Origin of the sequence: Actinomadura scrupuli, from assembly GCF_050971785.1 — a bacterium.
GTDB classification, from domain to species: domain Bacteria; phylum Actinomycetota; class Actinomycetes; order Streptosporangiales; family Streptosporangiaceae; genus Actinomadura_E; species Actinomadura_E scrupuli.
Map to the genome: position 1 here is coordinate 1 of NZ_JBPCCU010000019.1, position 44,221 is coordinate 44,221.

At 72.5% G+C, this 44,221-nt stretch carries 39 protein-coding genes; 8 read left to right on the top strand and 31 right to left on the bottom strand.

The window, feature by feature from the left end; all coding sequences use genetic code 11:
- Positions 1-118: 118 nt before the first annotated feature.
- From hisH to ACRYCC_RS43270, 7 genes are all read right to left on the bottom strand, one after another.
- Entirely contained in the window at positions 119-748 is a 630-nt protein-coding gene (gene hisH, locus ACRYCC_RS43240) for an imidazole glycerol phosphate synthase subunit HisH (protein ID WP_433820037.1), read from the bottom strand.
- Entirely contained in the window at positions 745-915 is a 171-nt protein-coding gene (locus ACRYCC_RS43245; RefSeq protein WP_433820039.1) for a hypothetical protein, read from the bottom strand. Before ACRYCC_RS43245 ends, hisH begins: the two co-directional genes overlap by 4 nt.
- Positions 912-1,505 (bottom strand): imidazoleglycerol-phosphate dehydratase HisB, encoded by a 594-nt coding sequence (gene hisB / locus ACRYCC_RS43250; protein ID WP_433820040.1) that lies wholly within the window; start codon positions 1,503-1,505, stop codon positions 912-914. Before hisB ends, ACRYCC_RS43245 begins: the two co-directional genes overlap by 4 nt.
- Positions 1,502-2,590, bottom strand: coding sequence for a histidinol-phosphate transaminase (locus ACRYCC_RS43255; RefSeq protein WP_433820041.1), 1,089 nt, complete (start codon positions 2,588-2,590; stop codon positions 1,502-1,504). Before ACRYCC_RS43255 ends, hisB begins: the two co-directional genes overlap by 4 nt.
- On the bottom strand, positions 2,587-3,894 hold the full coding sequence (gene hisD / locus ACRYCC_RS43260) for a histidinol dehydrogenase (protein WP_433820042.1): 1,308 nt from the start codon (positions 3,892-3,894) through the stop codon (positions 2,587-2,589). Before hisD ends, ACRYCC_RS43255 begins: the two co-directional genes overlap by 4 nt.
- A 70-nt stretch (positions 3,895-3,964) precedes the next feature.
- Positions 3,965-4,867, bottom strand: a complete 903-nt coding sequence (locus ACRYCC_RS43265) for a PhzF family phenazine biosynthesis protein (RefSeq protein ID WP_433820043.1) — start codon at positions 4,865-4,867, stop codon at positions 3,965-3,967.
- A 30-nt stretch (positions 4,868-4,897) separates the two neighbouring features.
- A complete protein-coding gene (locus ACRYCC_RS43270) occupies positions 4,898-5,134 on the bottom strand; it encodes a hypothetical protein (protein ID WP_433820044.1) in 237 nt (78 codons plus the stop codon).
- Between the two features lie 255 nt (positions 5,135-5,389).
- On the opposite strand from ACRYCC_RS43270, the gene ACRYCC_RS43275 reads away from it, so the two are divergent.
- Together ACRYCC_RS43275 and ybaK are read left to right on the top strand one after the other, a co-directional pair.
- Positions 5,390-6,076: an LON peptidase substrate-binding domain-containing protein gene (locus ACRYCC_RS43275; RefSeq protein ID WP_433820045.1), complete on the top strand. Its 687-nt coding sequence runs from the start codon at positions 5,390-5,392 to the stop codon at positions 6,074-6,076.
- 61 nt (positions 6,077-6,137) lie between these two features.
- Positions 6,138-6,638: a Cys-tRNA(Pro) deacylase gene (gene ybaK, locus ACRYCC_RS43280; RefSeq protein ID WP_433820047.1), complete on the top strand. Its 501-nt coding sequence runs from the start codon at positions 6,138-6,140 to the stop codon at positions 6,636-6,638.
- Here ybaK and ACRYCC_RS43285 read toward each other — a convergent pair.
- Entirely contained in the window at positions 6,519-7,151 is a 633-nt protein-coding gene (locus tag ACRYCC_RS43285; RefSeq protein ID WP_433820048.1) for a hypothetical protein, read from the bottom strand. The genes ybaK and ACRYCC_RS43285 overlap by 120 nt on opposite strands.
- A 166-nt stretch (positions 7,152-7,317) precedes the next feature.
- Between ACRYCC_RS43285 and ACRYCC_RS43290 the strand changes: the two genes are divergently transcribed.
- Positions 7,318-8,010 (top strand): DUF6882 domain-containing protein, encoded by a 693-nt coding sequence (locus ACRYCC_RS43290; protein WP_433820049.1) that lies wholly within the window; start codon positions 7,318-7,320, stop codon positions 8,008-8,010.
- 83 nt (positions 8,011-8,093) lie between these two features.
- On the opposite strand, the gene ACRYCC_RS43295 is transcribed toward ACRYCC_RS43290, so the two are convergent.
- Together ACRYCC_RS43295 and dnaE are read right to left on the bottom strand one after the other, a co-directional pair.
- Positions 8,094-8,786, bottom strand: coding sequence for a dsRNA-binding motif domain-containing protein (locus ACRYCC_RS43295; RefSeq protein ID WP_433820050.1), 693 nt, complete (start codon positions 8,784-8,786; stop codon positions 8,094-8,096).
- A 435-nt stretch (positions 8,787-9,221) separates the two neighbouring features.
- Positions 9,222-12,758 carry a DNA polymerase III subunit alpha gene (gene dnaE / locus ACRYCC_RS43300; RefSeq protein ID WP_433820051.1) on the bottom strand — a complete coding sequence of 1,179 codons (3,537 nt, stop codon included), beginning with the start codon at positions 12,756-12,758 and terminating at the stop codon, positions 9,222-9,224.
- A gap of 506 nt (positions 12,759-13,264) precedes the next feature.
- Here dnaE and ACRYCC_RS43305 point away from each other — a divergent pair.
- Positions 13,265-14,920, top strand: a complete 1,656-nt coding sequence (locus ACRYCC_RS43305; RefSeq protein ID WP_433820052.1) for an ATP-binding SpoIIE family protein phosphatase — start codon at positions 13,265-13,267, stop codon at positions 14,918-14,920.
- The gene (locus tag ACRYCC_RS43310) at positions 14,917-16,341 is read left to right on the top strand and encodes an FAD-binding protein (protein WP_433820053.1); all 1,425 of its coding nucleotides are present in this window, start codon (positions 14,917-14,919) and stop codon (positions 16,339-16,341) included. The genes ACRYCC_RS43305 and ACRYCC_RS43310 overlap by 4 nt, the downstream gene beginning before the upstream one ends.
- Here the strand turns inward: ACRYCC_RS43310 and ACRYCC_RS43315 are convergent.
- Positions 16,334-16,732, bottom strand: coding sequence for a chorismate mutase (locus tag ACRYCC_RS43315; protein ID WP_433820054.1), 399 nt, complete (start codon positions 16,730-16,732; stop codon positions 16,334-16,336). The genes ACRYCC_RS43310 and ACRYCC_RS43315 overlap by 8 nt on opposite strands.
- Positions 16,733-17,035: 303 nt before the next feature.
- Here ACRYCC_RS43315 and ACRYCC_RS43320 point away from each other — a divergent pair, with 303 nt between their 5' ends.
- Positions 17,036-17,554, top strand: a complete 519-nt coding sequence (locus tag ACRYCC_RS43320; RefSeq protein WP_433820056.1) for a DUF1269 domain-containing protein — start codon at positions 17,036-17,038, stop codon at positions 17,552-17,554.
- A gap of 131 nt (positions 17,555-17,685) precedes the next feature.
- Here the strand turns inward: ACRYCC_RS43320 and ACRYCC_RS43325 are convergent, their stop codons facing one another.
- The 4 genes from ACRYCC_RS43325 to ACRYCC_RS43340 form a co-directional block, all read right to left on the bottom strand.
- Entirely contained in the window at positions 17,686-18,615 is a 930-nt protein-coding gene (locus ACRYCC_RS43325) for an RluA family pseudouridine synthase (protein WP_433820058.1), read from the bottom strand.
- Position 18,616: 1 nt separating this feature from the next.
- Entirely contained in the window at positions 18,617-19,321 is a 705-nt protein-coding gene (lspA, locus tag ACRYCC_RS43330) for a signal peptidase II (protein WP_433820059.1), read from the bottom strand.
- A gap of 47 nt (positions 19,322-19,368) precedes the next feature.
- Positions 19,369-19,773 carry a TraR/DksA family transcriptional regulator gene (locus ACRYCC_RS43335; RefSeq protein ID WP_433820060.1) on the bottom strand — a complete coding sequence of 135 codons (405 nt, stop codon included), beginning with the start codon at positions 19,771-19,773 and terminating at the stop codon, positions 19,369-19,371.
- A gap of 225 nt (positions 19,774-19,998) precedes the next feature.
- Positions 19,999-20,271, bottom strand: a complete 273-nt coding sequence (locus ACRYCC_RS43340) for a DUF167 domain-containing protein (RefSeq protein WP_433820061.1) — start codon at positions 20,269-20,271, stop codon at positions 19,999-20,001.
- A 421-nt stretch (positions 20,272-20,692) separates the two neighbouring features.
- Between ACRYCC_RS43340 and ileS the strand changes: the two genes are divergently transcribed.
- A complete protein-coding gene (ileS, locus tag ACRYCC_RS43345) occupies positions 20,693-23,866 on the top strand; it encodes an isoleucine--tRNA ligase (RefSeq protein WP_433820081.1) in 3,174 nt (1,057 codons plus the stop codon).
- Between the two features lie 214 nt (positions 23,867-24,080).
- A complete protein-coding gene (locus tag ACRYCC_RS43350) occupies positions 24,081-24,818 on the top strand; it encodes a DUF1707 SHOCT-like domain-containing protein (protein ID WP_433820062.1) in 738 nt (245 codons plus the stop codon).
- A gap of 102 nt (positions 24,819-24,920) precedes the next feature.
- Here the strand turns inward: ACRYCC_RS43350 and ACRYCC_RS43355 are convergent, their stop codons facing one another.
- From ACRYCC_RS43355 to ACRYCC_RS43430, 16 genes are all read right to left on the bottom strand, one after another.
- Positions 24,921-26,468 carry a hypothetical protein gene (locus ACRYCC_RS43355; RefSeq protein ID WP_433820063.1) on the bottom strand — a complete coding sequence of 516 codons (1,548 nt, stop codon included), beginning with the start codon at positions 26,466-26,468 and terminating at the stop codon, positions 24,921-24,923.
- Between the two features lie 187 nt (positions 26,469-26,655).
- Positions 26,656-27,555 carry a DivIVA domain-containing protein gene (locus tag ACRYCC_RS43360; protein ID WP_433820065.1) on the bottom strand — a complete coding sequence of 300 codons (900 nt, stop codon included), beginning with the start codon at positions 27,553-27,555 and terminating at the stop codon, positions 26,656-26,658.
- A gap of 83 nt (positions 27,556-27,638) precedes the next feature.
- A complete protein-coding gene (locus ACRYCC_RS43365; RefSeq protein WP_433820083.1) occupies positions 27,639-27,920 on the bottom strand; it encodes a YggT family protein in 282 nt (93 codons plus the stop codon).
- Between the two features lie 21 nt (positions 27,921-27,941).
- Positions 27,942-28,466 carry a cell division protein SepF gene (locus tag ACRYCC_RS43370; RefSeq protein ID WP_433820066.1) on the bottom strand — a complete coding sequence of 175 codons (525 nt, stop codon included), beginning with the start codon at positions 28,464-28,466 and terminating at the stop codon, positions 27,942-27,944.
- 96 nt (positions 28,467-28,562) lie between these two features.
- The gene (locus ACRYCC_RS43375) at positions 28,563-29,303 is read right to left on the bottom strand and encodes a YggS family pyridoxal phosphate-dependent enzyme (protein ID WP_433820084.1); all 741 of its coding nucleotides are present in this window, start codon (positions 29,301-29,303) and stop codon (positions 28,563-28,565) included.
- A gap of 113 nt (positions 29,304-29,416) precedes the next feature.
- Positions 29,417-30,199 (bottom strand): peptidoglycan editing factor PgeF, encoded by a 783-nt coding sequence (pgeF, locus tag ACRYCC_RS43380; RefSeq protein ID WP_433820067.1) that lies wholly within the window; start codon positions 30,197-30,199, stop codon positions 29,417-29,419.
- A complete protein-coding gene (ftsZ, locus tag ACRYCC_RS43385; RefSeq protein WP_433820069.1) occupies positions 30,199-31,620 on the bottom strand; it encodes a cell division protein FtsZ in 1,422 nt (473 codons plus the stop codon). Before ftsZ ends, pgeF begins: the two co-directional genes overlap by 1 nt.
- Positions 31,621-32,032: 412 nt before the next feature.
- The gene (locus ACRYCC_RS43390) at positions 32,033-32,830 is read right to left on the bottom strand and encodes a cell division protein FtsQ/DivIB (RefSeq protein WP_433820070.1); all 798 of its coding nucleotides are present in this window, start codon (positions 32,828-32,830) and stop codon (positions 32,033-32,035) included.
- 147 nt (positions 32,831-32,977) lie between these two features.
- Positions 32,978-34,423 carry a UDP-N-acetylmuramate--L-alanine ligase gene (gene murC / locus ACRYCC_RS43395; protein WP_433820071.1) on the bottom strand — a complete coding sequence of 482 codons (1,446 nt, stop codon included), beginning with the start codon at positions 34,421-34,423 and terminating at the stop codon, positions 32,978-32,980.
- The gene (gene murG / locus ACRYCC_RS43400) at positions 34,420-35,511 is read right to left on the bottom strand and encodes an undecaprenyldiphospho-muramoylpentapeptide beta-N-acetylglucosaminyltransferase (RefSeq protein WP_433820072.1); all 1,092 of its coding nucleotides are present in this window, start codon (positions 35,509-35,511) and stop codon (positions 34,420-34,422) included. The genes murC and murG overlap by 4 nt, the downstream gene beginning before the upstream one ends.
- A 72-nt stretch (positions 35,512-35,583) precedes the next feature.
- The gene (gene ftsW, locus ACRYCC_RS43405) at positions 35,584-36,864 is read right to left on the bottom strand and encodes a putative lipid II flippase FtsW (RefSeq protein ID WP_433820074.1); all 1,281 of its coding nucleotides are present in this window, start codon (positions 36,862-36,864) and stop codon (positions 35,584-35,586) included.
- 64 nt (positions 36,865-36,928) lie between these two features.
- A complete protein-coding gene (murD, locus tag ACRYCC_RS43410; protein ID WP_433820075.1) occupies positions 36,929-38,317 on the bottom strand; it encodes a UDP-N-acetylmuramoyl-L-alanine--D-glutamate ligase in 1,389 nt (462 codons plus the stop codon).
- Positions 38,314-39,372, bottom strand: a complete 1,059-nt coding sequence (gene mraY / locus ACRYCC_RS43415) for a phospho-N-acetylmuramoyl-pentapeptide-transferase (protein ID WP_433820077.1) — start codon at positions 39,370-39,372, stop codon at positions 38,314-38,316. The genes murD and mraY overlap by 4 nt, the downstream gene beginning before the upstream one ends.
- Positions 39,369-40,763 carry a UDP-N-acetylmuramoyl-tripeptide--D-alanyl-D-alanine ligase gene (locus ACRYCC_RS43420; protein WP_433820078.1) on the bottom strand — a complete coding sequence of 465 codons (1,395 nt, stop codon included), beginning with the start codon at positions 40,761-40,763 and terminating at the stop codon, positions 39,369-39,371. Before ACRYCC_RS43420 ends, mraY begins: the two co-directional genes overlap by 4 nt.
- Positions 40,760-42,307, bottom strand: coding sequence for a UDP-N-acetylmuramoyl-L-alanyl-D-glutamate--2,6-diaminopimelate ligase (locus ACRYCC_RS43425; RefSeq protein WP_433820079.1), 1,548 nt, complete (start codon positions 42,305-42,307; stop codon positions 40,760-40,762). The genes ACRYCC_RS43420 and ACRYCC_RS43425 overlap by 4 nt, the downstream gene beginning before the upstream one ends.
- 100 nt (positions 42,308-42,407) lie before the next feature.
- Positions 42,408-44,144 (bottom strand): peptidoglycan D,D-transpeptidase FtsI family protein, encoded by a 1,737-nt coding sequence (locus ACRYCC_RS43430; protein WP_490885264.1) that lies wholly within the window; start codon positions 44,142-44,144, stop codon positions 42,408-42,410.
- Between the last annotated feature and the right edge of the window lie 77 nt (positions 44,145-44,221).

A 44,221-nucleotide genomic window follows, 5' to 3' on the forward strand; every position in this document is an offset into this window, starting at 1 on the left:
GGGCGGCCGCCGCCTCACGCTCGGCCCGCCGGCGGGCCCGCTCCTTGCTCATCGGCGCCTCACCAGAACCTCACGGGAGTCTCACCGGCGGCCGCCCGCGGCGCACCACGGCGGGCCATCAGAGGGTGGTCAGCCAGTTGGCCAGCAACTGGGCGCCGGCGTCCCCGGACTTCTCCGGGTGGAACTGGGTGGCGCACAGCGGCCCGTTCTCGACCGCCGCGACGAACCGGTCGCCGTGCTCGGCCCAGGTCACCAGCGGCGGGGCGAACCGGCCGGGCTCCAGCTCCCAGCGGCGCACCCCGTAGGAGTGCACGAAGTAGAAGCGGGTCGCCGGGTCGATGCCGTGGAACAGCACCGACTCGCCGGGCGCGTCGACGGTGTTCCACCCCATGTGCGGCAGCACCGGAGCGTCGAGCCGCTCGACGGTGCCGGGCCATTCGCCGCAGCCCTCGGTGCTCACGCCGTGCTCCACGCCCTTGCCGAACAGGATCTGCATGCCGACGCAGATGCCCAGCACCGGGCGGCCCCCGGCCAGCCGGCGGCCGATCAGCTGGTCGCCCCGGACCCGGAGCAGGCCCTCCATGCAGGCGGCGAACGCCCCGACCCCCGGCACCACCAGGCCGTCGGCGTTCAGCGCCGCGTCGAAGTCGGACGTCACCGTCACGTCGGCGCCGGTGCGCGCCACGGCCCGTTCCGCCGAGCGCAGGTTTCCCGACCCGTAGTCGAGCACCACGACCCTGGAGCTCACAGTCTCAGCACCCCTCCGGCGATGGCCAGCGCGGCGGCGATGAAGGCGAGCACCGCCAGGGCCTTGATGCCCTGCCGGAGCGCGCTGTAGACCCCGGCGAGAAAGAAGACCCCCACCGCCAGCAGGAAGATCGAAAGCGTGGAGACGTCCTGCCCGAACAGGTTCACAGGGCCCCTTTCGTGGAGGGGATGCCGTGCACCTTCGGGTCGAAGGCGACCGCGTCGCGCAGTGCCCTGGCCAGGGCCTTGAACTGCGCCTCCACGATGTGGTGGGCGTTGCGGCCGTACGGCACGTGCACGTGCAGGGCGATCTGGGCGTTGCCGGAGAACGACTCCAGGATGTGCCGGGTCAGCGTCGTGTCGTACTCCGGGCCGATCATCGGCGCCATGCCCTCGGGTTCGCTGTGCACCAGGTAGGGCCGGCCGGACACGTCCACGGTCACCTGGGCCAGTGCCTCGTCCAGCGGGATGGACGCGTCGGCGAACCGGCGGATCCCCGCCTTGTCGCCCAGGGCCTGCCGGAACGCCTGGCCGAGCGCGATGGAGGTGTCCTCGATCGTGTGGTGGCTGTCGATGTGCAGGTCTCCCTGGGTCTTGACGGTCAGGTCGAAGGAGCCGTGCTTGCCGAGCTGGGCGAGCATGTGGTCGAAGAACCCGACCCCGGTGGCGATGTCCACCTCACCGGTGCCGTCCAGGTCGATCTCCACGAGGACCGAGGTCTCCTTGGTCCCGCGCTCGACCCTGCCCTTGCGATTCACAGGCTCTCCTTCAGAGCGTCACGAAATGCGGCCATCTCCTGCGGGGTCCCCACCGACACGCGCAGCCAGCGCGGCGGCCCGACCTCGCGGATCAGCACTCCGCGGTCCAGCATCGCCTGCCAGACGGCGCGCCGATCGTCGAAGAGGCCGAACAGCACGAAGTTGGCGTCGGAGTCGGCCACCGTGAACCCCTCCGCCCGCAGCCACTCCACCAGGGAGTCGCGTTCGCGGCGGAGCGTCTCCACCGCGCCGAGCAGCTCCTCACCGTAGGCGATGGCGGTGCGTGCCACGGCCTGGGTGACGGCGGACAGGTGGTACGGCAGCCGGACCAGCTGCAGCGCGTCGACCACGGCGGGGTCCGCGGCGAGGTAGCCCAGCCGGGTGCCGGCCATGGCGAACGCCTTGGACATGGTCCGGGTCACGATGAGCCGGGGGTTGCCGGGCAGCAGCTCCAGGGCGGAGGGGGTCCCGGACCGGCGGAACTCCCCGTACGCCTCATCGACGACCACCATGCCGGGCGCGGCCTCGACGACGGCCTGGATCGCCGCCGGCGGCAGCGCCGTGCCGGTCGGGTTGTTCGGTGAGGTCAGGAAGACCACGTCGGGCCGGTGCTCCGCGATGGTGGCGATGGCCCGCTCCGGTGCCAGGCCGAAGTCCTCGTCACGGTGGGCGTCGATCCACGTCGTGCCGGTCACATGGGTGATGATCGGGTGCATGGAGTACGACGGCTCGAAGCCCAGCGCGGACCGGCCGGGCCCGCCGAACGCCTGCAGGATCTGCTGGATGATCTCGTTGGAGCCGTTGGCCGCCCACACCTGCCGGGCCGTCAGCCCCGCTCCCGGCGTGTCGTCGTTGAGGAAGGCCGCGAGGTCGGTGCGCAGGGCCACCGCGTCCCGGTCGGGGTAGCGGTTCAGCGACCCGGCCACCTCGGCGACCGCCTCGCCGAGCGCCTTCACCAGCCGCGCGGACGGCGGGTAGGGGTTCTCGTTGGTGTTGAGCTGGACGGGGACGTCGAGCTGGGGCGCTCCGTACGGCGTGCGGCCCCGCAGGTCGTCGCGGATGGGGAGATCATCGATCGAGGTCACGACGGGAGCTCCCAGCCGAAGCGCGCCTTCAGGGCGGCACCGTGCGCGGGCAGGTCCTCGGCCTCGGCCAGGGTCACCACCCGAGCCGTCGCCTCCGCCAGGGCGGCCTCGTCGTATTCCACGACGTGGACGCCGCGCAGGAAGGTCTGCACGGAGAGTCCCGAGGAGTGGCAGGCACAGCCCCCGGTGGGCAGTACGTGGTTGGACCCGGCGAGGTAGTCGCCGAGCGAGACCGGCGCGTGCGGCCCGACGAAGACCGCGCCCGCGTTGCGGACCCGGGCCGCGAGGTGCCGGGCGTCGGCGGTGTGGATCTCCAGGTGCTCGGCCGCGTACGCGTCGACGACCTTGAGGCCCGCCTCGAGATCGTCGACCAGCACGATGCCGGACTGGCGCCCGGCCAGCGCCGCGGTGATCCGCTCGGTGTGCTTGGTCCGGGCGACCTGCTGCCGCAGCTCCTGCGCCACCCGGGCGGCGAGCTCCTCGGAGTCGGTGACCAGCACGGCGGCGGCGAGCGTGTCGTGCTCGGCCTGGCTGATCAGGTCGGCGGCCACGTGCACCGGGTCGGCGGTCTCGTCGGCCAGGATCGCGATCTCGGTCGGGCCGGCCTCGGAGTCGATCCCGATGACGCCCTTGAGCAGCCGCTTGGCGGCCGCCACCCAGATGTTGCCGGGCCCGGTGACCAGGTCGGCGGGGGCGCACTCCTCGGTGCCGTAGGCGAACATCGCGATCGCCTGGGCGCCACCGGCGGCGTACACCTCGTCGACGCCCAGCAGCGCGCACGCGGCCAGGATGGTGGGATGCGGCAGCCCGCCGTGCTCCTTCTGCGCCGGGGAGGTGACGGCGAGCGACCCGACCCCCGCCTCCTGCGCCGGGACGACGTTCATGACGACGCTGGACGGGTAGACGGCCTGGCCGCCGGGGACGTACAGCCCGACCCGCGCGACGGGCACCCAGCGCTCGGTCACGGTGCCGCCCGGCACCACCTGTGTGGTGACGTCGGTACGGCGCTGGTCGTGGTGGACCAGCCGGGCCCGCCGGATGCACTCCTCCAGGGCGTCCCGCACCGCCGGGTCGAGGGCGGCCAGCGCCTGGTGGATCTCGGCGACCGGCACCCGGGTCGTCTCCAGGTCGACGCCGTCGAACCTGGAGGTGTAGTCCCGGACGGCCGCGGCCCCCCGATGGCGTACGTCGTCGCAGATCGGCCGCACCTTCTCCAGGGCGGCCTCGACGTCGAGCTCGGCGCGGGGCAGCACGGCGCGCAGGTCGCCCGGGAGCGAGCCGCGCAGATCCAGACGGGATATCACCAGGCCAGTCTATGAAGAACGGCCGGTCACCCGTGCGTCATCTCGGTCGGTGAGACGGGCGAGTCGCGCCTCACACCCGGAGGGTCCCCTCCAGAACGGTCACGGCACGGCCGGCCAGCGTGACCCGGTCTCCGCGCACGGTCACCCGGACCGTCCCGCCGCGCCCGGAGGCCTGGTAGCCCAGGAGCGTGTCGCGGCCGAGCCGGTCCGACCAGTAGGGCGCCAGCATGCAGTGGGCGGAGCCGGTCACCGGATCCTCGTCCACGCCGACGGCCGGCCCGAAGAACCGCGACACGAAGTCGTACGACCCGGAGCCGGGCCCGGGGTCCGGGGCGGCGTCCGGCCCGGGGTCCGGGGTGGCCGGGGCGGTGACGCAGACGCCGCGGGCGTCGATCCGGGCGAGGGCGGCCAGGTCGGGGGCCAGCTCGCGTACGGCCTTCTCGTCGCCGAGGAGCACGAACAGATCGTTCTGGGCGTTCCGGCCGGCCTCGGCGACGGGCACGCCGAGCGCCCCGGCCAGGCCCGGCGGAACCTCGGCGGGCCAGGCGGGCTGGGCCGGGAAGTCCATCTCCAGCAGGCCGCCGGAGCCGGGCTCCCGGGCCGGGCGGACGGTGAGCACCCCGCCGCGGGTGCGGAACCGGATGGTCGCGCCGGCGGGGACCGTACCGGTCTCGTACAGGGCGTGCGCACTGGCCAGGGTGGCGTGGCCGCAGAGGTCGACCTCGACCGCGGGGGTGAACCACCGCAGCTCGTAGTCGGCCTCCAGGCCGGTCTCCGGGGCGGCGTGAGGGGCGGGCCCGGGGCCAGTCTCGAGGGCGGCGAGCGGGCGGAGGAAGGCCGTCTCCGCGTGCCGCATCTCGGCCGCGACCGACTGCATCCAGCCGGCGTCCGCGGGGCCGTCCAGCAGGCAGACGCCCGCGGGGTTGCCGGCGAAGGGCCGGTCGGTGAAGGCGTCGACGACGAGGATCCGCATACCGGAACTGTAGGCGTTGCGGTGGTGCGATCAACCGTGGGTCGTCACCGTCGGCGGCAGCGGCGCGAGGCCGTCCACCGATGAGGCCGGCACGGACGAGGCGGGCTCGGACGAGATCGGCACGGACGGGGCCCGCGGGGACGAGGCCGGCGCGGGAGCGGCGTCCCAGACGTAGCGATCCCAGCGCCGCGGGCGCCCCATGATCCAGCCCAGGATGAATCCGACGAACAGGCTCGCGAAGCCCATGATGAAGACGTTCAGCCACATGATGGCGGCCTCCGGAAGAGGAACCGGCGAGTGATGTCACCGGCCCGTGGCCGCCCCGCGAGGGACGCCCCGGGTGCGCCTGAGACTAACCCCGCATACCCCTGCGAGGTGGAGCATCGGTGTGAAGTGGCCACTGCTGACCAGACCGCATGCCCCGTTCGGGTGTGGTCACCGGCCTGGGCACCGGCATTTCCGGCCCGGCGCCTTTACGTTGTAGATCAGATCCTGGTTCCCGGGGAGGCGTAGCCTGAAGGGGTGAACGAGCAGCTGCCCCTGTTCCCGCTGGGCACCGTCCTGTTCCCCGGCCTGGTGCTGCCGCTGCACGTCTTCGAGGAGCGCTACCGGCTGCTGATCCGGGACCTCCTACAACGCCCCGAGCCGCACCGGTTCGGCATCGTCTCGATCGAACCCGGCCAGGTGGCCGGCGACGAGGGCGCGCTGGAGGGCCGGCCCGAACCCGGCCCGGGGCTGGCGATGGTGGGGTGCACCGCCGAGGTGCACGGGGTGATCCCGCACGCCGACGGCCGGTTCGACGTCGTCACCGTCGGCGGCAGGCGGTTCGACGTCACCGGAATGGACGATTCCCTGCCGTACCTGCGCGCCGACGTGGAGTTCCGCCCGGACTGCGCGGGGCCGGACCCGGGCCCGGCCGCCCGGCGGGTGACCCGGCTGTTCCGGCTCTACCGCGGCCGGCTCGCGGAGGCGGGGGCGGAGGTCCGGCGGCCGGTCGAGCTGCCGCCCGATCCGGTCCGCCTGTCGTATCTCGTCGCCGCCGCGGTGGTGCTGGACCGGGCCGAGAAGCAGCGGCTGCTGGAGGCCGAGGACGCGACCGCCCGGTTCCGGCTGGAGGAGGAGTTCCTGCTCCGCGAGACCCGGCTGCTCGACGCCCTCCCCGCGGTGCCCGCCTCCCCGTTCCTCGACGACGTCATCAACCCCAACTGACCGGCCACGGCCGCCGGCGCATCGAGATGATCGCCGCGGCCCGGGCAGGCACAATGTCCCCATGGGCAAAGCCAGGACGGCCGGCGGGAAGGGCACACCGGCGACCGTCGCCGCCACCCGGGCCGGGATCGAGTTCACGCTGCATCCGTACGAGGCGGATCCGGACGCCGACTCCTACGGGGAGGCGGCCGCGGACGCGCTCGGCATTCCGCACGAGCAGATCTTCAAGACCCTCGTCGCCGAGGTCGACGGCGCGCTCACCGTGGCGGTGGTGCCGGTCGCGGCCACCCTCGACCTGAAGGCGCTGGCCGCCGCCGCGGGGGGCAAGAAGGCGCAGATGGCCGATCCGCACACGGCCGAGCGCACCACCGGCTACGTGCTCGGCGGGATCAGCCCGCTGGGCCAGCGCAGGCGCCTGCCCACCGTCGTCGACGCGTCGGCCTCAGGTCTGGCGACCCTCTATGTCTCGGCCGGTCGGCGCGGCCTGCAGATCGAGCTTTCCCCCGCCGACCTGATCCTGCTGACCGGGGCTCGGACCGCCGCCATCGCCCGCCGCCACTGACTCGCCGGGTCCGACCCGCTTGGCCACGTCGGTCGCCTCCAGCAGCCCGAAGGTCACGAGCGCGACGAAGGGCCAGCACACCAGCACCCCGCGCGCGGTCAGCTCCGCGGGGCCGTCGAAGACCCGGGTCCGGTCGCCGGCGCGCACCATGCGGTGGAAGGTGTCCAGGCCGATCTGATGCCCGACCCGCCAGGCCAGGAGGGCGGCGACGACCCCGCCCACCATGAGTCCCGCGACGAGGGCGAGATCGTTGTCCCGGCCGGCGGCCAGGTAGGCCACGATCCCGCAGGCCAGCCCGAGCCCCGCGGTGATCAGTGCGAACCTGCCGTCGGTGCCGATCAGTGCGGGCGATTCCGGGTCGACCAGAAAGACCTTGCCCTCCACCGAGACGTATTTCACATGCGGGGAGATCGCCGCCCACAGCAGGCCGGCGAGGGCACCGAGCACCGCCGTCACCGCGACGGTCACCGCCGCGATCCGCAGCTGCCGTCGCAGTCCCGCCAGCGCGTCCATCGCACTCCCCTCTGCCGGGGGGCGGCCCCCTCACCGTTCCGCAGGCCATCGGCCGTCTGTGATCGCAGCGTAACGCTTTTCATTCCAAGATCCACGATCGGCCCCGGCGGGGCCGCCTCACCGGCGAACGGCGCGGCTGAGATGCGGCTGAGATAACGTGACCGGCATGTCTGGATTCAGCCCGGCATTCGATCGGCTCGGCTCGGCGCTCGGCGCGGTGGTCCTGCAACAGCAGGAGACACTGGCCGAGTTCCTCCCCCGCGAGGATTGGAGTGCCGACCTCGCCGAACGCACGTACACCAGCGGCGGGGTCACCGTCCGCGTGTCGTTGCTCGGCAGCTACGCCGGACGGGAGAAGACCTGGCTGTGGGGGTGGGCCAACCCCCAGTTCGGCCCCGATCACCCCGCGGTCCGGCCCACGCTGAGCGTCCAGGAGATGGGCGAGCGGCTGGGCGTCCCGGAGCTCACCACTCCGGAGGTCGACCTGTCCTGGTACGAGGGGCCCGCCGGCCACGGCGGTGAGCTCATCGCGATGATCGCCGCCGGGCTGCTCGGCGGCGGGGGCTACATCGGCGCCGGCTACGACGGCGGGTCGGCGTACCTGCACGTCGACGATCCGGCGGTCCCGCCGGCCGCCTGGGACCCGGTCCCGGTGCCCCGGCTGATCATCAACGCGGCCACGCTGTTCACGGGCGATCCGCACCTGACCCTGGCCCGTTTCCTCAGCCATCACCGGGTGCCCTACCGCCAGTCCGGCGGGGTGACCGAGGCCCGGATTCCCGGCGGCGGCACCGCCCGCGCGCTGTTCGACGACGAGGGCCGCTTCGTCAGCTGGGAGGCCGGCCTCAGCGTCGGGTGACCCGCACGCACGAATCGTGCGATCGGCGCAGGGCACCGATCGCACGATCGTGGCGGGGTCGAGGAAGCGGGAACGAGCGGGGCTCAGAGCGGCCTGGGAGCGCCCTTGCCCGGCCCCTCGCCCCACTGGGTGACGCAGTAGGTGATCGGGATGTTCCCGTGCAGGCCGTCTCCGCCGATGACGTACGGCTCGCTCCACCGGCCGCCGGTCAGCTTGGCGTAGGTGATCCCGTCGATGTCGATCATCACGCCGACGCGGGAGGGGGTCCCGGGACCGCGGTCGCAGATGGTGAAGGCGGCGCGCTTGCCGTGGTACTCGATGTAGCCCTTGGTGCCCATGGGCCAGCTCGGGCTCGCGAAGCAGCCCTCCCGCATGGGGGTCCCGGAGGCCGGGGCGCCGGTGTCGCCGTTGCCGGAGCCGCCGGTGTCCCAGAAGTAGGAGCCCAGGGTCTGGTTCTGCAGCAGGACCACCGGCAGGTCGGCCTTCGCGCGGGAGGCGGTCTTGACGCCCGGGGCGGACTTCTGCGCGGCCCGCTCGGCCTTGGCGGCGGCCTTCACCGCCATCTTCATCGCCATGGGGGAGGTCAGGCGCGGGGGGGCCTGTTCGCGGGGGGCGAGGTCGGTCACCGCGGCGACGTGGTCGACCGCGGGCAGGGTGACCTCGGGCACGGATGCCTGGGGGGAGGAGGTCTCGTGGTGGTCGAGAGCCGTGGCTCCGAGGCCGACGGCGCAGGTGGCCGTACCGGCCAGGATCAGCCGGGTGAGTCGCTGCCGCATGATTTCCCATCTCTCGGTGGACATGACGCAACGACTCCGCGTGGGGCTGTGAAGAAGGCGGAGCGACCCCCGGCAGAGCAGGGGTGACCGTCGGGTGCGGTGTCCAGATCCGCGTGCCTGACATCCCGGGAAGGCATGCGGCCTTCCGGCGGGGCTCGATCGCCCTCGACCATGGGATGTCGGCGGCCCGCTGACGCGTATGTGGATCCCGGGCCCGAGAACGGCCCCGGAGCGTCAGCCGGCGTGGGTGCTCCCTGCTTGGGGCGCAGGGAGTGACGGCTTTGCGTTTCTACCTATTAAGGAAGATCTCGGTACTTCCCGGTCGAGTCTAGGCATTGAAAGGGTAAAAGGCTATATATCGGACAGCCTAAACGGTAGATCTTTCCCGGCCGAGATCACCGACCGTGACCGGCCCCGCGCGGCCGCCGGGCGTGCTCACCCCATCAGGCAGGCCGGTCCCAGGAGCTGCTTGAGATCGCCCATCAGCGCCGGCGAGGGGGTCACCCGGAGCTTGTCGTCCAGCCGGACCACGGTCGTACGGGGACCGTTCTGCAGGTGCAGGTGCACCTCGCTGGAGCCCGGATGGGTGATGAGGACCTCCTTCAGCCGCTCCACGACCGGCGGCGTGCAGCGCCCGATCGGCATCGCCACCGAGAGCGGGCCGAACATGTCGCTGATGGTGAGGTCGGGCTGGGTGACCTCCATCGCGATGATCTTGGGTACGTCCTCGCGCTTGTCGATCCGGCCCCTGACGACCAGCACCGCGTCCTCGGCCAGCAGGGTGGAGCACAGCTGGTAGGCCGAGGGGAAGGCCATCACCTCGATGGAGCCACCGAGATCCTCCAGCGAGAACATCGCCCAGGAGTTGCCCTGCTTGGTGACCTTGCGCTGCAGGCCGGACAGCAGCCCGCCGATGGCCACGATCTGGCCGTCCGGGCGGTCCCCCTCGGCGGTGAGCGCGGAGATGGAGCAGTCGGTCTCCTTGGCCAGGATGTGCTCGACGCCCAGCAGCGGGTGGTCGGAGACGTACAGGCCGAGCATCTCCCGCTCGAAGGCCAGCAGCGTGGTCTTGTCCCACTCCCCCGCCGGGATCTCCACGGTGAACGCCTCGTCCGCGGAGCCGCCCTCGTCGATGGCACCGAACAGCGAGTCCTGGCCGATCGCCTCGTTGCGCTTGACGTCGATGACCGAGTCGATGGCCTGTTCGTGCACCATGACCAGGGACTTGCGCTCGTGCCCGAGGTCGTCGAAGGACCCGGCCTTGATGAGGGACTCGACGACCCGCTTGTTGCACACCACGGGCGGCACCTTGCGCAGGAAGTCGTTGAAGTCGGCGAACCGGCCCTTCTCCCGGCGGGCCGCGATGACGCCGTCCACGACGTTGTCGCCCACGTTGCGGATCGCCGACAGCCCGAAGCGGATCTCGGTGTCACCGCGCGGGGTGAAGTCCGCGTCGGACTCGTTGACGTCCGGTGGGAGCACCGTGATGCCCATCCGGCGGCACTCGTTGAGGTAGAGCGCGCTCTTGTCCTTGTCGTCCTTGACGGAGGTGAGCAGCGCCGCCATGTACTCGGCGGGGTAGTTGGCCTTGAGATAGCCCGTCCAGTACGAGACCAGGCCGTACCCGGCGGTGTGCGCCTTGTTGAAGGCGTAGTCGGAGAACGGCAGCAGGATGTCCCACAGGGCCTTGATGGCTGCCGCCGAGAACCCGTTGTCCTGCATGCCCTTCTCGAAGAACTCGAACTGCTTGTCCAGCTCGGACTTCTTCTTCTTGCCCATGGCGCGGCGGAGCAGGTCGGCGCCGCCGAGCGAGTAGCCGGCGACCTTCTGCGCGATGGCCATGACCTGCTCCTGATACACGATCAGGCCGTGGGTCGTGTCGAGGATCTCCCGGAGCGGCTCCTCCAGCTCCGGGTGGATCGGGGTGATCTCCTGCTGCTTGTTCTTGCGCAGCGCGTAGTTGGTGTGGGAGTTCGCGCCCATCGGGCCGGGCCGGTACAGCGCCAGGACGGCGGAGATGTCCTCGAAGTTGTCGGGCCGCATCAGCCGCAGCAGACCGCGCATGGGGCCGCCGTCCAGCTGGAACACCCCCAGGGTGTCACCGCGGGAGAGCAGCTCGTAGGTCTTGACGTCGTCCAGCGGCAGCTCGAGCAGGTTGACCTTGATGCCCTTGTTGAGCTCGATGGCCTTGACCGCGTCGTCCATGATCGTGAGGTTGCGCAGGCCCAGGAAGTCCATCTTGAGCAGGCCGAGCGACTCGCAGGTCGGATAGTCGAACTGCGTGATGATCACACCGTCGGAGTCCCGGCGCATGATCGGGATGTGGTCGGTGAGCGTCTCGGCGCTCATGATCACTCCGGCGGCGTGCACGCCCGTCTGCCGGATCAGGCCCTCCAGGCCCTGGGCCAGGTCGAGCACCTGCTTGACGTCGGTCTCCTCCTCGTACAGCTTGCGCAGCTCGCCGGCCTCGCTGTAGCGCGGGTGCTTGTCGTCGAAGATGCCGGAGAGCGGGATCTCCTTGCCCATGACCGCGGGCGGGAACGCCTTGGTGAGGCGGTCGCCGAGGGCGTAGGGGAAGCCGAGGACGCGGGAGGCGTCCTTGATCGCGGCCTTGGCCTTGATGGTGCCGAAGGTGGCGATCATGGCGACCTTGTCGGCGCCCCACTTCTCGGTGACGTACCGGATCACGTCACCGCGCCTGCGCTCGTCGAAGTCGATGTCGACGTCGGGCATGGAGACGCGCTCGGGGTTGAGGAAACGCTCGAAGATCAGCCCGTGCGGCAGCGGGTCGAGGTCGGTGATGCCCATGGCGTAGGCCGCCAGCGAGCCCGCCGCCGACCCTCGCCCCGGGCCCACCGCGATCCCGTTCTTCTTCGCCCACATGATGAAGTCGGCGACCACGAGGAAGTACGAGGGGAAGCCCATCTGCAGGACGACGCCGATCTCGTACTCGACCTGGCGCCGGTGCTCCTCGTCGATCCCGTCCGGGAAGCGCCACTCCATGCCGCGCTGGACTTCCTTGCGGAACCAGGTCTCCTCGGTCTCCCCCTCGGGAACCGGGAAGATCGGCATCAGGTTGCGGTACTCGAACATGCCCGCCGGGTCGACCCGCTCGGCGATCAGGAGCGTGTTGCGGCAGCCCTCGGCCCAGATGTCGGAGCCGTCGATGGCGCGCATCTCGTCGGCGGTCTTGAGGTAGTAGCCCGAGCCGTCGAACCGGAACCGGTCCGGATCGGCCAGTTGCTTGCCGACCTGGACGCACAGCAGCGCGTCGTGCGCCGCGGCCTCGCTCTCGCGGGTGTAGTGGCTGTCGTTGGTGACGACCGGAGGGATGCCGAGCTTCTTGCTGATCTCGACCAGGCCGTCACGGACCCGGCGCTCGATGTCGAGCCCGTGGTCCATGATCTCGAGGAAGTAGTTGTCCTTGCCGAAGATCTCCTGGTACTTCGCCGCCGCCTCGACGGCCTTGTCGAAGTGGCCGAGCCGCAGCCGGGTCTGCACCTCGCCGGAGGGACAGCCGGTGGTCGCCATCAGCCCGTCGGCGTGCTGGGCGATCAGCTCGTCATCCATGCGGGCGTACTTGAAGACGAAGCCCTCGGTGAACGATCTCGACGTCAGCTTGAACAGGTTGTGCAGGCCGGTCTTGTCACGGGCCCAGAGCGTCTTGTGGGTGTAGAGACCGCCACCGGACAGGTCGTCGCGCTTCTGGCTCGGCTCGCCCCACTGGACGCGCTTCTTGTGGAACCGCGACTCCGGGGCCACGTAGGCCTCGATGCCGATCACGGGGGTGACGCCCGCGTCCATGGCCTGCCTGAAGAACCCGTTGGCGCCGTGCATGTTGCCGTGGTCGGTCATCGCGATCGCCGGCATCTTCTGCCGTTCGACCTCGGCGAACATCTGCTTGAGTCGCGCTGCGCCGTCGAGCATCGAGTACTCGGTATGAACGTGCAGATGCACGAACGACTCAGACACGCGCGGCTCCTTCGGGACGGGTTCGACTCAGCAGCCTAAGCCGTCACACAGGTCACCGCGAGGCAGACACAGCCCTCACCGCGAGGCGGGCACAGACCGCTCGCGCCGACCGGAACCCCGCGCACGCCGGAGGGATCACCGGGCCCGGCCAGGAGGACCGGTCCCGCCCGCCGGCCCGGAACGAGATCGAACCGATATCCCGTTCCGGCGCGCCATGGAACGTCCCAATATTAAGGTTGTCACTATTTTTCGTGTCCGGGCTCGTGCTGGTGGGAAGTGAACGTTAAGGTCTGACGGGAGCGAGCGCGGGACGGCCGCGGCCGGTCCCCCCGTACGAGCAGACCGCCCGGCCGCCGCCCCATGTCCGTACGGCACGAACGCTGAAGGAAAGGGCGCCATGACCCCTGAACCGGACATCTCCGCGGGCGTGCCCGCCCCGGCCAGCCGCAACCCGTTCGCGTACGCCGGCCGTTCCGGCGGCTGACCCGTCGAGAGGCCGATTCACGGTGACCGGACGTCAGCGGGACCAGGACGTACTGGAACAGCTCGCCTACCTGCACGGGGCCACCCTGCGCATCGGCGCCGGCATGGACGCCGACCAGGCCGTCCACGCCCTGTGCGAGACGGCGATCCCGCGGCTCGCCGACTTCGCCACCGCCTACCTGCTGGAGACCGCGATGGCCGAGGACGGGCTGCCGCACCCGTGTTCGGGGGACATGCTCGTCCGCCAGGTGGCCGTGGCCGAGGACGGCTGGGAGCAGATCCTGGTCGGCAAGACGCCGCTGCACGACCTGTCCGGCCCGTTCGCGGAGACGATGACCACCGGCCAGACGGTCGTGTGGCCCGCGCACGACGACCACCGGCGGGCCGCCGACCTGGGCTGCCTGCTGCCCAGCGGATGGAACGGCTTCCTGCTCATCGCCCCGTTCCGGTTCGACGACCGGGTCCAGGGCTTCGCCGCGCTGTTCCGCGCGCCCGGGCGGGGGCCGTTCGACGACACCGATCTGCTGACCGCGACCCTGATGGTCGACCAGACCGCCCTGAGCGTCCACAACGCGCACCTGTTCCAGCGCGAGGCGCACATCGCCGACGCGCTCCAGCGCAGCATGCTGCCCAAGTGCCCGCCGGTGCTGCAGGGGGCGGAGGTGGCCTACCGCTACCTGCCGAGCAACCCGGCCGCCCAGGTCGGCGGCGACTGGTTCGACGCCATACCGCTGCCGGGCAGCCGGGTGGCGCTGGTGATCGGTGACGTCATGGGTCACGGTGTCGCCTCCGCCGCCGCCATGGGCCAGCTGCGGACCGCCTCCCGCACCCTCGCCGCCCTGGACCTCCCTCCCGACCAGGCCCTGCGGCACCTGGACGACCTGGCCCGGCAGCTCGGCGAGAACCACCTCGCCACCTGCATCTACTGCGTCTACGATCCGGTGCTCCGGCGGTGCACGATCGCCAACGCCGGGCACATCCCGCCCGTCCTCGTCCACCCCGACGGCGCGGCCGAGATCATGCGGCTGCCGCCCGGCGGGCCGATCGGGCTCGGCGGGATCGCCGCGGTGGCGTTCGAGTCGGTCGAGGTCAGGGCCCCCGACGACGGCCTGATCGTGTTCTGCACCGACGGGCTGGTCGAGTCCCGCTGCCGGGACCTCGACGACGGGCTGGCCCGGCTGTGCCGCAGCCTGACCCACCCGGCACACGATCTCGACCGGCTCTGCGACGACGTGCTGGAGGCCCTGCGCACCGAGGAACGCGAGGACGACGTCGCGCTCCTGGCGGCCCGCTTCCGGGGCATCCCCAGCGAGAACATCGCCCAGTGGATCATGCGCCCGCATCCCCGGACCGCCGCGCAGATCCGCTGCGTGATCCGCAGCACGCTCGAGAGCTGGGGGCTCACCGAGTACTGCGAGACCGCGGCCCTGCTGGTCACCGAGCTCGTCAGCAACGCGATCCGCTTCGCCTCCCGCCCCATCACGGTCCGGCTGATGCGGACGGAGGCGCTGCTGTGCGAGGTCACCGACGACGACCACAGGCTGCCGGTGCTGCGCGACCCCGGCGAGACCGACGAGGGCGGCCGGGGTCTCTACCTCGTCAGCCACCTCGCCGGCCGGTGGGGCGCCAGCCGTACGACGTCCGGTAAGGCCGTCTGGTTCGAGCTCGCACTGCCATGACGGCGATCGGATCCGGGGCCGGGCCGCTGACGGGCCTTCCGCCGCTGGACGGCCGGCTGCTCCTGGACGCGCCGGCCCGCTCCCGGGCCGCCGACGACTTCGGGCACCTGGTGAGCCGGCGGCCGCTCGCCGTGCTGGTGCCCGGATCGGTGCGCGACGTGCAGGTGCTGCTCCGCCACTGCCGCGGGCACGGCCTCCCGGTCGCCGCCCGCGGCCAGGGCCATGCCACCCATGGTCAGGCCCAGGTGGCCGGCGGCGTCGTCGTCGACATGAGCGCGCTGCGGGAGGTGCGGGTACGGGAGGGCGCCGTCGTGGCACAGGCCGGCGCACGCTGGAGCGACGTGCTCCGGGAGACCCTGCCGCGCGGGCTGACCCCGCCGGTGCTGACCGACTACCTCGAGCTGTCGGTGGGCGGCACGCTGTCGGCCGGCGGCATCGGGGGCGCCACCGGGCACCACGGGTCGCAGGCCGACAACGTCCTGGAGCTGGAGGTGGTCACGGGCACCGGCGAGCACGTGGTCTGCTCCCCCGCCCGGGGGTCGGATCTGTTCCGCGCCGTGCTCGCCGGGCTGGGCCAGTGCGCCGTCATCGTCGGCGCCACGATGCGGCTGCTGCCGGCCCCCGCCACGGTGCGGCGCTACCGGCTCCGCTACCCCACGGCTCCCGCGCTCATGGCCGGCCAGCGCCGGGCCGCCCGCGACGGCCGGTTCGACTCCCTCCAGGGCCAGATCCAGCCGTCCCCCGACGGCTCCGGCGGCTGGTGCCAGGTCCTGGAGGCCGTGGCCTTCCACCGGGGATCGGTGCCTCCCGACGACGCGGCCCTGCTGGCTGATCTGGGCGATCTGGGCAGCGCCGGAGGTGGCGTCGTCCGTGGTGGCGGTGGTCGCGGCGGTGAGACCGGCACGCGGGAGATCGCCGATCTCTCCTATGCCGCCTTCCTCGACCGGCTCGCGCCCTCCGTGGCCGAGCTGACCGCGGCCGGCGAGTGGTCGCGCCCGCACCCCTGGTGGAACGTCTTCCTTCCCGACCCGGAGGCGGACGCCTTCGTCTCCGCCGTCCTGGCGGACCTGACCCCCGCCGATCTCGGCACCGGCGGCGTGATCCTGCTCTACCCGTTCCGCCGGCCGCCGGTCCGGGTGCCCTTGCTCCGGGTCCCCGCGGGGCGCCTGGCGTTCCTGTTCGCGCTGCTCAGGACGGCCTCCGCCGATGCCACGGACCCCGCAGCGATGATCGAGGCCAACCGCGGCCTCTACCGGCGGGCCGGTGCCCTGGGCGGCACGCGATACCCCGTTGGCTCCGTGCCGATGAGCCGGTCCGGCTGGCGCCGGCACTTCGGCCCCGCCTGGCCGGCGTTCGCCGCGGCCAAGCGCCGCTACGACCCCGGCGGCATCCTCGCCCCCGGGCAGCGGATCTTCACCTAGCGGCAGGGCCCCGGGTGTCGTGCCGGGTCGTGCGCACCGGCTCCCGCCGCCCCGGCGTCCCCGAGAACCCCGCTCCCGCGCGTCCGGCGACCTTGCGCTCGGCCCCCTCGAGCTCGGCCACCTCCAGGCCGGCCTCGATGACCGCGCTCATGATCCGCGCCAGCCGGTCCCGGCCCAGCCGGGGGGCGTGCCGGGCCATCGCCTCGACCACCTGCCGCTCCCGGCGCGGATCACGGCCGGCGAAGCCGCCCACCGGCTTGAGCCGCTGCACGATCCCGGCCAGCTCGGCGCGGCGCTGCAACAGCGCGGCGAGCTGGGCGTCGATCCGATCGATGGCGGCGCGGGCCTCCGCCAGTGTGGTGATCTCCTGGCCCGTCGGCTCTCCGGTCATCCCGGTCCTTCCTTCGGCGGCCGTCCGGCCGTGGAAGGCGGCCGGACGCGTCCTGGCTGGACACGCAGAAGGCAGAGCACCCACCAGCGTGTGCTGAGGGCTCTGCCTTCGCCGGCTCCGGGGTCGTCGCTCAGGTCGAGTCGACCGGCTCACCCAGAGCCGGCGACGTAAACCCGAAACGGCTCTCCATGCTGGTTACTTTACGTGACATCCAGGGTCGTCCGCCACTTCGCGGACAGCCGTCTCACGAACCGAGACGCATTGACTAAGCTGCCCCGCAGACCCGCCTACTTGGGAGACACCGTGACAGAGCCCGTGCAGAAACTCATCGTGATCGGGTTCAACGAGCCGCTGAAGGCCAGCGAGTTCCTGCTCGCCGCCGTGCGCATGCAGGGACACGAGCAGATCAAGCTGCATGACGCGGTCTTCATCGAGCGCTCCCCCGACGGCCGCTCGGCCGTCCGCGAGACGCAGGACCTGACCCCGGGCAAGGGCGCGCTGGGCGGCGCGATGTGGGGCCTGCTCATCGGCACCCTGTTCGGCGGCCCGATCGGCGGTCTCATCGGCGGCGCCGCGTCCGCGGGCGGCGGCGCGCTGCTCGGCAAGCTCATCGACACCGGCATCAAGGACGACAAGATCAAGGCTCTGCGCGACGCCGTGCCCCCGGGCAACACCGCCCTGGCGCTGCTGGTCAGCCACCTCTCGCTCGGTGACCTGCAGCGTGAGCTCGAGCGCTTTCCCGGCGCGACCCTGGTCCAGTCCGACCTGCCCGAGGCCGCGGTGCACGCCGTGCGGGTCGCGCTGGGTGAGATCGAGGACTGACGCGCCCGACCCTGGCGGGACGGGCCGCACGCGGCCCGTCCCGCCGCCGCCCCGGCCCGTCCGCCGCCGCCCCAGCGCGTGCCACCGCTCCGGCCTGAGCCGTCCGGAGCCGGTGAGCGGGTGGCGTCCGCTCAGGACTCGTCGCGGACGATCTCCAGGGCCGCGGCGAGCTCGGCGGGGTAGGGGCTCTCGAACTCCACCCAGTGCCCCTGGGTGGGGTGCTCGAACCCGAGCCGCACCGCGTGCAGCCACTGCCTGGTGGCGCCCAGGCGGGCGGCGAGCGTCGGGTCGGCGCCGTACATCAGGTCACCCACGCAGGGATGCCGGATCGCCGCCATGTGCACCCGGATCTGGTGGGTCCGCCCGGTCTCCAGGTTGATGTCGAGCAGGGTCGCCGCCCGGAACGCCTCGATCGTGTCGTAGTGCGTGACGGAGGGCTTGCCGCCGGCGACCACCGCGAACCTCGCGCCGTCGGAGGGGTGCCGGTCGATCGGGGCGTCCACGGTGCCGCGGAAGGGGTCCGGGTGCCCCTGGACGAGCGCGTGGTAGCGCTTGTCGATCCGGCGCTCCTTGAACGCCAGCTTCAGCCGGGAGTAGGCGACCTCGCTCTTGGCCACCACCATCGCGCCGGTGGTGTTGGCGTCCAGGCGGTGCACGATGCCCTGCCGCTCGGCCGCCCCGCTGGTCGCGACGGTGTGCCCGGTGCCGAGCAGGCCGCCGATCACGGTCGGGCCGGTCCACCCGGTCGTCGGATGGGCCGCGACCCCGATCGGCTTGTCGACCACCACGAGGTCGTCGTCCTCGTAGAGGATCCGCATCCCGGGGACGGGCTCGGGGACCGCGACGGGCGCCGAGGGAGGCGGCGGCAGCGTCACCTCGAGCCAGGCCCCGGCGTGCACGCGGTCCGACTTGGCCACGGCCTTGCCGTCGACCAGGACGTCGCCCGCGGTGATCACGTCGGCGGCGCGGGCGCGGGACAGGCCGAAGAGCCTGGCCAGCGCGGAGTCCACCCGCTCGCCTTCGAGGCCGTCGGGAACCGGGAGGCTGCGCATGTCCGCCATCTCAGGACTTCCGGTCCGGGGGCGGCGGCGCGTCCTGCCGGGCCGTCCCGCCCGGATCCGCGTCCGGCCGTCCGGCCGCCGTGTCCGCCGGCCGGTCCACCGCCGTGTCCGTCCGCGTGTCCGCCGGCCGGTCCGCCGCGGTGTCGGCCCTGGTCTCCGCCGCCGTGGGCGCGCCCGTGGCGCCGGCCGTGCCGCCCGTCCCGGGATCGGCCTCCTCGGAGGGGGCACGGGTGCCGTCGAGCTGCAGGCCCTTCGCGGCCAGCAGCACGGCGATCAGCCCGCCGCAGACGATCGCCGAGTCGGCCAGGTTGAACACCGGCCAGTGCGGCAGCTCGATCCAGTCGACCACATGGCCCCGCAGCGGCCCCGGAGAGCGCAGCAGGCGGTCGACGAGGTTGCCGGTCGCCCCGCCCAGCAGCAGCCCCAGGGTGATCGCCCAGGGCAGGCTGCGCAGCCGCCGGGCGGTCCGCAGGATCGCGATGATCACGCTGACCGCGATCAGGGTGAGGACGAGCGTCATCCCGGTGCCGATGGAGAACGCCGCGCCGCTGTTGCGGGTGACCCGCAGCGTCAGCAGCCCGCCGAGGAGCCGGATCGGCGGACGGTCCGGCAACTGGGCGACGACGACGACCTTGGAGACGATGTCCAGGGTCAGGGCTGCCGCGGCGACCGCGAGCAGCACGGCCACACGGCGCGGCCGGATCACCCGCTCCGGAGACCCGGCACCGCTTTCTTCTGGGTTCGTGGCGCCGCTCAGCGACGCTCCTCGCGTTGTTTGCATGTCACACACAGGGTCGCACGTGGAAAGGCCTGCAGGCGCGCCTTCCCGATCGCCTTACCGCACGATTCGCACACACCGTACGTTCCGGCCTCGATCCGCTCGAGGGCCCGCTCGTTCTGGGCGAGCAGGTCACGGGAGTTGTAGGCGAGCGACATCTCGTGCTCGCGCTCGTAGGTCTTGGCCCCGATGTCGGCCTGGTCGTCACCCGCCCCGTCGGTGGAATCGCCCTCGGCGATCTGCGACTCAGCGGTGGCGATCTCCAGGCCGAGCTCGTAGATCTCGTCCTGCAGGCGGGCCCTGATCTCCGTCAGCTCCGACCCCGTCCAGCGGTCCTCGCCCGCCCGGACCGGCAGTGACCCGGCGGTCTGCTCGGCCACGGCCACCACGGTGGCCGCCCCCGCGGCTGGTTTCGTCCCCGGTGAAGACGTGCGGCTACCCCGGGCGGTATTGCTGGAGGACATCTCGTCCCCCCCGGCGCCGGCCATGTCGGGCCCCCTCGCGCTGATCTTCTCGACAGGCAGTGCGGGCAGCATAGGTCTCCGTTCGTCGGACGGCAAACAACAGGGGTTTGTCACAGGCGGCATATGCCCCGTAACGACGCGTCAGGAACCCTTCAGTCGGTCGATCATGAGAGTGACCTGCGCCACATCGGCCTCGATCTCGACGACCTTGTCCCGGCTCGTACGCCCGCTCACCAGCCGTACCTCGCGGCGCCGGAGACCCAGCGCGCCGGCCACGGCCCGCAGCGCCGCCTCGGTCGCCCGGCCGTCGACCGCGCGCGCCGTCACCTTGACCACCAGCGCGTCGCCATGGGCGCCGCCCACCTGGGTGCGGGCGCCGCCGGGCCGGACGCGGATCGCCACCCGGACCCCCATGATCGCCTCCAGACATGATCAAGGTGAGAAAACCTGTCGGAGCCGCACCTCTCCTGGCCGTACAATCGTGCCAGTCGGCAAGGCGTTGATGGGACACCTGCCGTCGTGAGCGGTCATGAGCGATCCGGGGACGGTGCGAGCCCGGAGGCGAGCCCGGCGGTCTGATCACCCGGAGCCGCCGGAAGAACGGTCCCAGGCGGTTCCAGGGGCCCAGTAGACCCGGCAGCCACACGCAGGACAGCACAACGAAGCGGGCCGTGCCGCACGCGCACGGTCAAGGAGGGTGGTACCGCGGGGCGCGCAGCCTCGTCCCTCCGGGTCCCCCCAGGGGCGGTGCCGCGAGCCTGGCCGCAGTATCTCCACTGGGTCCGTGCATTCCCGTGGAGGTCCACCCGTGAGTGAACAACAGGAGCGGCGCACGATGCGCGCGCTGCCCGCCCAGGTCGACCTGCCCGCCGTCGAGCACGACACGCTCCGGCGCTGGCAGGAGGGCAAGATCTTCGAGCGCTCGCTGGAGCGCAACGCCTCCGGCCCCCGCTGGGTCTTCTACGAGGGGCCGCCGACCGCCAACGGCATGCCCGGCGTGCACCACGTCGAGGCCCGCGTCTTCAAGGACGTCTTCCCCCGGTACAAGACCATGAAGGGCTACCAGGTCCCGCGCAAGGCCGGCTGGGACTGCCACGGGCTGCCCGTCGAGGTCGCGGTGGAGAAGGAGCTGGGCCTCTCCGGCAAGCCGCAGATCGAGGAGTACGGCATCGCGGAGTTCAACGCGCGCTGCCGGGAGTCGGTGCTCCGCCACACCGACGCCTTCGAGGAGCTCACCGAGCGGATGGGCTACTGGGTGGACCTCTCCCAGGCCTACCGCACCATGGACCCCGCCTACGTCGAGTCCGTGTGGTGGTCGCTCAAGGTCATCTGGGACAAGGACCTGCTGTTCTCCGACCACCGGATCACCCCGTACTGCCCGCGCTGCGGCACCGGCCTGTCCGACCACGAGCTGGGCCAGCCCGGCGGATACGAAATGGTCAGCAGCCCGTCGGTCTACGTGCGGATGCCCGTGACCGCGGGCCGGTTCGAGGGGACCGACCTGCTGATCTGGACGACCACGCCGTGGACGCTGGTCTCCAACACCGCCGTGGCGGTCAACCCCTCGGTGACCTACGTCGTCGCGGAGAAGGAGGGCGAGCGCCCGGTCATCGTGGCCGAGCCGCTCCTGGAGGCCGCCCTCGGCGAGGGCTGGACGGTCCGTGAGCGGCTGTCCGGGTACGACCTGGAACGCACCCCGTACGCGCGCCCCTTCGAGCTGGTGGACATCCCCGGCGCGCACTACGTGGTGCTGGCCGAGTACGTCACCGTGGAGGACGGCACCGGGCTGGTCCACCAGGCGCCCGCCTTCGGCGCCGACGACCTGCAGATCTGCAAGCGGTACGGGCTGCCCGTGGTCAACCCGATCGGCCCGGACGGGCGGTTCCTGCCCCAGGTCCCGATGGTCGGCGGGGTCTTCTTCAAGGACGCCGACGAGGACCTCACCGCGGACCTGCGCTCCCGCGGCCTGCTGCTGCGCGGCACCCACTTCGAGCACAGTTACCCGCACTGCTGGCGCTGCCACACGGCGCTGCTCTACTACGCGCTGCCCGCGTGGTACATCCGCACCACGCAGATCAAGGACCGGCTGCTGGCCGAGAACGAGAAGACCAACTGGTTCCCCGAGACGATCAAGTGGGGCCGCTTCGGGGACTGGCTGCGCAACAACGTCGACTGGTCGCTGTCGCGGTCGCGCTACTGGGGCACGCCGCTGCCGCTGTGGATCTGCTCGGCGGACGACTCCCACGTCACCTGTATCGGCTCGCTGGCCGAGCTGGGCGAGCTCGCCGGCCGGAACCTGTCGGCGCTCGACCCGCACCGGCCGTTCGTCGACGACGTCACCTTCCCCTGCCCGACGTGCGGCGCCACCGCCACCCGGGTCCCCGACGTGATCGACGCCTGGTACGACTCGGGTTCGATGCCGTTCGCCCAGTGGGGCGCCCCGCAGCACGACCAGGAGACCTTCGAGCAGGCCTACCCGGCGCAGTTCATCTGCGAGGGCACCGACCAGACCCGCGGGTGGTTCTACTCGCTGATGGCGGTCGGCACCCTGGTCTTCGACCGGTCGTCGTACGAGAACGTGCTCTGCCTGGGGCTGATCCTGGCCGAGGACGGCCGCAAGATGAGCAAGCACCTGGGCAACGTCCTGCAGCCGATGCCGCTGATGGAACAGCACGGCGCCGACGCGCTGCGCTGGTTCATGGCCTGCGCGGGGTCGCCGTGGGCGGCCCGCCGGGTCGGCCACGCGGCGCTCGAGGAGATCGTCCGCAAGGTCCTGCTGACCTACTGGAACACCGCCTCCTTCCTGGTGCTGTACGCCAACGCGGCCGCCGCCCAGGGCGACGCCTGGACCCCGGACCGGCTGGCCGAGGCGCCGGCACCGGCCGACCGGCCGCTGCTGGACCGCTGGGCGCTGGCCGAGCTGAACCGTACGGTCGCCGAGGTGGACGCGGCGATGGAGCAGTACGACACCGCGCAGGCCGGGCGGCTGCTGGCCGAGTTCGTCGACGACCTCTCGAACTGGTACGTGCGCCGGTCCCGGCGGCGGTTCTGGGAGGGGCCCGGCTCCGCCGAGGGCGCGGCGGCCTTCGCGACGCTGTACGAGTGCCTGGAGACGCTCACCCGCCTCATGGCCCCGATCGTGCCGTTCGTCACCGACCACGTCTGGGACGTGATCCGCCCGGCGGGATCGCCCGAGTCGGTGCACCTCGCCGACTGGCCGCAGGTCCGGGAGGACCTGCTCGACGACGAGCTGACGGCCCAGATGGCGCTGGTACGGCGCCTGGTCGAGCTCGGCCGGGCCGCCCGGGCCTCCAGCAGCGTGCGCACCCGGCAGCCGCTGGGCCGGGCGCTGGTGGGCGCCTCCGGCTGGGCCGCACTGCCGGCGGCCCTGCGCGCCCAGATCGCCGAGGAGCTCAACGTCCAGTCCTTCGAGGACCTGTCCTCGATCGGCGGAGACCTGGTGGAGTACGAGGTGAAACCGAACTTCCGCGAGCTCGGGCGGCGCTACGGCAAGAACACCCCGAAGGTGGCCGCGCGGGTCACCGCGGCCGACCCGGCCGGGCTGGTGCGGGCGCTGCGCGACACCGGCTCGGTCACGGTGGACGCCCCGGAGGTCGGCGCGGTCGAGCTCGGCCCGGACGACGTGATCGTCACCGAGCGGCCGCGCAGCGGCTGGGCCGTCGAGAGCGCCGCCGGTGAGACCCTGGCGCTGGACCTGTCGGTCACCCCGGAGCTGCGCCGCGCCGGGATCGCCCGGGAGGCCGTGCGGCTGCTCCAGGACGCTCGCAAGAACAGCGGCCTGGAGGTCACCGACCGCGTCGACCTGTGGTGGACCTCGAAGGACCCCGAGGTCACCGAGGCCCTGCGGGAACACGACGGCTACCTCGCGCTCGAGGTGCTCGGCACCATCCACCCCGGCGGGGAGCCCCCCGCCGACGTGGTCGCCGCCGTGCCCTCCCGCCAGGACGAGGACCTGCGGCTGACCTTCTGGCTGCGCAAGTCCTCCTGACCCCGCCAACCCCAGGACCCCGCCCTCCCGTGATCACGGGAGGGCGGGGTCACCCCGTGATCACACCCGGCACGTGATCCGGGGATGGCTCCGCGCCCACCCCGTGTCACGCCCGGACCCACTCCGTGATCATGCAATCGTTCGACGAACGATTGCATGATCACGAAGAGGTGAGGGCTTGGACGCGACACATCGTGTGCGGAATGATGGCCTCGTGGACCTTCCAGAGCAGCAGCCCGCACCGGCCGACCCCTCCCGGTTCCGGGCCTCCGACGCAGATCGCGACCGGGCCGCCGACCAGCTCCGCGAGGCGCTCGCCGAGGGCCGGCTGAGCCCCGAGGAGCACGCCGAGCGGATCGAGCTGGTCTACTCCGCCAAGACCTACGCCGAGCTGACACCGGCCCTGGAGGACCTCCCGGTCACGGCCGCCGGCCCGGCGCCCACCGTCGCGGGCGCTCCGAAGGATCTTCCCGCGCCGGCCCGTGAGCCAGCCAGCGTGGTGGCGATCTTCAGTGGGGCGGAGCGCAAGGGCCGCTGGCTGGTCGAGCCGCACACCAACGTCTTCACCATGTTCGGCGGAGTGGAGCTCGACTTCCGCGAGGCGGTGCTCACCCAGCGCGAGGTGACGATCAACATCACCTGCATCTTCGGCGGCGTCGACGTCAAGGTGCCGCCGGGCGTCCGGGTGATCGACTCCGGGATGGCCATCTTCGGCGGCCGCTCGGTCTCGGGCGGGGATCCCGACGACCCCAACGCCCCGGTGATCCGGATCGCCGGGTTCACGCTGTTCGGCGGCGTCGACGTCAAGCGCAGGCCGCCCAAGGGGGCGGGCGGCGACTTCCGGGACCGCCTGCGCGAGCAGCGCGAGCAGATCCGCCAGCGGCGCGACGAGCGCCGCGACCACCTCCGGGCGCTCCGCGACGCGCACCGCAGGGACCGCCGCGAGCGCTGACGGCCCCGCGAACGCCAGCGGCCGGGTGAGACCCGGGCCGCCGCGACGCATGGGCACGGACCGTGCGCACCCGGGCGTCCGGCCGGCCCGCACCGGGAGTGCTCAGTCGGCGGTGTGCGCCTTGTCGGGCTGGCACACCAGGCACGGCGTGCAGCCGCGCTCCTTGGCCTCGTCCCGGGACAGCGACTCCAGGTCCTCCGCCTCGTCACCGATGTCCTCGATCAGCGCGCAGTCCGGGCGGTGATACCGCCTGGTGCCGCTGAGGATGCGCACCTGGGGGCTGCCGGCCTCCGCCGTGTCGTCCTGGGCCGGCTCCGGCTCCGCAGCCGCCTCCGCGGCGGTGTGGCCGGTGTCCGGCTCCCCGGGCGCGGGCTCGTCCGCCGCCTCCGGGACGTCGTCGGCGAACGCGTCGGCCGCCGCATCGCGCGGGGCGTCGTCCTCCGGCTCCGCTGCCGGGGGCTCCTCCGGATCGTCGTCCGTCGCCCACGACGGGACCTTGGGCTCGGCCGCGGTGAACTCCAGGGTCACCGGGGGCGCGGCCGGTTCCGCCGGAAGGTCGAGTGCGCTGGGGGCGACCGGGGAGGTCGTCCAGACCGAGGACGGCCTGGACGGCGCCGGGGCCTCGTCCTCCTCGGTGGTCCGCGGGCTGACGACGCCGAGTTCGGCCGTGTCGGCCTCCTCGGTCCGGGACTCGGCCTCCCGCTCGGGGCGGCCGGTCCCCAGGCGTCCGGTCGGCGACTGAGCCCACGAGGGGACGCCCAGTTCCCGGTCGCTCTCCCACCGGCCCGGGGAGTCCTCCTCGGGGGCGTCGGCCGCCGGCTCCGCCGGTGCGGCGTAGGCCGAGGGCGCGGCGAGCGGGCCGCGCGACGCGGGGACTCCGGGACGCGACTCCCACTGGGAGGCGCCGAAGCCGCCGCTTCCCGGCCGGTCGGACGCGAACTGGTCGTCCGTACCGGCCGTGGCGGGTGTGGAGGCCCGCGACGAGCCGCGGGCCGGGCGGGCCGCCGCGGCCAGGCCGGTCGAGGCCGACTCCGCCCGCGTGCCCTTGCCCAGCCCGGCGGTCCCGCTCCTGTCCCCGGTGCCCGCCTGTGCGGCCGGCTCGCCCGACATCGCCGCGCGCGCCGCAAGTGCGGTGTCGGGCATGCAGGCCGTGCACGGGCTGAAGCCCTCTTCCAGGGCTTCGGCGTAGGTCAGGTCTTCCTTGTCCCGCCCGGTGAGCTGACGACAGCTCTCCAGGTGGTATCTCTTGCGTCCGCGTACGACGAAGACCGTGGCGTCGGCGGGCACGTCGAGCGGCTGAGAGGGCAGCGTCACCGTCTCCTCCGGCTCGTCCGGCAGCCGGCCGTCGGCCTCGTCGGTGCTCTTGGCACCCTTGGCGCCCTTGGCCTGCCGGGCGGCCTTGCCCGGCTTGCCGCCCTTCGCGGGCTTCCCGGCCCGCGCGGGCGCAGCCCCGGCGCCGGCGCCGAAGAGCTCCTTGCGGCGGACGAACACCCCGATGGCCAGGCAGAGCGCAGAGACGATGCTGACCGCGATCGAGACGTAGATCAGAGTCAGCCCCTGGACACTCCCCACCCCGTCCGCCCCGGTCACGATGCCCGCGACGAGCAGCGCGATCGCGAACACGACGAGAATGCCACTCAGGATGATCACAGGGTCTCTCCCTCTACCTGCTGAACCCGCGGCTCGATGCCACCGCCGACCGGCTGGACTGCCGACGTCCACCGCCGTTGGTGCGCGGCGCAATGGTCGTCACAGACACTATCGCCTGCCGGCGCCGGTTGGGCGCACGCCAGGCCGTCCGGCACCAGCGGCTCGGCGAGCCGCCACCGGCCGGTGGTCAGCGCCTCTCGTGCGGCTGGTTGTCGGCCGTGTGGAAGGCTCCCGTGCCGGAGTGCTGGGCGTGCTGCGCGTGCTGCGCGGGCTCGGCCGGCGGCGGGAACGGGGTCGGGCCCGTCGTCGTCGGGGCCGGGCTCGGCTGCCCGTTGCGCGCCTCCGCGTGCACCAGCGGGGGCTGCACGGCGGGCTGCGGGCCGGTGGAGGCCCCGCCGCCCTTGGGGAAGGACGCGGCCTCGGCGGTGCCGGCCTCGAGCTCGCGAAGCTGGCCCTCGAGGTAGGCCTTCAGCCGCGTGCGGTACTCACGCTCGAACGCGCGCAGGTTGTCGACGTCGCGCTCGAGGTCCTCACGCTGCTGGACGAGCGAGCCCATGACCTGACGGTGGCGGTCCTGCGCGTCCCGGTCGAGCTGCTCGGCCCGCGCCCGCGCCTCGCTGACGATCTGGTCGGCCTGGCGGCGGGCCTTGCCCACGATCTCCTCGGCCTCGCGGCGGGCCCGGCCGAGCGTCTCGTCGGCCTCCCGGCGGGCGTCGGCGATCGCCTGGTCGGCGGTCTGCTGCGCCAGCGCGAGCACTCGCGCCGCCGTGTCCATGTTGTCCTCGCCGCTGTGCGACGAGCCGAAGCTCATGACGGGCTCGGGCTCGGGCTTGGGCTCGGGCCGCATGGGCTCGGGCACCGGCGCGAGGTCGGGCTTGGGCTCGACGATCGGCGCGGCCATCGCGGGCACCTTGCCCCGCAGGCACTCGGCCAGCTTGGCCCGCAGCTCCTCGTTCTCCTGGATGAGTCGGTCCAGCTCAGCCTCGACCTCGTCGAGGAAGGCATCGACCTCCTCTTCGTCGTACCCCGGCCTCAACCGGGTCGTACTGAACTGCTTGTTCCGGACATCCGCGGGTGTCAGCGGCATGTTGTCTCCTTGGCGCGCTTGGAGTCTGTACCAAAGGACGGTATCCGATCAGAACCTCTGCACGAAGATGATCATCGAGTTGATCACCCTCCCACGATCATGATCATGACCCAGACCACAAGGAAGAGCACCGTGAAGCTGAGATCCAACGCCACACCACCCAGACGCAGATCCGGGATGAAACGCTTGAGGAGCTTCAGTGGCGGGTCGGTGACGGTATACGTGGCCTCTGCCAGCACGAGTACCACCCCTGTCGGACGCCATGACCGAGCGAATCGCTGCACGTACTCCAGGATCAGCCTGCCGATCAGGAACAGGAGGAAGAGGTACAGCACAACGATCAACACGGTTCTAACGATTGTCACGGACACTCTCGCATGTGGCTGTCAGCTTTGGTTGAAGAATCCTCGTTCTGCCATCCGGGCCTTGTCTTCGGCGGTCACCTCGACATTGACCGGGGACAGCAGGAACACCTTGTTCGTAACACGTTCGATGCTTCCATGCAGGCCGAACACGAGACCCGCCGCGAAATCGACCAGACGCTTGGCGTCGCTGTCGACCATCTCGGTGAGATTCATGATCACTGGTGTGCCTTCACGGAAGTGTTCCCCGATGGTCCTCGCCTCGTTGTACGTTCTCGGGTGAAGTGTAGTGATGCGCGCAAGGTCGGAGGCGGCCGCGTCGTAGACCACGGTCGAGGAACGGCGCTCGGCGGCCGGCGGCGACTGCTCACGGTCCCGGTCCGTCAGATCCTGGATCCGGGCGGGCGGCTGGCCGGCGGGCTCGTCCTCGGGACGGCGCCGGTCGACGGCGTCATCGTCGTAGACGTCGTAGTCGTCGTAGTCGTCGTGGTAGCGGTCGTCCTCAACGAGGCCGAGGTAGACCGCCATCTTGCGCATCGCGCTGGCCATGTGCCCTCCGACGTCCTCTGTTGCCGTGCTGGTGGACAGTCGCTGTCCGACTGAAGGTCCGAGGACCCGTGAACCACGGTGCCCCCGCTGCGGACATTACCTGACGATCGCTTGTCTGCCTCCGAGCAACGCCGTACCGACTCGCAGGTGTGTCGCGCCACAGGCGATCGCCTGTTCCAGATCCCCGCTCATGCCCGCGGACATGATCGTGGCGCCGGGATGGGCGGCCCGTACGGCCGCCGCGATCTCGGCCAGCCGCGCGAAGGCCGGCGCGGGGTCGGCGCCGAGCGGGGCGACCGCCATGACGCCGCCGAGTTCCAGCCCCTCGGCCGCGGCGATGGCGTCGGCCAGGGCCGGCACCTCGGGGAAGAGCGCTCCGCCGCGCCAGCCCCGCTCGCTGGCGGCGTCGTCCGCCGCCTCGCCGGGGCCGGGTGGGGCGTCGAGCGAGACCTGGACCAGGCAGCGCGGCCTGCGCCCGGCCCGTACGGCCGCGGCGGACAGCGCGGTGATCAGCCTGGCACGATCCACCGAGTGCACCACGTCGGCGTAGGCCAGCACCGAACGGACCTTGTTGGTCTGCAGGCGCCCGACGAAATGCCAGGTCAGCGGGAGGTCGGCGGACGCGGCCGCCTTCGGCGCGGCCTCCTGGTCCCGGTTCTCGGCGACGTCGGTCACGCCCAGCCCGGCCAGCAGCCGGACATCGGAGGCGGGGAAGGTCTTGGTGACCGCGACCAGCGTGATCTCGTTCACGTCCCGGCCTGCGGCGCGGCACGCGGCGTCCACCCGCCGGCGCACCTCCGCCAGGTTCGCGGCCAGTTCGTCCCTGCGCGCGTTCATGGTCTCGCTCCGCTCGGAGGCCGGGGGCACCTTCGAGTCGATGACGTCCTCGTCTCTGGGTCGCTCGGGTGTGGGTCGCTCGGCTCCGGTCGCGGTCGCGCCGGAACGCGCGCTCACGGCCTGAGCCAGATGAATCCGGCGAACCGGCCGGTACGGCCGTCGCGCCGGAAGGAAAAAAGATCGGGCGTCTCCATGGTGCACCGGGCGTCGACCCGGATGTCGGCCACCCCCGCGGCGGAGAGCTGGGCGGTGACGCCACGCCGGATGTCCAGGCCGGGGGTGCCGTCGCGGGTGGTGGCGTACGCCTCCGGCACCACAGCGGCGACCTCGTCCCGCATCGCCGCGGGCACCTCGTAACAGGCCCCGCACACGGCGGGGCCGATCACCGCGACGATCCGCGCGGGGTCGGCGCCGTGTTCGCGCATCCGTTCGACCAGCGCCGGGACGACGCCCGCCAGGGTGCCCGGGCGGCCCGAGTGGGCGGCTCCGATGATCTTGGCGTCCGGATCGGCGAGCAGGACCGGGGCGCAGTCGGCGACCAGCACGGCGAGCGCCAGGCCGCGCTCGGCCGTCAGCACGGCGTCCACGCCCGGCGGCCCAGCGGCGACCGGTCCGGCGCCGGGGCCGGGGCCGGGGCCACCGGCCGGGGGGCCATCGGTGAAGGGACCGTCGACGTACGCGACGCCGGCGCCGTGCACCTGGCGCATCCAGACCAGGCGGGAGGGGTCGAGCCCCAGCGCGGCGCCGGCCCTGCGTCGGTTCTCCTGGACGGCCGCGGCATCGTCGCCGACGGCACCGCCCAGGTTGAGCGAGGTGTACGGCTCGGCGCTGGCCCCGCCCGCCCGGCCGGTGAAGGCCGCCCCGACGCCGTCTCCGAGATCGATCCGGGTGAGCACTACTTCAGGAAGTCGGGGACGTCGAGATCGTCGTCCTCGTCGAACACGACGGGCCGCCTGCGTACCTCCGGGCCGCGCGCCGGGTCCTTCCAGCCGCCGCCGGAACCGGCACCCTCGTCCTTCCAGCCGCCACCGGAGGAGGACGTGCCGCTCGGGCCGTCCTCACCCGCGCCGATACGCGCCGCGGACGGTTCGGCCGCCGGCCGCGGCACCTTAGGGTCCGGTGTGGACTCCGTGTCGCGCTCCAAGGAGCTCTCGGCCGCGGCGGAGACGTGCTCGCCCGCCGGGGCGGGCACGGCCGGGTGGACCGGAACGGCCGCCGGGGCCGGGCGCACGGACTCCGACACCACCGAGGGAGCCGGCGGCAGGCTGACCGCGGGGGCGGGCCGGGGCGGGGGCGGCGGCGGTGGCGCCGGCCGGGCGGGTGGCGGAGCGGCCCGCCGGTGGGCCGGCTCCGAGGCGGCGTGCGTGGGGCTGCCCTCGTCGAAGCCCGCGGCGATGACGGTGACCCGCACCTCGTCGCCGAGGGCGTCGTCGATGACCGCGCCGAAGATGATGTTGGCGTCCGGGGCCGCGGCGTTGGACACCAGCTGGGCCGCTTCGTTGATCTCGAACAGGCCGAGGTCGGATCCGCCGGAGATGGACAGCAGCACGCCGTGCGCGCCGTCGATGCTCGCCTCCAGCAGCGGGCTGGAGATCGCCATCTCGGCGGCGGCCACCGAGCGGTCGTCGCCGCGGGCGGAGCCGATGCCCATGAGCGCCGATCCGGCCCCGGACATCACCGACTTGACGTCGGCGAAGTCGAGGTTGATCAGGCCGGGGGTGGTGATGAGGTCGGTGATGCCCTGGACACCGGACAGCAGCACCTGGTCGGCGGCCTTGAAGGCGTCCAGCACGCTGACCTGCCGGTCGGAGATCGACAGCAGCCGGTCGTTGGGGATGACGATGAGGGTGTCGACCTCGTCGCGCAGCGTCTCGATGCCCGCCTCGGCCTGCATCGCCCGGCGCTTGCCCTCGAAGCTGAAGGGCCGGGTCACGACGCCTATGGTGAGCGCGCCGAGGGAGCGGGCGATGTTGGCCACCACCGGGGCGCCCCCGGTGCCGGTGCCACCGCCCTCGCCGGCGGTCACGAACACCATGTCCGCGCCCTTGAGGACCTCTTCGATCTCCTCCCGGTGGTCCTCGGCCGCCTTGCGCCCCACGTCGGGGTTGGCGCCCGCGCCGAGGCCGCGGGTGAGTTCCCGGCCGACATCGAGCTTCACGTCCGCGTCACTCATCAGCAGCGCCTGGGCGTCGGTGTTGATCGCGATGAACTCGACACCCTTGAGTCCCTCTTCGATCATCCGGTTGACGGCGTTGACGCCGCCGCCGCCGATGCCGACGACCTTGATGACCGCGAGGTAATTCTGCGGTGCTGCCACGAGGAGGGGCCTTTCCGCTCGCTCTGTCGAACCGACCGGCCCGGTTCGTGAACCGCGCCGCTGGTATTGCTGACCTGGTCTATGCGTGAAGATGCGGTGGCGGCGGACCGCCCCCAACCCTCACCCTCAAGTTGAGGCTTACAGTTATGTCAACCTGAGGACTGATACGGACAGTAGGGGCGGTCAACCACCAGGGTCAACTAACCCGCCACGAACTGAACCGGCGTGTCGCAGTGGGTCCGGTTTGCACCATTTACGGTCGCTCACCTGCCCGCCTCCCCCGTCCGTCCGGTCCTTAGCCCTCCACCCTGCCCCATCACAGCGGCCGAAACCGACCGGCGACACGCCCATCCGGTCCGCGGTGGCCCGCTCGCCTCCATGGTGGCGGGTCCGCGTGCCCCGTGCGCGGCAATTACTCGGTCGTGACGACTTCGGGAGAACTCACGTCGATGGTCCGGGCCGCCCGGCCGGCCGGCGTGCGGGAGAGCGCCTCGATGAGGCGCAGCTTCTCCGGTGCCCGCTCGGCCGCGCCCCAGACGATGGTGCGCCCTCCGGACAGCCGGAAGGTGATCGACTCCGTGGTCGGCGCCTCGACCGCGACCAGCCGCCCGGCCAGCCGCGGCGGCAGGCTCCGCCACGCGCCGAGGGCCGCCCTGGTCGCCACGTCGGCGGGCCCCGGAGTCGCGACCACCAGGTCGGGAAGGGACGGCGGCCGGGCCGTGGTGGTGACCACGAGCACGCCGTAGCGGTCGTACTGCTGGAACCTGCCGCCGCGCGGCACCACCACCACCGGCACCCGCTCGGTGACGACGACGCGGACGGTGGCCGGCCAGCGCCGCTCCACCCGGACCGCCTCGACCTCCTGGATGCCCTCGATCCGGCTCCCCACCGCGCCGGTGTCCAGCCGGATCATCGGGGTGCCGAGATGGATCCGCGCGGCCCCCGCCACCCGGTCCCGGGGCAGCAGGTGCGTCCCGGTGACCTCGACGTGCCGCACCACCAGCAGCCGCGAACCCAGCAGCACCCACGCCGCCACGCCGAAGACCCCGATGACCAGCAGGGAGACGAACATCACCTTCCACCGGCTCGGCCGGCGCCGCGCCGGATGCCGCCGATCCGCGGGCGGCGGGTCGGCGTCGGTGGTCGGTCGCGTGACCGGCGGGGCGGGGGCCGCCCGGTCGGTGCTGGTCGTCCCGTCCCCGGTTCGCATGACCCGATGATGACCCAGCATCGCCGGGTCACCCGGCACTCCACGCCGGAGACCCCGGTTTTGCCGGCGAACTCACCACCCCGCCGTGATCATGCATCGTTCGTCGAACGATCGCATGATCACGCGGGAGGTCGCGGGTGGGGGTGCTCAGCGGGCGAGGCGCTCCAGGATCAGCGGGCCGAGCCTGGTCACGTCACCGGCGCCGAGGGTGATGATGACGTCGCCGGGCCGCGCGAGCGCGGCCACCACCTCGGGCGCCCGGCTCTGGTCGGGCAGGTAGCCGACCTCGGTGCCGCCCGGCGGGACGGCGTCGGCGATGAGCTCGCCGGTCACCCCGGGCACGGGGTCCTCCCGGGCGCCATAGACGTCGAGCACCACGGCGACGTCGGCGAGCGCGAGCGCGGCCCCGAACTCGGCCGCGAAGAACTTGGTCCGGCTGTAGAGATGCGGCTGGAACACCGCCACGATCCGGCCCGCGGCGCCCGTCTGCTCGGCCCGCTGCACCACGTAGTCCCGGGTGGCCTCCAGATCGGCGGTCAGCTCCGTCGGGTGGTGGGCGTAGCTGTCGAAGACCTGCGCGCCGCCGGCCTCTCCCTTGAGCTCCAGGCGCCGCATCGCCCCGCCGAAACCGGCCAGGCCGTCGCGTACGGCGGCGGGGTCGCAGCCGAGGACGTGGGCGACGGCGAACGCCGCGGTGGCGTTGAGGGCGTTGTGCCGGCCCGGCACGGTGAGCTCGATCGCGGCGGCGGCCCCGCCGCCCGCCGCCTCGGAGAACTCGATCGTGAAGCGGGAGCCCAGCCCGCGCGGGGTGAATCCGGTCACCCGCAGGTCGGCGTCGGCCGCCTCGCCGTAGGTCCGCACGGACAGGCCGCGGGCCCGGGCGGCCGCGGCGAGTTCCCGCACCACCGGGTCGTCGACGCCGGCGACCAGCACGCCGCCCGGCTCGATCCGCTCGGCGAAAAGGGTGAAGTTCTCCTTGACCTTCTCGAATCCGCCGTAGTTGTCGAGGTGGTCGGCCTCGATGTTGGTGACGACGGCGATGGCGGGGGTGTACATCAGGAACGAGCCGTCGCTCTCGTCCGCCTCGGCGACGAAGACGTCGCCGCCGCCCTCGTCGGCGCCCAGCCCGGTGGTCACCAGCTGGCCGCCGATGCAGTACGCCGGGTCGGCGCCCGCGTGCTGCAGCGCGACGGTGAGCATCGAGGTGGTGGTGGTCTTGCCGTGCGTGCCCGCGACGGCCACCGCCCGGCGGCCGGCCATCAGCGCCGCCAGGGCGGCGGAGCGGTGCAGGACCCGCAGGCCGCCCTGGCGGGCGGCGACGAGCTCGGGGTTGTCCTCCCGGATCGCGGTCGAGATGACCACCGTGTCGGCGTCGCCCAGATGACCGGCGGCGTGGCCGATGAAGACCTGGGCGCCCAGGTCCTTCAGCTGGGTCAGCAGCTCGGAGTCCCGCGCGTCGCTCCCGGAGACGGCGATGCCCCGCTTGAGCATGATGCGCGCGATGCCGGACATCCCCGCGCCGCCGATGGCGATGAAGTGGACCTTCCCCAGCCGCTCGGCGGGCACGACGTCGGACCGCGTGATCAAACTCACTGCTGGGCCGCCCGGTCGCGGACGACGTCGAAGACCATGCGGGCGAGGGTGACGTCGGCGTCGCGGCGGCCCAGCCGGCCGGCGGCCTCGGACATCGCGGCGACCCGGTCGGCGTCGGACAGGATCGGGATCAGGTTGCCGACGATCCACTCCGGGGTGAGCTCGGCGTCCTCGATCAGCAGCCCGCCGCCGCCGTTCACGATCGGCTCGGCGTTGAGCCGCTGCTCACCGTTGCCGTGCGGCAGCGGCACGTACGCGGCGGGCAGCGCCACGGCGGCCAGCTCCGCGCACGTCATGGCCCCGGAGCGGCACATCGCGACGTCCGCGGCGGCGTAGGCCAGGTCCATCCGGTCGCAGTACGGGATCGTGACGTACTGCGGGCCGTCGGCGGGCTCGGGCTCCTCGGTGTTCTTGGGGCCCACGATGTGCAGCACCTGGATGCCCGCGGCGCGGAACGCCGGGGCGGCGGCCACCGCGGCCCGGTTCAGCGAGCGGGCGCCCTGCGAGCCGCCGAAGACCAGCAGCGTGGGCAGGTCCGGCAGCAGGCCGAAGTAGGAGCGGGCCTTGTCGCCGGTGGCGAGGCGGTTGAGGGTGGAGATCTCCTGGCGCAGCGGGACGCCGACGAACCGGGCGTGCGGCAGCGGGGTCTCCGGGTTGGACACCGCGACGTGCTCGGTGAACCGGGCGCCGAGCCGGTTGGCCAGTCCCGGCCGCGGGTTCGCCTCGTGCACGATGATCGGGATGTGCCGCTTGCGGGCCGCGAGGTACCCCGGGGTCGCCACGTACCCGCCGAAGCCGACGAGGACCTCGGCGCCGGTCTTGTCGAGCACGGCGGCCGCGGCGTTGATCGCGCCGCGCAGCCGGCCGGGCACCGTCAGCAGCCGCGGGGTCAGCGTGCGCGGCAGCGGCACCGGGGGGATGAGCGCGAGCTCGTAACCGCGGGCCGGCACCAGCCGGGTCTCCAGGCCGCGCTCGGTGCCCAGGCAGGTCACCTGGACACTCGGGTCCAGGCGGCGCAACGCGTCGGCGAGGGCGAGGGCGGGCTCGATGTGTCCAGCGGTCCCGCCGCCGGCCAGGACAACCCTCATGGGGCAACCTCTCTCAGTGACGTGCAATCGGGAAACTTCACCAGTTCTCCACCGCGGCGTACAACCACGTATTTAACGCCTTGCCAGGCCAAGCCAGCTTAGGGCCCGCGTGACGGGTCCGGGACCCCGCGCGGCCAACGCCTGCCGGGCTCCCGGCTCACGCTTGGCGAACGACAGCAGCATGCCCAGCGCGATCAACGTCGGGATCAGAGCCGATCCTCCGTACGAGACCAGCGGCAGCGGTATGCCCGTGATGGGAAGCACCCGGATGACCGCGCCGATGTTGACCACCGCCTGCACCACGAGCCAGGCCGTGGCACCGGCGGCCGCCAGCCGCATGAAGGGATCCTTGACCCGCCGGGCGATCCGGAGGCCCGCGTAGGCGAGCAGCCCGAACAGCCCCAGCACGAGGAGCGTACCGATCAAGCCCAGCTCCTCACCGATGATCGCGAAGATGAAGTCGGTCTCGGCGTGCGGGAGGTACTGCCACTTGGCCTTGCCCTCGCCCAGCCCGGTGCCGAACCAGCCCCCGGAGGCGACCGCGTACAGGCCCTGGGTGCCCTGGTAGTTGGTGGTCAGCTTGTTGCCGGAGGAGTCGAGGAACCCGGTCAGCCGCTGCAGCCGGTACGGCTCGACCATGATGAGGATGGAGACCAGCAGGCAGACCAGCCCGGCGATGCCGAGGAACAGCCGGCCGGGCGCGCCGACCACCCACAGCAGCGACAGGAAGATGGTGAGCAGCACCAGGGTGGTGCCGAGGTCGTTGCCCAGCATGACCAGCAGGACGACCAGCCCGGCCCCGGGCAGCAGCGGGATCAGCAGCTGCCGCCACTCGGTCAGCTGCCCCAGCTTCTCCTTGCGGGCCAGCAGGTCGGCGCCCCACAGAGTGAGGGCGAGCTTGGCCGGCTCGGACGGCTGCAGCTGGAAGAATCCGCCGAAGCTGAGCCACCGGGTCGCCACGCCCGCGGTGGTGCCCATGCCGGGCACCAGCACCAGCACCAGCGCCAGGACCGACAGCAGCAGCAGCGGATAGGACAGCACCCGGAACGCCCGCACCGGCAGCGCGGCCGCCAGCCACATCATCGGCAGCCCGATCGCCACCCAGATCGCCTGCTTGTGGAAGAGCGTGAACGCCGAGCCCGTCTTGGTCAGCTGCACCACGCTGGAGGCCGACAGCACCATCGTCAGGCCCAGCGCGAGCAGCAGCATCGAGCAGCCCAGCACCAGGTAGTAGGAGGTGAGCGGCCGGTCGAGCAGGCCGACCACGGCCGCCGTCTGGGCCCGCAGCCCGGGCCGCCCCGCGCGCTCGCCGCCGTCGCGTGCCTTGTCCGCGGGCGCGTCCGCGACGCTCACCGCGCGCACCCCGCCAGCCGGGCTCCCGGGCACCGTCCGGTCATGATCATCGACCTCCGCCCCGCTAACGGGACTCGGCCAGCCGCCGAACCGCCGCGGCGAACGCGTCACCGCGCGCGCCGTAGCTCGTGAACATGTCGAACGAGGCTCCCGCAGGGGCGAGGAGCACGGTGTCACCCGGCCGGGCGAGTCCGGCGGCTTCGATCACGACGCTGTCCATCGCCCCAGTGTCGAGGTCGGGTACGTCCACCACTGGGACATTCGGTGCGTGTCGCGCGAGTGCCGCCGCTATTTGGGCCCGGTCGGTGCCGATCAGCACCGCGCCGCGCAGCCGCGGGGAGCACGAGCGGACGAGCTCGTCGACGTCGGCGCCCTTGAGCAGGCCGCCCGCGATCCACACGACCGAGCTGTAGGCCGCCAGTGAGGCGGCGGCCGCGTGCGGGTTGGTCGCCTTGGAGTCGTCGATGTAACCGACCTCGGCGACGGTGGCGACATGGGCGATGCGGTGCGGATCCGGCTGGAACGCCCGCAGTCCCTCCCGTACCGCCTCCGGGGGGACCCCGTAGGCGCGGGCCAGGGCCGCCGCCGCCAGCGCGTTGGCGACGTTGTGCGGCGCGAACGGCCGTACGTCGTCCAGCCCGGCGAGCTCGGCGGCCTCACGGGCCGGGTCGGCGACGAAGGCGCGGTCGACGAGCAGGTTCTCGACCACGCCCAGCCGGCCGGGCGCCGGGACGCCGAGGGTGAAGCCCACGACCCGGTCCGCGTGCCCGGCGAGCCGCGGCGGCCATGTGTCGTCCTCGTTGACCACGGCGATGGTGCCGGGGCCGAAGATCTTGGCCTTGTCCGCGGCGTAGGCCTCCAGCGAGCCGTGCCAGTCGATGTGGTCGGGCGCGACGTTGAGGATGGCGGCGGCGTACGGCGCCAGCGTGCTGGACCAGTGCAGCTGGTAGCTGGACAGCTCCACGGCGAGCACGTCGTAGTCCCCCAGCACCGCCTCGACGATGGGGGTGCCGACGTTGCCGACCGCCACCGACTTCAGGCCGGCCGCGGCGAGCATCCGGGCGAGCATCCGGACCACGGTCGTCTTGCCGTTGGTGCCGGTGACGGCCAGCCAGGGGGCGCCGCCCCGCAGCCGCCAGGCCAGCTCCACCTCGCCGAGGATCTCGATCCCCGCCGCCTCGGCGGCGGTGAGCAGCGGCGCGTCCGGCCGCCAGCCGGGCGAGGTGACGACCGCGGCGGTGCCGGGGGGCAGCGTGTCGCCGTCGCCCAGCCGGACGGTCACTCCCAGCGCCTCCAGGGGCCCGGCGAGCTCGCGCTGGGCCGCGTCGTCCCGCGCGTCCACGAGGGTGACGTGCGCGCCGCGCCCGGCGAGCACGGCCGCGGCGGCCCGCCCCGAGATCCCCATCCCCGCGACGCAGACCGCACGGCCGGCGAAGTCCGAGCCCGCCGTCATCCCTTGGGGGTCCACTCGAGATAGAACAGGCCCAGCCCGAGGGCGACGAACAGCCCCTGCAGCAGCCAGAAGCGCACCACGATGGTGGTCTCGGCCCAGCCGGACAGCTCGAAGTGATGCTGCAGCGGGGCCATCTTGAACACGCGTTTCTTGGTGGCCTTGAAGAACCCGACCTGGATGATCACCGACAGGGTGATGATGACGACCAGGCCCGCCAGGATGCCCAGCAGGAACTGCGTGCGGGTGGTGATGGCCAGCCCGACCAGGGCGCCGCCGAGGGCGAGCGAGCCGGTGTCGCCCATGAAGATCTTGGCGGGCGGCGCGTTCCACCACAGAAAGCCGAAGCAGGCGCCGAGCACCGCCGCGGCCACGACCGCCAGGTCCAGCGGGTCCCGCACCGGATAGCAGTGCGGGGCGAGCGCCGAGGCGCAGCTCTGCCGGAACTGCCAGTTGCCGATGATCACATAGGCGGCCAGCACCATGCCGGCCGCACCGCTGGCCAGGCCGTCGAGACCGTCGGTCAGGTTGACGCCGTTGGAGGTCCCCTGGATGAGGATCAGCGCCCAGACCACGAAGAGGTAGGGGCCGATGGTGGGCCCGAAGTCGCGCAGGAACGACAGCTGCGGGGACGCCGGGGTGATCTGCAGGGTGTTGGGGAAGTGCAGGCAGGACACGGCGAAGATGACACCGATGATCACGATGCCGATGGCCTTGGCGCTGCTGCGCAGGCCGAGGCTGCGCTGCTTGAAGACCTTGATGTAGTCGTCGACGAAGCCCACCACCCCCAGGCCCGTCATCAGGAACAGCACCAGCGCGCCCGAGACCGTCGGCGGGGTGCCGGTCACCAGGTGGGCGGCGCCGTAGCCGATCAGCGCCGCCACGACCAGCACGGTGCCGCCCATCGTGGGGGTGCCGCGCTTGTTGAGATGGGCCTCCGGGCCCTCCTCGCGGATCATCTGGCCATAGCCCAGCCGGACGACCAGCCGGATCCACAGGGGGGTGCCCACCAGTCCGATGATCAGTGCCAGCGCCGAGGCGACGAGGATGCTCCTCACGCGCCGTTACCGCCTTCCGAGAGCAGCGCCTGGGCGACGCGTTCGAGCCCGGCGACCCGGGAGCCCTTCACCAGCACGACGTCTCCCGGCCGAAGCCGTTCGCTCAGCGCGGCCATCGCCGCACCGGCGTCATCCACCTGCACGCTTTCTCCCGTCCATGACCCCACCTGCCCGGCGCCGTCGAGCATCGGCGCCGCGGTCGCGCCGACCGCTATCAGCCCCGCGACACCGCTGCGCGCGACATGCTGCCCGATCTTCTCGTGTTCCGCCACAGAGGAGGCGCCCAACTCCGCCATTCCCCCCAGAACCGCGTACGCCCGCCGGCCGCGGGCCATGTGGCCCAGCGCGTCGAGGGCGGCGCGCATCGACTCCGGATTGGCGTTGTAGGCGTCGTTGACGACGATGACGCCGTCGGCGCGCTCGCTGACCTCCATCCGCCACCGGCTGACCGGTACGGCCTCCGACAGCGCGCCCGCGATGTCCGCCAGCGGCATGCCGACCTCCCGGGCGACCGCGGCGGCGGCCAGCGCGTTGCTCACCGCGTGCGAGCCGTGCAGGCGCAGGGCGACCGGCACGCTCCCCTCCGGGGTCACCAGGGAGAACCGGGCCCGGCCCTGCTCGTCCAGCGACTCGCCGACGGCGCGGACCTGGGCGTCGGGCGCCCGGCCGAAGGTGACGATCCGGGCGGCGGTACGAGCGGCCATGGTGCGGACGAGCGGGTCGTCGGCGTTGAGGATCGCGGTGCCCTCCGCGGTCAGCGCCTCGACCAGCTCGCCCTTGGCCTGCGCCACGACGTCACGGCTGCCGAACTCGCCGAGGTGGGCGGTGCCCACGTTGAGGACGACGCCGATCCGGGGCGGCGCGATCCGGGTGAGGTAGGCGATGTGGCCGAGGCCGCGGGCGCTCTTCTCCATCACCAGATACCGGGTGTCCTCGTCGGCGCGCAGCACGGTGAGCGGATGCCCGATCTCGTTGTTGAACGAGCCCGCCGGCGCCACCGTCGGCCCCAGCCGCCCGACCACCTGGGCCACCAGGTCCTTGGTCGAGGTCTTGCCGGACGAGCCGGTGATCCCGATCACGGTGGTCTTCGGCAGCCGGTCCGCGACCCCGCGGGCCAGCAGGCCCAGTGCCGCGACCGTCTCGGCCACGACGATCACCGGGAGCCCGTCCAGCGGCCGCTCCGCCAGGACCGCCACCGCACCGGCGCGCACCGCCGCGGCGGCGAAGTCGTGCCCGTCGGCCCGCTCGCCGCGGACGGCCACGAACAGCGAACCGGGCTCGGCCGCCCGGGAGTCGATGACCACCGGGCCGGTCACGACCGTGTCCGGGGCCGCCCCCTGGACGACCCCCCGCGTCAGCTCCGCGATCGTCGCCAGTGAGAGTGAGATCACGCCCGCTCCCCGTCTCCTCTGCCCTCGTCGGCCCGCCGCCGGTCGCGCAGTGCCTCCCGGACGACCTCGCGGTCGTCGAACGGAAGCACCTCACCGGCGACGTACTGCCCCAGTTCATGCCCCTTGCCGGCGACGACGACCACGTCACCGCGCCGGGCCCGGCCGACCGCGATCCCGATCGCGGCGGCCCGGTCGGGCTCCACCACGACGTGCGCGCGCCCGGCCTGCGGCACTTTCAGCCCGCCCTCGACCATAGCGCCGAGAATGGCGAGAGGATCTTCGGATCTCGGATTGTCGTTGGTGAATACTGCCATGTCGGCCAGGCGCGCCGCCGCCTCCCCCATGAGCGGGCGCTTGCCCTTGTCCCGGTCGCCGCCGCATCCCAGCACGATGATCAGGCGGCCCTCGGTGACCGGGCGGAGCGCGGTGAGGACGGCCTCGACCGCGCCCGGCTTGTGGGAGTAGTCGACCAGGGTGACGAAGTCCTGGCCCTCGTCGATCCGCTCCAGCCGGCCGGGGACGCCCGTCAGGGCGCCGACGCCGAGCGTCGCGGCCGACAGCGGGATACCGGCCTCGACCAGCGCGACGATGGCGGCCAGCGCGTTGGCGACGTTGAACGGACCGGCGAGCTGGACCGCCGCGTCGGCCTCGATGCCGCCGGGGCCCACCACCCGGAACACGCTGCCGTCGGCGCCGAGCCGTACGTCCTCGGCCCGCCAGTCCGCCTCGCGGTCTCCCCGGGCGGAGAAGGTGGTCAGCGGGATCCGGGCCGTCTCCAGCAGGTCCTGCCCGTAGCGGTCGTCGAGATTGACCACCCCGACGCGCGCGTACTCGGGGGTGAACAGCCGGGCCTTGGCCGCGAAGTAGTCCTGCATGGTCGGGTGGTAGTCCAGGTGGTCCTGGGACAGGTTGGTGAAGACGGCCACGTCGTAGAAGGCCCCGCCGACCCGGCCCTGCTCCAGGGCGTGGCTGGAGACCTCCATGGCGACGGCGCCGATCTCCTGCTCCCGCATCATCGCGAAGATCGCGTGCAGGTCCGTGGACTCCGGGGTGGTGAGCGCGCTCGCCAGCCGGGTGGCGCCGATCCGGGTCTCCACGGTGCCGATGACCCCGGTGTTGAGCCCCGCGGCCCGCAGCCCGGCCTCCAGGAGGTAGACGGTGGTGGTCTTGCCGCTGGTGCCGGTCACGCCGATCAGGGTCAGGTCGCCGGCCGGGTCGCCGTACGCCCAGGCGGCCACCCGGCCCAGCACGGCCCGGGGGTCCTGGACCACCAGCACGGGCAGCCCCCCGGCGGCGGCCGTCGCGCGGCCGGCCTCGTCGGTGAGCACCGCGACGGCGCCCGCCTCGGCGGCCTGCCGAGCGAAGGCCGCGCCGTGCGCCCGGCTGCCGGGCAGCGCGGCGTACAGGTCGCCGGGCCGCACCGCCCGCGAGTCATGGGTGACACCGGTCACCTCGACCCCGGCCCCCCATTCCGGCGGAAGGGGCAGGGCGAGCAACCGCACGAGCCCGGGCAGTGGCCGGGCCGGATTGATGGTCGGACGCATGGAGGCTCTTTCGGTGCGGAGCACGTGTGCTGGCGGAACGGTTGTCTTCGTGGCGTGCCCGGCGGCCGTGCCCGCCCCGTCGCGCGGGCGCTCGCCGGACTCAGCGGGGGTGGATGTCGAGCGTGGGCGACCTGCTCCCGGTCGGGGGGATCCCCCGGGTCTGCAAGGCGAAGGACATGACGTCCTTGAACACCGGAGCCGCCACCGTGCCACCATAGTGGCCGCGCCGGGGGTCCTGCAGCACGACCTGCACGACGAGCTGCGGGTCGTCGGCGGGCGCGAAGCCCGCGAACGACGCGGTGTAGAGGCCGCCCGAGTAACGGCCGGTCCGCGGATCGACCTTCTCGGCGGTGCCGGTCTTGCCGGCCACCCGGTAGCCCGGGATCTGCGCCTTCGGCGCGGTGCCCTCGTCACTGGTCGCGCCCTCGAGCATGTCGCTGATCTGCTGGGCGGTCCGCTCCGTGATCACCCGCCGCTGCGGCGGTGCCGCCGCGGGGGTGAAGGTGCCGCGCTCGTCGGTCGTGCCCGCGATGATGGTGGGCGTGACCCGGACCCCCTTGTTGGCGATGGTCGCGTAGACGCTGGCCACCTGGAGCGCGTTGACGGTCACGCCCTGCCCGTAGGCGATGGTGTAGCGCTGGGTCCCCGACCACTTGTCGGCCGCCGGCAGCTGGCCCATGGTCTCCCCGGGCAGGCCGACACCGGTGGGCTGGCCGTAGCCGAAGTCGCGCATGAACTGGTAGAGCTGCTGGCCGGTGATGTGCTCGCTGGCCTGGACCGTCCCGACGTTGCTGGACTTGGCCAGCACCCCGCCGAAGGTCAGGCGCTCGGTGGCGTGCGGGTGGGAGTCCTTGAGGACGGCGTCGTACTTCTTGATGTGGTCCGGCACCGTGAACGGGGTCTGCGGGGTGATCCCGCCCTTCTCCAGGACCGCGGCGGCGGTGATGACCTTGTTGGTGCTGCCGGGCTCGAAGGCCTCCTGGACGACCCGGTTGGTCCAGTCGGCGGGCTTGGAGCTGGCGGGGTGGTTGGGGTTGAAGGTGGGGCTGCTGGCCATGGCCAGGATCTGCCCGGTCCGCGGATCCATGACGATCACGCTGCCGCTGGCCGCCTTGACCGCCTTCACCTGGGCGGCGATCGCCTTCTCGGCGTGGTATTGCAGGTCCTGCAGCAGGGTGAGCCGCAGGCCCCTGCCGGGGATCGGCTTGCGGGTCTGGTCCTCGCCCATCGGGATGTGCTGGCCGTCCCGGCTGGTCTCCACCCGCTGCCAGCCGGGCCGGCCGCCGAGCAGCCGGTTCATGCCGCTCTCCAGGCCGGCCCCGCCGCTGCCGCTCTGGTTGACGAAGCCGACGACGTTGGCCGCCAGGGTGTCGCTGGGGTAGACCCGGCGGTACTCGCGCACGGAGCCGATCCCGGTGAACGACAGCGCCATCACCATCCGGGCCTGGTCGGGCGGGATGTTGTGCGCGAGCACGACGTAGCGGGTGTCCGGCCTGGCGGGCGTCAGCGACCTGAGGATCTGCGCCTGGTCGAGGCCGAGCATCGGCGCCAGCGTCTGTGCGATCTTGGCGCGCTGGTCGGGCCGGACCATCACCGGGTCGGCGAAGATCGCGCGTGCCTCGACGGTCATGGCGATCTGCTTGCCCTGTGCGTCGGTGATGTCACCGCGGACGGCGGGCAGGGTGATCTCGGTCAGCCGCTGCTTGATCGCCATCTTGGTGTAGACGGCGGATTCCATGCCCTGCAGCTGCACCAGCCGGCCCGCGAACAGCGACAGCACGAAGGCGATCAGGAGCAGCCCGATGTTGAGGCGCTTGAGGGGGTCCCGGCGGACCATGACCATCCGCGGCCGCGGGCGGCGGGGCGGCGGGCGGCCGGGTCCGCCCCGGCCGGGGCCGCCGGGCCGCGCGCCGT

Bases quoted from the DNA above. Each gene is read 5' to 3' on its own strand.
- ACRYCC_RS43265 (WP_433820043.1), bottom strand. From the start codon at position 4,867: ATGCGGATCCTCGTCGTCGACGCCTTCACCGACCGGCCCTTCGCCGGC.
- ACRYCC_RS43270 (WP_433820044.1), bottom strand. From the start codon at position 5,134: ATGTGGCTGAACGTCTTCATCATGGGCTTCGCGAGCCTGTTCGTCGGA.
- ybaK (WP_433820047.1), top strand. From the start codon at position 6,138: ATGGGCAAAGCCAGGACGGCCGGCGGGAAGGGCACACCGGCGACCGTC.
- ACRYCC_RS43285 (WP_433820048.1), bottom strand. From the start codon at position 7,151: ATGGACGCGCTGGCGGGACTGCGACGGCAGCTGCGGATCGCGGCGGTG.
- ACRYCC_RS43290 (WP_433820049.1), top strand. From the start codon at position 7,318: ATGTCTGGATTCAGCCCGGCATTCGATCGGCTCGGCTCGGCGCTCGGC.
- ACRYCC_RS43295 (WP_433820050.1), bottom strand. From the start codon at position 8,786: ATGCGGCAGCGACTCACCCGGCTGATCCTGGCCGGTACGGCCACCTGC.
- ACRYCC_RS43310 (WP_433820053.1), top strand. From the start codon at position 14,917: ATGACGGCGATCGGATCCGGGGCCGGGCCGCTGACGGGCCTTCCGCCG.
- ACRYCC_RS43315 (WP_433820054.1), bottom strand. From the start codon at position 16,732: ATGACCGGAGAGCCGACGGGCCAGGAGATCACCACACTGGCGGAGGCC.
- ACRYCC_RS43325 (WP_433820058.1), bottom strand. From the start codon at position 18,615: ATGGCGGACATGCGCAGCCTCCCGGTTCCCGACGGCCTCGAAGGCGAG.
- ACRYCC_RS43340 (WP_433820061.1), bottom strand. From the start codon at position 20,271: ATGGGGGTCCGGGTGGCGATCCGCGTCCGGCCCGGCGGCGCCCGCACC.
- ileS (WP_433820081.1), top strand. From the start codon at position 20,693: ATGCGCGCGCTGCCCGCCCAGGTCGACCTGCCCGCCGTCGAGCACGAC.
- ACRYCC_RS43360 (WP_433820065.1), bottom strand. From the start codon at position 27,555: ATGCCGCTGACACCCGCGGATGTCCGGAACAAGCAGTTCAGTACGACC.
- ACRYCC_RS43370 (WP_433820066.1), bottom strand. From the start codon at position 28,466: ATGGCCAGCGCGATGCGCAAGATGGCGGTCTACCTCGGCCTCGTTGAG.
- ACRYCC_RS43375 (WP_433820084.1), bottom strand. From the start codon at position 29,303: ATGAACGCGCGCAGGGACGAACTGGCCGCGAACCTGGCGGAGGTGCGC.
- ACRYCC_RS43390 (WP_433820070.1), bottom strand. From the start codon at position 32,830: ATGCGAACCGGGGACGGGACGACCAGCACCGACCGGGCGGCCCCCGCC.
- murG (WP_433820072.1), bottom strand. From the start codon at position 35,511: ATGAGGGTTGTCCTGGCCGGCGGCGGGACCGCTGGACACATCGAGCCC.
- murD (WP_433820075.1), bottom strand. From the start codon at position 38,317: ATGACGGCGGGCTCGGACTTCGCCGGCCGTGCGGTCTGCGTCGCGGGG.
- ACRYCC_RS43425 (WP_433820079.1), bottom strand. From the start codon at position 42,307: ATGCGTCCGACCATCAATCCGGCCCGGCCACTGCCCGGGCTCGTGCGG.
- ACRYCC_RS43430 (WP_490885264.1), bottom strand. From the start codon at position 44,144: ATGGTCCGCCGGGACCCCCTCAAGCGCCTCAACATCGGGCTGCTCCTG.